The organism is Shewanella sp. WE21, from assembly GCF_002966515.1.
GTDB lineage: Bacteria > Pseudomonadota > Gammaproteobacteria > Enterobacterales > Shewanellaceae > Shewanella > Shewanella oncorhynchi.
This window is the reverse complement of record NZ_CP023019.1, coordinates 3,806,315-3,863,985: the sequence shown is the minus strand read 5'-3', so window position 1 is coordinate 3,863,985 and position 57,671 is coordinate 3,806,315. Positions and strand designations below refer to the sequence as shown.

Here is a 57,671-nt window from a genome sequence, read left to right as displayed (position 1 = left end):
CTTTATCGAAGCCAATAAACAACGTGAAATGAAGAAGATAAGCAAGGATGAACTGGGTTTCGCCGTTTATAGCATCAACCTAACCAAATAAGCGTTCAATCCCGAAATATCATGCTCAAAAAGGCTCCTCGTGAGCCTTTTTTATTCCCTGCAGATCAAATTAACGCTAATCTGCGATCTATAAACGGCGTGTCGCCATTTAGTTCATCATGCTCCACACTAAAGGTTAAACCTGCTTTGTGTCGCCAAATATCTGCCTTATTATTTAGCGGCGTCCTCGCAACAACAGAGAAATCTTATGAAATATCAATCAATCTTATGTGCCACGGCATTAGTGCTGGGGACTGTGCAGCCAGCAACGGCCGATGTTCATCTCAAACTACCTAAAAATGCTGAAGTGTTAACGGTCAATGGCAAGCCAGCCGTAAAGAGTGGCGATCTCGTTTTAGCCGATGGGACCAATCAGATTGCCTTCCGTTATGCCGCGCAATATCGACAACAAGCTGACTCAGTGCATTATCTCTCCGACGTGCTCATCGTCCGTTTTGATGCATCAGCACAAACACTCACGCTGACACTTCCCGCCATCAACTCAGCCAGAGATGCAAAGAAATTTGATGAGTCACCTAAGCTGACACTATTAAATGCTCAAGATGAAGCAGTGGGTTTTACCAGTGATAAATTGATTAAGAATGGCATTCAACTGGGACGGGATTTCGAACACGAGATACTGCAGTACAACCTTAGTAATCATCCGGCTTCATTAAATCTCACTATGAATACCGCAACAACGCAAGCAAGCGACGCCATTACACCAGTATTGGCAAGCCAGCCACAAATACGCCAAACAGCAGTAGTCACATCCACGAGCTTGATCGCGTCAGCAGTTATGTCGTCAGCAGCCGCAGCGGTCAATGACAAGGCTCAGCAAATCACTCCAGCGACGACACCTAGCCAAGCTGAAATCAGTCAAATGCTGGATTACTGGTACAAACAAGCTAACGACAATACCAAAGCCAGCTTCAAAGCTAAAATCAACAAAGAGTGACCCATAGAGCACGCAAGCGTTGAAGAGAGTATTTGTCCTCCAACCATCAACATTGCTTCAGCTATCTATTTCAAACCGCCAGCTTAGTGTCACTATGAGCTGGCGGCTCTATTACAGTTCATAAAATGAGAACTTAGTAAAACTTAATCTCATTAAGAAAGCGTTCAATAAACCCATTCCCACTTCACAGCTTAATGTAATTTAAGCCTATCAACGTCCTAACCAATAAAGCCCTTTCAAAAATACTAAAACGTGCAAATTCCAGACGCAAAAAAGCCAGCTTATTCAGCTGGCTTCGTTGCATCTCAATGAGATAATTAGGCGCTTGGCGATGACCTACTCTCACATGGGGAGACCCCACACTACCATCGGCGCGTTTGCGTTTCACTTCTGAGTTCGGGATGGGATCAGGTGGTTCCACAAGGCTATTGTCACCAAGCAAATTCTGTTTATTACCGTGTCCATCTCTGGCTCACGTTAATAATAATTCGGAAAGCTGATTTTCTTTGTTTGAGTTCAAACTTTATCAAGTATCTGTATTCTGTCTAAGGCTTCTTTGTAAAACCCATCTGGGTTGTATGGTTAAGCCTCTCGAGTCATTAGTACATGTTAGCTCAACGCCTCACAACGCTTACACACCATGCCTATCAACGTCCTAGTCTCGAACGGCTCTTTAGAGGAATTAAATTCCTAGGGATGACTCATCTTAGGGCTCGCTTCCCGCTTAGATGCTTTCAGCGGTTATCGATTCCGAACGTAGCTACCGGGCAATGCCATTGGCATGACAACCCGAACACCAGCGGTTCGTCCACTCCGGTCCTCTCGTACTAGGAGCAGCTCCCTTCAATCATCCAACGCCCACGGCAGATAGGGACCGAACTGTCTCACGACGTTCTGAACCCAGCTCGCGTACCACTTTAAATGGCGAACAGCCATACCCTTGGGACCGACTTCAGCCCCAGGATGTGATGAGCCGACATCGAGGTGCCAAACACCGCCGTCGATATGAACTCTTGGGCGGTATCAGCCTGTTATCCCCGGAGTACCTTTTATCCGTTGAGCGATGGCCCTTCCATTCAGAACCACCGGATCACTATGACCTACTTTCGTACCTGCTCGACGTGTATGTCTCGCAGTTAAGCTGGCTTATGCCATTGCACTAACCGTACGATGTCCGACCGTACTTAGCCAACCTTCGTGCTCCTCCGTTACTCTTTGGGAGGAGACCGCCCCAGTCAAACTACCCACCAGGCACTGTCCCTAATCCCGATAAGGGACCTAGGTTAGAACATCAAAACTACAAGGGTGGTATTTCAAGGACGACTCCATCATGACTAGCGTCACAACTTCAAAGTCTCCCACCTATCCTACACATGTAGGTTCAATGTTCAGTGCCAAGCTATAGTAAAGGTTCACGGGGTCTTTCCGTCTAGCCGCGGGTATACGGCATCTTCACCGCAATTTCAACTTCACTGAGTCTCGGCTGGAGACAGCGTGGCCATCATTACGCCATTCGTGCAGGTCGGAACTTACCCGACAAGGAATTTCGCTACCTTAGGACCGTTATAGTTACGGCCGCCGTTTACCGGGGCTTCGATCATGAGCTTCTCTTGCGATAACCCAATCAATTAACCTTCCGGCACCGGGCAGGCGTCACACCGTATACTTCCTCTTGCGAGTTTGCACAGTGCTGTGTTTTTGATAAACAGTTGCAGCCACCTGGTATCTGCGACTCCCGTCAGCTTAGAGAGCAAGTCTCATCACCAACAGGAGCGTACCTTCTCCCGAAGTTACGGTACCATTTTGCCTAGTTCCTTCAGCCGAGTTCTCTCAAGCGCCTTGGTATTCTCTACCCGACCACCTGTGTCGGTTTGGGGTACGATTCCCACTAACCTGAAGCTTAGAAGATTTTCCTGGAAGCATGGCATCAACTACTTCAGTCCCTTAGGACCTCGTCATCAGCTCTCAGTGTGTACATTAAAGTACGTGTCCCCGGATTTGCCTAAGAACACCACCTACCACCTTAAACGCGGACTACCAACGCCGCGCTAGCCTAGCCTTCTCCGTCTCTCCATCGCAGTTAGCGGAAGTACAGAAATATTAATCTGTTTCCCATCGATTACGCCTTTCGGCCTCACCTTAGGGGTCGACTCACCCTGCCCCGATTAACGTTGGACAGGAACCCTTGGTCTTTCGGCGAGGGGGTTTTTCACCCCCTTTATCGTTACTCATGTCAGCATTCGCACTTCTGATACCTCCAGCGTGGGTTACCCCTTCACCTTCAACGGCTTACAGAACGCTCCTCTACCGCGCACAGTAAACTGTGCACCCGTAGCTTCGGTGACTAGCTTAGCCCCGTTACATCTTCCGCGCAGGCCGACTCGACTAGTGAGCTATTACGCTTTCTTTAAATGATGGCTGCTTCTAAGCCAACATCCTAGCTGTCTAAGCCTTCCCACATCGTTTCCCACTTAGCTAGTACTTTGGGACCTTAGCTGACGGTCTGGGTTGTTTCCCTTTTGACGACGGACGTTAGCACCCGCCGTCTGTCTCCCGAGTAGTACTCATTGGTATTCGGAGTTTGCAAAGGGTTGGTAAGTCGGGATGACCCCCTAGCCTTAACAGTGCTCTACCCCCAATGGTATTCGCTCGAGGCGCTACCTAAATAGCTTTCGAGGAGAACCAGATATCTCCCGGTTTGATTGGCCTTTCACCCCCAGCCACAAGTCATCCGCTAATTTTTCAACATTAGTCGGTTCGGTCCTCCAGTTGATGTTACTCAACCTTCAACCTGCCCATGGCTAGATCACCGGGTTTCGGGTCTACACCTTGCAACTAAACGCGCAGTTAACACTCGGTTTCCCTACGGCTCCGCTATTCGCTTAACCTCGCTACAAAATGTAAGTCGCTGACCCATTATACAAAAGGTACGCAGTCACGGTCTCAAGAACCGCTCCCACTGCTTGTACGTATACGGTTTCAGGTTCTATTTCACTCCCCTCACAGGGGTTCTTTTCGCCTTTCCCTCACGGTACTGGTTCACTATCGGTCAGTCAGGAGTATTTAGCCTTGGAGGATGGTCCCCCCATATTCAAACAGGATGTCACGTGTCCCGCCTTACTCGTTTTCATCAATGGTTAGTTTTCATGTACGGGGCTATCACCCTGTGCCGCTGCGCTTTCCAACGCATTCCACTAACACCCCACTGACTTAAGGGCTAATCCCCGTTCGCTCGCCGCTACTAGGGGAATCTCGGTTGATTTCTTTTCCTAAGGGTACTTAGATGTTTCAGTTCCCCTCGTTCGCCTCGCAACACTATGTATTCATGTTGCGATAACAGCTTATGCTGCTGGGTTCCCCCATTCGGACATCGTTAGCTCAAATGCTTGTTACTAGCTCGCCAACGCTTTTCGCAAGTTACTACGTCCTTCATCGCCTCTGACTGCCAAGGCATCCACCGTATACGCTTAGTCGCTTAACCATACAACCCAAATGAGTTTCACTCACCTGAGTCGCATTGCGACCAGCTTGGTTTTACTTGTCTCACTTCTGACCAAAGAAGTGGACGCGCCTTAGACGTAAACTATTCAGCAAAGAATAATTTACTATTGAATATTCAAGACACTTAATAAAGTGTTTGAGAACTCATGTTCAATGCTTTCGCATTAAACGTTTTGTAATTAATCACATGACAGACTCATGTAATTAAATACTATCAGCTTTCCAAATTGTTAAAGAGCGGGCTTAAAAAAGCCAAAGATAATTTTTAAGTTTATCTTTGGCATCTCTATCCATAGTGCATATGCCTTATTACTTTGCAATAAAGTTAGAATAAGGTGTAAATGGTGGAGCTATGCGGGATCGAACCGCAGACCTCCTGCGTGCAAGGCAGGCGCTCTCCCAGCTGAGCTATAGCCCCATTTACATGCAGTGCGAGTAAGTAAGATGTTCCAAACCTCTAAAAGGATTGGTTTGCCAAATCGAGTTATCCGCGGCAAATTAACGCGACGTTTAGTTCACTAAACGAGTGTTAATTTAACAAAGGAGAACGAAGATTTGGTGGGTCAGAGTGGACTTGAACCACCGACCTCACCCTTATCAGGGGTGCGCTCTAACCAGCTGAGCTACAGACCCATCTTTGATAAACCTATTTGACTAGGTCCATTTTTTACTCTTTCTTCTATCAAGCAAATCTGTGTGAACACTCAACAAACATTAAGTTAGTCGTATAGGTAAGGAGGTGATCCAGCCCCAGGTTCCCCTAGGGCTACCTTGTTACGACTTCACCCCAGTCATGAACCACAAAGTGGTGAGCGCCCCCCCGAAGGTTAAGCTACCCACTTCTTTTGCAGCCCACTCCCATGGTGTGACGGGCGGTGTGTACAAGGCCCGGGAACGTATTCACCGTGGCATTCTGATCCACGATTACTAGCGATTCCGACTTCATGGAGTCGAGTTGCAGACTCCAATCCGGACTACGACGAGCTTTGTGAGATTAGCTCCACCTCGCGGCTTTGCAACCCTCTGTACTCGCCATTGTAGCACGTGTGTAGCCCTACTCGTAAGGGCCATGATGACTTGACGTCGTCCCCACCTTCCTCCGGTTTATCACCGGCAGTCTCCCTAGAGTTCCCACCATTACGTGCTGGCAAATAAGGATAGGGGTTGCGCTCGTTGCGGGACTTAACCCAACATTTCACAACACGAGCTGACGACAGCCATGCAGCACCTGTCTCACGGTTCCCGAAGGCACTAAGCTATCTCTAGCGAATTCCGTGGATGTCAAGAGTAGGTAAGGTTCTTCGCGTTGCATCGAATTAAACCACATGCTCCACCGCTTGTGCGGGCCCCCGTCAATTCATTTGAGTTTTAACCTTGCGGCCGTACTCCCCAGGCGGTCTACTTAATGCGTTAGCTTGAGAGCCCAGTGTTCAAGACACCAAACTCCGAGTAGACATCGTTTACGGCGTGGACTACCAGGGTATCTAATCCTGTTTGCTCCCCACGCTTTCGTGCATGAGCGTCAGTCTTTGTCCAGGGGGCCGCCTTCGCCACCGGTATTCCTCCAGATCTCTACGCATTTCACCGCTACACCTGGAATTCTACCCCCCTCTACAAGACTCTAGTTCGCCAGTTCGAAATGCTATTCCTAGGTTGAGCCCAGGGCTTTCACATCTCGCTTAACAAACCGCCTGCGCACGCTTTACGCCCAGTAATTCCGATTAACGCTCGGACCCTCCGTATTACCGCGGCTGCTGGCACGGAGTTAGCCGGTCCTTCTTCTGTAGGTAACGTCACAGATATAGCGTATTAAACTACACCCTTTCCTCCCTACTGAAAGTGCTTTACAACCCGAAGGCCTTCTTCACACACGCGGCATGGCTGCATCAGGGTTTCCCCCATTGTGCAATATTCCCCACTGCTGCCTCCCGTAGGAGTCTGGGCCGTGTCTCAGTCCCAGTGTGGCTGATCATCCTCTCAGAACAGCTAGGGATCGTCGCCTTGGTGAGCCATTACCTCACCAACTAGCTAATCCCACCTAGGTTCATCCAATCGCGGAAGGCCCGAAGGTCCCCTCCTTTCCCCCGTAGGGTGTATGCGGTATTAGCAGTCGTTTCCAACTGTTATCCCCCTCGACTGGGCAGATCCCTAGGCATTACTCACCCGTCCGCCGCTCGCCGGCAAAGATAGCAAGCTATCTTCCCGCTGCCGCTCGACTTGCATGTGTTAGGCCTGCCGCCAGCGTTCAATCTGAGCCATGATCAAACTCTTCAATTAAAGTTTTGTTGCTTCTGTCTTGCGACTTCAGCGGCTCAATGAATTCTACTGTTTTGATTCGCTTTGCTCACTAATAAGCATCGCGTTTCAATTCATACATTACTGTATGTACATATTACTATGAACACTCAATCATGCTTCCCATTAAGGAGAATGACTTGAAAACATTGATTTAAATTTTTGACTGCCAACCCGAAGGTTAAGCAGTTTCGATTAACTCAACACCTGTGAGTGTCCACACAGATTTGCTTGATAAATTGTTAAAGAGCATGGTTATCAGCTTATTCAGCGTTTAACCCTTGACCCCGCTGGGTCAGTGGATGCGCATTATAGGGATGTCAGATTTTACCGCAACCCCTTTGGCGCGAATAATTACGAAAAACGATTCAAGCGCACACTTTTTAAACTAAAAGTGTGTTTTAACGCCAATATTATCGAATCTATGCTGAATTAAGGGCAAAGATGAGATTAATCCAGCGCTAGAAATGACAAGAGCCAACCTATTGGTTAGCTCTTTATGCCATGTTAGATCGCTTTTAACGCAAGCTTCCATTCAACAAGAGCAACAACCCACGCTACTGGCTACTGTGATAGTAGCTACTTGAGATGAACTTATAAGCAAATGTTTATCTGCTTATAAGTAATAGCGTAGCGACTAGCCTAGGCTTTTTAAGTAAGACGGCACATCGGCAATACTGTCGAGTACCACAGTGGCATCACTGTCATCAGCAATAACCTTACCACTGCGCACTAATATACGAGTAGTCACGCCCGCCGCTTTCGCAGCCTGCATATCTTCGGCTTTGTCGCCAACCATGACTGAGTGTGCTAAGTCGATTTTTAAGAATTGCGCCGCATCATTAAGCATACCCGGCTTAGGTTTGCGGCAATCACAATCGACCTTATATTCCCCTATGCCTTTCTCGGCATGATGCGGGCAATAGTAAATACCATCGAGCTCCACCCCTTTATCGGCAAAGTTCCAATCCATCCACTCCGTTAAGCTGTGGAATTGGTCTTCAGTGTACATCCCACGGGCAATACCAGATTGATTAGTAACAACAACTAACTTGTAGCCCATTTCCTTTAAAGAGAGGCAAGATTCAAACACACCGTCAATATATTCGAAGTCATCCACTAGGTGGACATAACCATGGTCTTTGTTAATCACACCATCACGGTCTAAAAATACTGCTCGACTCACTGTAATACTCCCAAATCGCCTAAGGCGTTATCGCGCTATTATTCCATTCATTATCAGAAATTGCACCGCTGAAGTTATGCTTTTGGTGCTAAATTGCGCGTTAGTGATATTTCGTGACTGTACAGGCAAATCTCTATGCACAGCTTGTGTCTATGCGAGATAGCAATTGTCCCACCAAATTAGAGTCCAAAAAATCCAGCAGTGAAATGTGTAATTGCACTGTTTTAATCAAAATACTCAATCGAAGAAGCTGAACAGCGTTTTTACAAATAATTGCCACCGTTGCCATCGAAGCCACTCGCAAGTAATGCGCTTCAAATCGTAAGAGAAAACCACAAAAAAACCCGTCTTTTGGGCATTGTTAGTCTCTTAGATGCTGCACTCAATCAAGCATTTCCCTTTATTTGTGGTGTTTTTAACGGTAATCTTGGGCAAATAACGAGAAAATACCCGAAATAGACGGAAATAATGAGTCGAACTACGCCTATCGTCCACAAAACCCGCACCCAGTTAGTTGTGGAAGTGCTCAGAGAGAGAATTCTTTCAGGTGACATAGCCGCAGGAGAACCCCTCAGACAAAGTGCCTTGGCTGAAGCGTTAAATGTCAGCCGTATTCCGGTAAGAGAAGCATTATTGCAACTCGAAGCTGAAGGACTCGTTAAGTTTGAGCCCCATAAAGGTGCGACTGCGACCGTTTTATCCGTCGAACAAGTCACCGAACTCTTTGAATTACGTGCAATGATCGAAACCGATCTGCTTGCGAAAGCGATCCCACGACTTCAAGAGGCTGATTTAGAAAAAGCAGAACGTGTACTCGAACAATTGGAGTCGGCCTTCAAACATGAAGATGCCGTCGCCAGTTGGAGCGAGTTGAATACGCAATTTCACACTTGCTTATATCAGGCGGCTAATCGCCCACACACCCTTGAGGTTGTTCACGGCCTCAATACTAATTGTGATAGATACATTCGTTTGCAGTTATTGCTCGCGGGGGGAATTCCTGCCGCAGAGCATGAGCACAGGGCTTTGCTCAACCACTGCAAACTGAGAGAAACAGAAAAAGCGACGGCGCTACTGCGTCATCATATTCTGCATGCCGCAATGACAATTCGAGATCTCGTCGCCAAACAGGTGGTCTAGATCACGGACGGCCATTAGAGTTGCCGATAAGCTTTGTTGTCGATTCAAGGCAGCGCTCAGGTTCTGCCTTTTTTATTTGAGAGAAACCACCATGCAGTACGCCACTATCACTGGTTGGGGCAAATGTGTTCCACCAGCCACGCTGACCAACGATGATCTTGCGACCTTTATCGAGACATCCGACGAATGGATTAAATCTCGCACAGGGATCAGCCAGCGCCATATCAGTCATGTAAATACCTCTGAACTTGCTTCAGTTGCAGCACAACGTGCGCTCGCAGCTGCAGGTATTGATGGCAGTGAAATCGACATGATCATTCTGGCCAGTGCCAGCCCAGACACTTTGATCCCAAATATTGCATCCACTGTACAAGCTAATATTGGCGCCAGTTGTGCCGCATTCGATATCAATGCTGCCTGCAGTGGCTTCTTATATGGATTAGGTTTAGCCAGCTCACAAATCAAGAGTGGCCAGAGTAAGAAAGTATTAGTCATTGGTGCTGAACGTTTATCTTTCTATTTAGATTGGTCACGCCGCGAAACCGCAGTGCTATTTGGTGATGGTGCAGGTGCCGTTGTGGTTGAAGCGACAGATGTTGCCGGTGGCGTGCTCGGTTATGAACTGAATAACGATCCTGAAGGTCGTGATATTCTGAAAGCGGGCTTTGGCACGGCGATGGATAGATTCTCAGCCGACTCATTGGACTTTTTCATTGAATTCGATGGCCAAGAAATCTTCAAGCGTGCGATTAACGGAATGAATAAATTGAGCACTAAAGTGCTTGAAAAATGTGGTGTTGATAAGGATGAAGTGGATCTCGTGATCCCGCATCAAGCCAACGAACGTATTATTGATACCTTAGTTAGCCGAATGAAAATCCCGAAAGAAAAAGCCTTCGTGAACATCGCTAATTATGGCAATACCTCGGCGGCGACGATTCCAATTGCCATTTGTGATGCGTTAGAACAAGGCATTATCAAGCCGAATCAAACCATACTCTCTTGTGCCTTTGGCGCAGGCTTAACCTCTGCCGCACTCTTGCTGCAATGGGGAAATCGCGTCACACCTATCAATATCAGTGATGCCGAGTTACCACCTTGCGATAAAACAGGCATAGAGTTAGTCAAACGCGCTGTAGATTATTTTTGTAAGCCGTAAACGGTTTTTGCAAAACGATTACATAGTGTTTCACTAAAACAAAAAGCCATCTTAAGCGATGGCTTTTTTAGTTTATGACTACAGAACTTATTCATTCAGCTTGCTAATGATCATCTCATCCCAATAGATAGCTTGATTAAAATGTTCGGCGAGTTTTTGATTTAACTCGTTAAAGCCTTTAATCACGCCTTCGCTGCCACTAATACAAGACCAGACAAATCGATGGCAATTATTGTCGAATAAATCATATTCCCGATACTGATAAATCGCCCGTTCAGCGCGGGGCAACACAGAGTCGGCAATAAGAGGCTGATGTTGGTGATTACAGGCAAGATAGATTTGGCTACCGGTCCGTCCCGCTAAAAAACGCTTTACCGATACAGCCCGTACCAGCCCTGAGCCATGTAACTCTACGAGGCAATCATCACCAAGCCAAATGCCAGTATGCTCAATCACGCCAAAAACATAACAACAGACGATACTCCCAGGAATTGGCGATACTTGTTTTAATCCCTTTTGCCATTGACTCGGCGGTGCCACCATAGCGCGATTGGCAACGGGATACTTAGGGGCATTACCGAGTAATCTGTCACGCTCAAGCTGTTGACGCTGCTGGCGCTCATCGGCCAGCAAAACCGCACCGATTACGGCACCACCCACCCAAAGTAAAGGTAACGGCATCATATTCTCCTACACACTCAACTTAGTAGAGTGAAGTACAAGTTGGTTGGATTGCCAAGTTAACGGCAGGTTGAATTTGAACAGAGGATTAAATGTCAACTGAGTTTAGCCTGTCAGTGATTAACCTAAGATGAAATCAAAGTGAAATCAAAGTGAAACCAATCCATCTCAAATGAATTCACTCACCACAAAGAGTGATTTCTGTTAGCACTGACTAAGTCGATTTTTGCAGTAAATCAGCCACAGTAAGCTTTGCCGCACCGCCCATGGCGGCCATTTGCGCGAGTAATAATTCCCCACAAGCTAAGGCATCGGTCAGTGCGCTATGGGCTGTATAAATGGGTAAACTGTAACGTTCGCGGCAAGCTCCGAGACGCAAGCTCCCCTCTTTAATCACTGAATGTTCCCGTAGTAAACGGTGTTTTTCAATCATTAAAGTATCGATTGCAGGTAAAACAAGGGCTTGATGATAAATCGTCAATAAATCCTGCTGTAAAAAACGACAATCTAAAGGGGCATGATGTGCCACCAGCACGCGTCCATAGGTTTGATTGATAAACCAGCCCATGGCTTCCTCAATGGTGACGGCTTGTACCAAATGATTATCAAGAATGCCGTGGATCGTCGCACTTTGGCCTACACTACCGCGAATTTGCACTAACTTTTGCTCGGCGCGTGCCAACGGGATCTCACCGCGCTCAATCGGCACCAATCCAATACTGAGAATTTGGTCTTGCTGTGGATTGAGCCCTGTCATCTCCAAATCCATCGCCGTTAACGGCGCTTCGGATAACGGCATTGCAAGCAAAGGCAACAGCGACTGATAATAGCCTTTAAATAAATGATGTTGGCAACGCAGCGCCCGCCAATTGAGCTGAGTTTTCAGCAACAATGTATTCATATCAAAAACTTCGCATAAATTTCATCTTCATACCCGCCTGCGCCTCATGTACGACTTTAAAAGCGTCACGTAACTGATGACGAACCAGCGAAGATAAATGCCCGGGCAGCAAATAATTACTCACCTCTACCCCTAGATTATGTTGATAACCTTGGTTCGATAACCGCATATGGGCGATAAACTCGTGGGCATCAGCCAAATTGAGCGCATCTTGTCGATTGAGAATATTCGCATCCATCAAGGCACGAATACGTTTTGCGGTATTCACTTCTTTAATGCCCGCAGACAAGGCATAAACACGGGCAATATCGTTGATCAAAGCATTGCCCTTATGCTTCAAATCTATGCCTTTAACTTCGCTACCATCCCGCTCGAGTACAAATTTGCGGAAAAATCCAAGCGGCGGTGACTCCACCAGCGAATTGCCTGTCATACCCGCGAGAAAAATATCGTTATCGCGGGTTTGAGCCAAGACTTTATCCTGTAAGGCATCAAAAAGAGTTTGTGGACCGTAAACCGATCGCATATCGAAGAAGATGCTGGCGTGCATTAACGCCTTAGGCTCAGGCGTTATGACCCATTTTTCAAATACCTGTTGCCACTGTTTGAGTGACATCCGCCATTGGGGATTTTGCGCCATAATATTGCCGGGACAAAATTCATAACCGCATTGGTCAAGCCCTGCGCACACGGCATGGGTTAAGGCATCAAAATAACCTTTAGCAAAATCATCCATCTCTTCTGCGACTAACAAGCCATTATCTTGATCTGAACACGCAGCCTGATCTTGTCGTCCCTGGGAGCCAAATGCCAACCAGCAAAAGGCCATTGGCGGTTCACCAAGCAATTGTTGATTGAGCAAGATTAATCGCCGCGTCAGCGCATCGGTGACAGAGGTTAACACTCGGCCAATTTCTTCAGCTCTGGCATCGGCACTAATAAGATTTTGCAGCAATAGGGGAATTTGCTTACTGACACCAATTAAACTGGCAAGATCCTGCTGCCGTTCAATCTCACCAATCAACAGTAGCGGTTGTGAGCCCTGCCCGCGCAAGATGTCGGTACTGGTCACCATACCGATAGCTTTATCTTGATCGATAATAGGTAAGTGATGAATGTTATGCTCACTCATCAGCAGCATGGCTTCAAAAATCAATGCATTGGAGGAAATAGAGATAGGTGAAACCGTCATGGCTTGATGCACAGCAACGCTGCCATCAAGCCCTGCTGCTAACACGCGATTACGCAAATCCTTATCGGTTAAGATGCCAACCAATTTATGATTATCCGTCACCAATAAGGACGATACTCGGCGATTTCGCATCAAGAGTGCCGCCTGAGTCACGCTAGCTTGGGCATCTATAACGATGGGAGTGGAAGACATCAAGGTACTTATCCGACTTGTGGTCGTCAGATCCTTTGCCTTAAAGCGGGCCTCATGGCGTAAACGCTTTGCGAAGGCGCGGGTAAAAAACTTATCGAAGTGACGACTCTCACTCCTAAGGCTATCAAACAAGGCTTGGGGCAGATGATAAACTAGACCGTCTTCAAGAATAGCGACTTTATTAACGACTTTTTCCCCTGATAACAAAGTAGAAAAGCCAAAAAACTCACCCTCGCCCACTCTATCCACCAACACGCCGTCAGGATCGCGCACCTCAAAGGCGCCGCTACGCACCATATACAACTTAGGCGAATTCGCGTCGAAATTAACATAACCAGAGGCTTTGCTGTAATACCCAACAGTAACAGCCTTAGCGCAGCGCACGACGACATCCTCAGGCAGAGCATCAAAGGGCACAAGTCCCTGTAGAAATTGCACTACGGGTTGTAACTCACTGGCATTCATAGGCAACACCTTCTTTAGGCGAATTTTTACTGAGATGTCATCACTATAGCCTGCATTGTCGCTACGCTACATTCGACTAAAGTCAGCCGCAAGCATAATAAAGTGACTCCCCACAGAGTGATAAAGGCAGGCCAAAAGAGGCAATAAAAAAAGAGCGCCGAAGCGCTCTCTTGTGTTGATACTCATCATTACGCAGTAAGGTTAGTGGCCGCTTGCTTCACCCGAACCTTTAGGGAAACGAATAGATTCAACCATCTCCTGAACATGCAGTGGTGTTGCCGCAGTGACTCGACTCACTATCGCTGCCACACCGAAGTTCACTAACATGCCTACCATACCAATACCTTCTGGTGAAATACCCAGGAACCAGTTAGCAGCTACGTTAGCCGTTGGATCAACAAACTTGAAGTAGATGATATAACCAGCAGTAAACAGTAGACCCGTTAACATACCGGCAATCGCACCTTCTTTATTCATTGTCTTAGAGAAAATACCCATAACAATGGCAGGGAACAGTGAGGAAGCCGCTAATCCGAAGGCGAATGCCACCACTGCCGCCACGAAACCAGGAGGGTTCACCCCAAAGTAACCCGCAATCACAATGCCGATACCTGCCGCCAAGCGAGCGTATAGCAGCTCTTTTTTATCGGAAAGGTTAGGCATTAAATTCTTTTTCAATAGGTCGTGTGAAACCGACGTTGAAATCACCAATAGCAAGCCTGCAGATGTTGATAACGCTGCTGCTAAACCACCCGCCGCCACGAGGGCGATAACCCAAGCTGGTAAATTAGCGATTTCTGGCGTAGCAAGTACGATAATATCGTTATCAATCTTCATTTCATTTTTGCTAGCGGGATCTTCAATCTTACCTGACGAATAGTAAATTTTACCGTCGCCATTTTTGTCATCCCACTTAATCAAACCGGTTTTTTCCCAGTTCTTAATCCAATCTGGTGCAGACTCATAAGCCACACCTTTAGAATCGGGACCGTTAATAGTTTCAATCATGTTCACGCGGGAGAACGCTGCTAACGCAGGCACTGTGGTGTACATAATCGCAATAAAAACAAGCGACCATCCGGCAGTGATACGTGCATCTTTCACCTTAGGTACAGTGAAGAAACGCACGATAACATGGGGTAAACCCGCAGTACCCACCATCAAGGCACCCGTAATACAGAACACATCTATCATGCTCTTAGAACCGTCGGTGTAAGGTGCAAAGCCGAGCTCAACCGAAACGTTATTGAGTTTTTCTAACAAATACACCCCGCTATTATTACCAGCGGCATCCAGTAACTCAGCACCAAAACCAATTTGCGGAACTAAGTGGCCTGTCATCATCACTGAAAGGAAAATAGCCGGAACCATAAAGGCGAAAATCAGTACGCAGTATTGGGCAACCTGAGTGTAGGTAATCCCTTTCATACCACCGAGTACCGCGTAGAAGAACACGACCGCCATACCGATATATACGCCCGTATCCACCTCCACTTCAAGGAAGCGCGAGAACACAACACCCACACCGCGCATTTGCCCTGCAATATACGTAAAGCAAATAAAGATGGCACAGATAACCGCGACTGTACGTGCCGCCTGTGAGTAATAACGCTCACCGACGAAATCTGGCACAGTAAACTTACCAAATTTACGTAAATACGGTGCCATACAAAGGGCAAGCAATACGTAGCCGCCCGTCCAGCCCATCAAATACACGCTACCATCGTAACCGACGAAAGACACAATACCCGCTAACGAAATAAATGACGCCGCTGACATCCAATCTGCCGCCGTTGCCATACCGTTCACCACAGGGTGAACACCGCCACCAGCAACATAGAACTCTTTGGTTGAACCCGCACGGGTCCAGATTGCAATCCCAATGTAGAGCGCAAAGGAGAGCCCTACGATAATATATGTGAGTGTTTGAACATCCATCTCAAAGCTCCTTAGTCTTCTTGTACGTTATATTTTTTATCTAAGGCGTTGGCTTTTGCCGCGTAGACAAAGATAAGCGCAACGAATACATACATAGATCCCTGTTGTGCAAACCAGAAACCTAATTTGAATCCCATGAAATGGACTTCATTGAGTACATCAACCAATAAAATGCCGCATCCAAAAGAAACTGCCGCCCAAATGGCTAATAAGCTCAGTACGAGACGAATATTCTCGCGCCAATAACCCTTTGCCTTGTCGTTGTTTTCAAAACCCATAGTGACTCCCCTGTGCTGTTTTAATTTTAAGTCATGTTTAATCTAGCAACAGCTGGAGTGAGCACAATCACGACTTTCGTCTAACCCGTGATTCAAAACACTGTCCGAAAATAGCGAACAGAAACAAATTCAAAGAGTTAACAATGATATTACATTTTGATGCGGTTTTAACTTTTTAAACAGATTAGACCAATGTCGAACATGAATGAGTGGGATGTGAATGGAGAAAGAGGATTTTCATCCAATAAATAGAAATAACTTATTGTCTGAACTAGGGAAATTAGAAATTTAAATGACCTTTAATACGGCTCTAGACTGGCTAAAAATCAGATAACTTGAGGTTTTTAGCCTAGATTATTGAGAATTTTAATCATGAGTTCCTCAATTAATTAGAGACGTTAAATCTCTCATCAAACCTAGGTCAGGCCAATTGCTTACCGTTTTATTTCATCATGTTATTTCGTCAAAATGTTAGGGTTTGACTCACAGTCACCTTGCAGGTTTACAACAAAAAATAACCCAGCCTATGCTGGGTTACTCAATCGACCTTGAGGAAACGTGACTAAGCGTTACTCGCAACAAGCAACTTTCATCGCATGATACATCGCGCGCCGTCCGTCTATAAAATGCCGTTACTTCGCAGCTAAAAACTTCACTAACGCCGCCAATTCTTCTGCGGTATGTGCGGTTGAGGTCAGCATATAACGGCCATTAACCAGTAATGACGGTACCCCCTTGATCCCAGCAAGCTCAGCTTGAGAGTCATAATTCATTAGGGTGAATTTAGCATCGACGGAATTCATCGCGGCATCGACATCATCCGCCTTAGCGCCTTGGGCAAGGAAAAAGGCTTTTACTTGCTCAAGGGTGGTAAATTGCTCACCTTTCTCATGAATTTGCTTAAAAATGGCACCATGGGTTTGCTTAGTCATCTTTAATTTTTGCGCCATATAATAGGCAAACTGGCTCAATTCCCAAGCGGGACGACCTGCACCAACGGGTGTACGCTCAAAGGCCACATCTTTGCCAAGCAGCTTTACTGTCGACTCAATGAGCGGTTCTTGCTTATAACAATGTGTACAGTTATAAGAAAAAAACTCCCGCAGCACTGGCTTTTGCGTTTCGGTAATGCCCGCCACAGTGACATAATCCTTGCCTTCTTCGAAACTTGCAGCCTGCAGGGCAAAGCTAGCACTCAGCATTAATCCGCACGCAAATACTGCTATAGGTCGAACTCGATTAAACACGCTCATTATATTGTCTCTTTTTATTCGTCGTTTGTTTAAATAAGGATTACACATTTGCTCAAGCAAACTTGGGACCCAAAGATAACCTAAAAGTTCGGCTTTTACCTTTTACAGTAATGAACCTTTCTCAACATGCCGCTAGCATATCCAGCGGCGAAACATACTGATATTGAAAGCCTAAATCTGTGACAATCGCGTCAGCTTGGATGACTTTACTCGGCATAGATTGTTGATTAAATTCTGGCGCGACTAATCCTAGAGATTCAGCAGCAGCTTGATAAAACTCAGCTTTAGTCGGATGTGAAGGTGCGCAAAGATTATAAATCGGCGCCACAGATAATCCAGAATGAGTTGCCGCGAGAATGGCGCTAACGGCGCGCACACAGTCACTAAGATGGACTAAATTTACCGCGACATTCGCCCCACTCACATCGGTTTTTCCAGCAAAAAAACGCCCAGGATGACGTTTAGGACCGACGAGTCCAGCAAAACGAACGATACAGGTATGGGGCAATGCTTGAAATAAAGCTTCAGCATCTAACAGCACTTGGCTATCGCTTGATTCTGCCATCGCATCGGCTTCTGTCATCAATTTATCTTGGGTCGGATATACGCCCGTAGTGCTGATAAACACAATCCGCTGATATTGCCAGCCTTGAGTTAATGCGATGAGTTGTTGTAATTCTTCAAGATAAGCGGCATTACCACGCTTTAGCCGTGGAGGAATATTGACCACCAGATAATCAGTCTGAAATAAACCGCTTAACGCCTGAGCATCGGGGGCAGATGATGCTTCGTGGCCCAATTGCAGCGGATAGGCTTCAATCCCGACTTCAGTTAATACCGATAATTCTTCGGCACTGCGCTTACAGCCAGTGACTCGATAGCCCTCATGGACAAGTTGCTTTGCCAAAGCAAAACCAAACCATCCACAACCGACCAAAGCAACACTGGATTTTACTGCGCTGTTTTCTGCTTTTACATTCGCCATATTAGCCCTAAGGGAATCACATCAGCGGATAGAATACGGAACTTAGCGCATAAGATTCAAGTTTGTAGCGAACTAAAATAAAAACTAATCCCTTTATCGACTTGTAAGGTACGAATCGCCCCCTCGGACAACTCTTCCGCCTTGATGGCTTTTTGTACTGTCACGCCTTCATTACTTAAAAAACGCAGCGATGGTTCACTGCCATCCTCTTTGCAGGCCCACACTTGGGGCTGACTCACTTCTTTGGTGGTCATGATCACTTTCGCAATACTGTCATCGGAGAGCTTTACTATAGTTCCTGGTGGGTAGATGCCAAGAATTTTAACCAACACAGAAATCAGTGATTCTGAATGTTTACTCGCACGGTTTTTAAACAAATAACCTAATGCTACTTGAGGAGATGTCACTTGCTGACCACTTAGCTGTTGATCGTAGTCATTTGCCAAACTCACGATCTGCGTAATGATAGGGATTTTATGACCCGTCAATCCGTCAGGAAATCCTGAACCATCAACAAACTCATGGTGGTGTAAAATGACATTCAGCACTTCTTTAGGGAATAATCCCGACCGATTCAGCATGTCAAAGCCAAAATTAGGGTGCATTTGCAAATAGCTTGCTTCGTGTGTAGTCAAAGCGCCTCGCTTACGGCGAATAACATCAGGTACCTTAAGTTTACCAATGTCATGTAACAAACTACCAAGAGCAATATCACGCAGCTCTCTTGGAGTTAAATCCAGCGCATGACCTATCATCATTGCCAGCACAGCCACAGAGACGCCATGTTGGGTCACACTGACATCATTATCATCCATTCCAACTAATGTTAGGAACGGTGTTTCAACTTCCTGTAGATGGCTGAGTAAGTCTTCAACCAGTGCCGCCGATAAACGATAGGCGCCTTCAGGATCGCTGACTATTTTACCAAACACACTACGGCAGTTATTCACATTCATTAAAAAACGCTTCTGACTCAAACGCATCGCCTTACGGGTATCGGCCTTAAGATCACGCTCGGGTTCAACTGCTATCTCATCTTCGATGTCATCTTCTTCAACAATATCCAGTTCGGCATTCAATTCAGATAACAAAAAAACATAGGGGACGCCTAAGCCACGGATCATTTCGATTTGAGCGGCACTGCTAATATCAACACGGTTAAATAAAAAAGGATGGTTCGTCCATGACAAAGGCAACTTGACTCTCATGCCAAGTTGAATTTCTGACAGTAACAACTTTTTTTGAGGTACTTTTGCCACGCAATATGACTCCTTTCAAATGTAATGTGGATATAAACAGATGGCCTTATCTGCGTATCCAACAGGGCACATTTAAGCTAAGTACATATAACTATAGATGATTCAAAGCATTCAATGGAGAAATAAGGTAAAAATCCTTATCAAACTGAGGGATAGAACACATCGTCATGCGCCCCACCGATCAGATCTAAATAAAGTTATTATATAACAATACGATAAAAACTAAGGCTGAAGTTCTTTAGCTTCTTCTTTTGGCCAATCACGGAGGTAATAACTGAGTCGCTTCGATTTAATAAGATAAATACTCGACCAAAATAACATTAAAGCATCTAAAGCAAGACTCCAATGAAACAGAAATTGGCCATGGATCAACCGCTGACCCAACAAGACGCCATCAATCATCAACAGCAACCACAACCCCCATTTTAAATGCACAAAAATCGGTCTTAACCATTGAGGCGAACGGCGACGTTCAGCAATCACCACAAGATAAATCAAAACCGCGCCAAGTCCCGCCCCGAGTGCTAGCAAAAAATCTGACTTTTCAGGGTAAAAAATCCGCACTAACTCAGAACGATCACCCATCTGAGTCAGCGAGGCGATAAAAATACACCAACCACGCGCGAGATAAGCCAAAAGCGCATATAAAAAGATGGGCGGTTTAATGTGGCCTTTATCATCGAGCCAAGTGATGTGACTAAAATTCAAATAGGTTTCCAATCAGCAAAATCTAAAACAGTATATCAAGGAGATGGTGCCAATCGCAGTTAATTCAATAGCCAAAGCAGATAATCTTTCCGCACCGTGATTATTTTCAGACAAAAAAAATAGCGCCTTGGGCCAGGCACTATTTAATATCGGCTATTCGGCGGTATTCACTCCTCGATACAAGGCAACGCTCTCTCAACTGACGCCAATCAAGCGTTGGCCGCGAGAAGGGCTAACAACCCATCTTCATCCATCACTTTAACACCAAGCTCCTGCGCTTTAGCCAGTTTTGAACCTGCCGCCTCACCAGCCACTAAACAATCGGTATTTTTGGAAACACTGCCTGCCACTTTCGCCCCCAGCGCCTGCAACTGCGCTTTAGCATCATTGCGATTGAGCTGATTTAAGGTGCCAGTCAATACCCAAGTTTGGCCTTTAAGCGGCTGTGCATCTGCACTAGGTGCTTGAATGGCGGGCCAATGCACACCTGCAGCAACTAAAGCATCAATAACTTCAAGGTTATGGGGCTGGGCAAAAAAATGGGCCACATGCTGGGCAACGACAGCACCAACATCTTCCACTTCGGTTAACTGCTCCACAGTTGCCACCCGCAGCGCATCTAGACTGGCAAAGTGCGCCGCCAGGTTTGCTGCCGTCGCCTCGCCCACTTCGCGAATACCTAAGCCATATAAGAAACGCGCAAGAGTGGTGGTTTTGGCCGCTTCAATCGCGGCAGCTAAATTGGTTGCCGACTTCATCCCCATGCGGTCAAGCATAGTCATCATGGAAGCGGTGAGCTTAAACAGATCCGCAGGACTTTGAACTAACTCTTTATCAATCAATTGCTCAACGACTTTGTCGCCCATACCATCGATATCTAAAGCCTTGCGGGAGGCAAAATGCTTAATCGCTTCTTTACGCTGCGCTTCGCAGAATAAACCACCGCTACAGCGCGCCACCGCCTCACCTTCGAGACGCTCGACTAAACTGCCGCATACAGGGCAATTGTGTGGGAATACAATATCAGTCGCTGTTTCAGGGCGTCTTTCGGGCACTATGGCAACAATTTGTGGGATCACATCGCCAGCGCGGCGGATGATCACTGTGTCACCGACCTTAATGCCTAAACGGGCAATTTCATCGGCATTGTGCAGCGTCGCATTCGATACCGTCACGCCACCAACAAACACAGGCTTTAAGCGCGCGACTGGCGTCACAGCACCTGTGCGGCCCACTTGGAAATCAACCCCTTCGAGCAGAGTCATTTCTTCCTGTGCAGGGAATTTATAGGCAATCGCCCAGCGGGGAGATTTAGCCACAAAACCTAAACGTTGCTGCTGGGCAATATCGTTAACTTTCATCACTACCCCATCAATTTCAAAGGCTAAATCGCCGCGACGAGTAAGAATGTCTTTGTAGTAGTCATAGACTTGGCTTAGTTCAGCGCAGACTTTGATTTCACTACTTACGGGTAAACCCCACGACTTAAGCTGTTGCAACTGTTCAAAATGGGTTTTAGCTAACGGATGGGAATCGGGCTCAACAACCCCTAGCGCATAGGCATAAAAAGCCAATGAACGGGCAGCGGTAATTTTACTGTCGAGTTGACGTAGGCTACCGGCTGCTGCGTTACGCGGATTAACAAAAAGTTTTTCATCCTTGGCGCGTGCTCTATCGTTCAAAGCCTCAAAAGCAGCTTTTGGCATAAAAGCCTCGCCGCGCACTTCAACGAGCTCGGGAAAATCATGACCACGTAATTTAAGCGGGATCGATTTAATGGTTTTAACATTTTCAGTGATGTCTTCACCCACTGAACCATCGCCGCGCGTCGCCGCACGCTCAAGCACACCATGGCGATACAAGATACTCACGGCAAGGCCATCAAGTTTAGGCTCACAACAAAAACTCACCTCACCCACTTTATCAGTGACACGCTTATGGAAAGCACTGAAATCCGCCTCATCGAAGGCATTATCTAGGCTCAACATAGGCTTAAGGTGCGTGATTTGCTCAAACTTAGCCAGTGCCAATCCGCCCACCCTTTGAGTCGGTGAATCAGCGACAATCAAATGGGGATACAAGGCTTCTAACTTGAGTAAACGCTGCATCAACCTGTCGTACTCAGAATCGGTAATGCTCGGAGCATCGTCCACATAGTAACGAATGTTGTGCTCGTTCAGCGATTGGCTGAGCGCCTGCATCACCTGCGATGCGTTTTCTGGGGTGACGTCTTTAGACAGAAGTGTATCGAGTTGAATGTCTTGCATATTCTTTATCCAGAATTCTTTAGATCACAAAAAATAGATCACAAAAAATGAGGCCGCAATCGCGGCCTCATCAATGTATTAACCGCCAAGTTGCGGCGTCGGCTTAAGCGTTAGCGCGAATGCGGTGTAAATAATCTTGCTTAGTGAACTCACCCCAAGGTTGGCGTTGTCCGTCAAGCACGACCGCATCGATATCATCCGCGAGTTGACGCGCTGAGTTAAGCATAATCGAGAAGTTCATTAGGGCGTCACCGTAACAAGGCAAAGTCATGAAAAACACCACGCCTTGGGTACTGAACTGCTCCATATTATCAGGATCAAACACGCCAGGCTTTAGCATATTCGCTATCGAGAACAATACTTTACCATTGCCAGCATTATCCACATGGCGATGGAAAATATTCATATCGCCATATTTAAAATTCAAGGTTAAGAAACAAGGCAGCAATTCGGCGCCGTTAAGCTGTAGACCCTCTTTAGCGACCACGTGTAATACCAGTACGTCGCGTGGTTCACCTAACTCATCTTCAGCGGCTTGTTCAACAACCTCTTCTTGATAGCTATCTTCTTTATATTCATTTTCGTCAAACAAGGCCGTTTGCTGCGGAGCTGCACTACGTAACGCATGTTCCTGTTCAGCTGCTTTTTGCGCGACGATAGCCGCATGGGATTGGCCCATTGGCGGAGTTTGCATGCTCGCTTGAGTGTTCAAAACGGGCTCTTGACGCGAGACTTTCGGGCCACGGTGTTGCTCTTTTACCACCGGTGGCTGCAAGCTAAAATCAGGCTGAGCTGTCACAGGCTCGTGTTTAGGGCCAACTTTCAACTCTGGTTTAAATTCTGCTGATTTAAACTCTTGTGGTTTAAATTCAGGCTTTGGCTCTAGCTTTACTTCCTGCTTCAAATAAGGATTGGCCGCAGGAGTTTCGTTGTTAGATGCAAGTTCACCGGCTTTGCGCACGCGTACGGCGCCAATACCATCGGCATCGAACCCTTCTGAATCGATCCGCTTCGGACTCGGCTCACCTTTCTCAGCCTGTTTCTTATAAAAGTTGCTCATTGGGCTATCTTTCAATGATTTAGGCTGTTGTCTTCTGATAGACCAAAATCCATGCACCAGCACAGCAACTATGGCTATGGCGCCTAAAACGAACAATACTAGTTGCAAATCTTCCATTGGTTACCCTGTCTTTCTTCTAGTTATCCAGCGTCAGCCATCGCCACCGCTTGCTCTATGTCTACCGCAACTATACGAGACACACCGGGCTCGTGCATAGTCACGCCAATAAGTTGATCCGCCATTTCCATGGTTATTTTGTTATGGCTGATATAAATAAACTGTACGCTCTGTGACATTTCTTTTAGCAATCGACAGAAGCGTTCTACGTTGGCATCGTCTAATGGCGCATCCACTTCATCTAACATACAGAAGGGAGCAGGATTCAGCCTAAAAATGGCGAATACCAATGATAAAGCGGTTAATGCTTTTTCACCACCCGAAAGAAGATGGATTGTGCTGTTCTTCTTCCCCGGTGGTTGGGCCATGATAGTCACGCCCGTTTCTAGCAAATCGTCGTCAGTTAACGCTAAATAAGCTCGGCCGCCACCGAACACTTTCGGAAATAAGCGTCCGAGATCTTCGTTGACTGAGTCAAATGTCGTCTTAAAGCGGCTTCGGGTTTCCTTATCTATTTTACGGATCGCTTCCTCTAAGGTTGCAAGCCCTTTATTTAAATCGTCATCTTGATGATCAAGATAAGATTTTCGCTCACTTTGCTGTTCAAATTCTTCGATCGCCGCAAGGTTAATGGCACCTAAACGAACAATTTTCTGCCGTATTTGATCTAAATCACTTTGCCACTTGTCTGGCATCCCCTCTGCGGGCAAGTTTCCAAGGATTTCAGACAGAATGATTTGCTGTTCCTGTAAGGCTTCCAGCTGACTATTCGCTTGGCCTTTTATTCCTTCACGACGTAACTTTAACGTGCTCAGGCTTTGAGTCAAGTCCTCAAGCTTACCAAGCTCTTGTTTTTGCTTTATTCCTATACGGTTTAATGTGTCTGTGAGCACACTTTGCTGCTGACGAACCTCTTTTAAGCCCTGTTGTTGCTCATGTTGTTGCTTTAGTAACTGCGTTAACTGTTCAGTCAACTGCACACTATTTTGCACCCCACTCAATTGGGCAACTTTGGCAAGTTCTGTTAACACAGACTCGCGGGAGTGGATGAGTTCATTGACACGCACTTGCTGTAATTCAATTTGCTCCGTGCTCACGGCCATGCGCATAGTCACGGCTTGCAAACCCGTCGCAGTGGCTGATAATTGACGTTCTACCTCAGTAATACGCCCTTTTAATGCTTGATGGCGCACACTATCGGCCTGTGTGTCTTGGATGAGTTGCCGCTGAATATCTTCACTAGCCTGCAGCGTCTCATCGAGCTCCATTTCTTGTTCTGCTAATAATTCGCATTGCTCGCTTAAGCGTTCAATATCAATCAAACTCGTACTTAAAGCCGCGTCGAGTTTACTTTGCTGTTCGACGCGCGCCTTCACTTGCTCGATTAAACCACTAAGCTGCATCGACTTAGTCGCTTTGTCTAACTGCAATTGATGTAATTTTTGCGCGCCATCGGTCAGTTGCAGTCTTTGTTGCTGCAAAATAGCCGCAAGATCTGTCATCTTGTCTTGCCGAATCTGCAGGGATTGTTGCAAATCGAGGATATTTTGCGCTAACTGAGCTTGCTCTTTACTGAGTTGCACCAGTGACTGGGCGCCCTCTGTTTTAGTGATTAAAAAACCTTGTCCCAGTAGATAACCGTCGGCAGTGACAATCCGTTGATCTGATGTTAGCTGTGGCAGCAGTTCTTTCGCTGCATGGATATCCTTTGCCCACTTAAGCCCCGCTAACCAAGGGACGAGATTCACCTTAGCCTGTAAAAATTCACTTTGGCTTGATTGTGACGCTAACGCTTGAAACCCCATTTCAGTTTCAGTGACGCCAACGGGCAAGGTCAACAAGCCATTTAGGGCGAGTTCCGCCGCTGTTTCCCAACCATTTTCAACGGTTAAACTCTGCCATAACTGCGGTTTATCACTCTGCTGTTCTTGCTTAGTCAACCACTGTTCAACCAGCTCATGGCGCGCTTTAGTCGCGGTTAATTGCTGCTGAATGTGCTCAGCGCTATGACGGGCTTCATCTAAGGCTTGCGTACTTGCACTTACACTTTGTTCTTGCTGATGATTAATTTCATTTTGCAGTGTGAGCGCATCATCCAAAGACTCAATATCTTGCTGCAATGGTGTAATACTCGATGCGAGATCACCGTCCATTAACGCCGAAAGTTGCGCCTGCTGCTCACGACTTTGCTGCTGTTTGTGTTGCAGTAATTGCTGCTGATGCACTAACTGGCTGCGACGCAGTTCAAGCTGTAACTTATGCTGAGAAACATCCGCTGCCTGTTGGCGCGCCACTTCGGCCTGCTGCTGACTGCGTTCAATGCTCATTTCCCATTGGGATTGCAGCTCATCCATGATCTCTTGTTGCTCATCATGCTGTGGCCCAAGTTTGGCAAGCTCAAGCTCTAACGCGCTAAGACTCGCTTTATAACCGTTAAGCTTATCGGTGTTTTGTTGGATCTGCTCTTTGACTTGCGCCAACTGGGTTTCGAGCTGGGCGTCGCGCTGCTTTTGATTCTGTAGCTGTTGCTCTAACTTAGCGACTTCAGTACCAGTCAGATAATAGGCTTCAACCGCTCGCTGCTCTTGCTCCGCCAGTTGTGCGAGTTGTACTTGCAATTCAGTGGTTTGTAATTCATCGGTTTGCGCGAGTGACTGCGCCGCCGCTTGCTGCACTTCAATAGCACTTATCTGCTCAGATAGGCTCGCCATCTGAGCTTGCAACTCTTGATAGCGCATCACAAGGAGTTCAGCATGGGTCTTACGCTCGGCCTGTTTAAGCTCACGATATTGTTTAGCGGCTTTAGCCTGCTGCGCGAGTTTATCTAACTGCTTACCGAGTTCACTGCGAATATCGCCCAAACGCTCGAGGTTTTCGCGGGTATGGCGAATACGGTTTTCAGTTTCGCGCCGACGCTCTTTATAGCGGGAAATCCCAGCGGCTTCCTCAATAAAGGTGCGCAAGTCTTGGGGTTTAGATTCAATCAGGCGGGAAATAGTGCCTTGCTCGATAATGGCATAACTTCGCGGGCCAAGACCTGTGCCCATAAACAAGTCGGTAATGTCTTTACGACGACACTTTTGACCATTGAGAAAATACCAAGACTCACCGTCGCGGCTCACCTGACGCTTAACGACGATTTCTTCATAACTGGCATACTGACCCGCGAGGCGACCTTCTTTGTTTTCAAAAATAAGTTCAACACCCGCCACAGACACAGGTTTTCGCGCGCTTGAACCGTTAAATATCACATCGGCCATAGAATCACCGCGTAGGTGCTTCGCCGAGCTTTCACCGAGCACCCAACGCACGGCATCGATCACGTTCGATTTACCACAGCCATTTGGGCCAATAATGGCGGTTAATGCCTGTAAAAAAGGAATTTTCGTAGGATCGACAAACGACTTAAAGCCGGCAAGTTTTATCTGTTTTAATCTCATGGTGCCAGTTAGCGCGTCTCTGAAGTCTGGCCCGAAAATGAGCCAAGCGGTGCAAATGCATTTATCGGCCAACTTTAACAAAGCAGGCAGCATTTTGTAACGCTTTTTATTGAATTCATGCGGCTTTTAGCTTGTCATCTGTCCATGAGTTGATCACAATCGCATATAGCTGTCGCTTAACTTTTTGGAAAAACGATATGACACAGAAAAAAACCTTGCCCTTCCCAGCCAAAAGTGGCGTTAATTATTTTCTCGATGGCTTTGGTTTAATCACACGTAAAGGCCTGCGCACTTTCGTATTTATTCCGTTAATGATTAACCTTCTGCTGTTTGCTGGCGTCATTTATGTAGCCATAGGCCAGTTAGATACGCTATTCACTTGGATGAATGCCCAGCTCCCTGACTACTTAAGCTGGTTAAACTTTTTGCTTTGGCCACTCGCCGTCACCACTATGCTGGTGATGCTTGCTTTTGTATTTAGCTCCGTCATGAACTGGCTCGCTGCCCCCTTTAATGGTCTGTTGGCTGAAAAAGTCGAGCAGCTATTAACTGGTAAGCAGCTGAATACCGGTTCTGGTATTGATTTAATCAAAGACTTACCGCGTATCCTTGGGCGTGAGTGGATCAAACTCAAATACTATCTGCCCCGCGCACTGGTATTTTTGTTATTGTTTTTAGTGCCTATGGTAGGCCAGACGCTGGCGCCGATTTTATGGTTTCTGTTCAGCGCTTGGATGATGGCGATTCAGTACTGCGATTATCCCTTCGATAACCACAAGGTCAGTTTTAAAGATATGCGCTTTGCCTTGAATCAAACCCGTGGCACCAGTTTTAGCTTTGGCGCAACTGTGACGCTATTTTCGATGATCCCCATAGTCAACTTTATCGTCATGCCAGTGGCGATTTGTGGCGCGACGGCCATGTGGGTCGATAAGTATCGTGAAGCGTATCGCAACCATGCCATCGCACCCGAGTAGTAACACCAGCAGTGCTGAGTCATGGCTCAGCACTGCTCCCCAATTTTTTTAGACCCAATAATCCAATCATGTTTCGCCTCGTTAAAATCAACGCAAACCTTGTAACAATTACTCGCTATTGTTAACCTCACATTTTCTGGCAAAATGCGCGCCACGAATGTGTTATTTGAGTCTTTTTTGTTGAAATCAATCTTAGCCATCATCTTATCTAGTCTTACTTTTCTACCTGTAACTTGTCTTGCTGGCTATGCCAGCCAATTTCAGTTAGCCATTCCAACACTTAACAGTGCTGCCAATATCGACGGTGAGTTGGACGATGCCATTTGGCAACAAGCCGCAGTCACAGAGCTCAAATACGAAACCCAACCAGGGGAAAACATTGCCGCATTAGTGAAAACCGAGGCGCGAGTCTATGCGACTAAAACCAGTCTTTTTGTGGCATTTACTGCCAAAGACATTAATCCCAAACTCATTCGGGCCACACTCAAGGACAGAGACAAGCTGTGGAGTGATGATTTAGTCGGAATTAAACTCGATACTTTTAATAATGCCCGTTTAGCGTACCAATTTTTTATTAATCCCCTTGGCGTGCAATTAGACTCAATTGAAAACGAACTAACGGGTGAAGAAAGCGAAGCATGGGATGGTATTTGGAAATCCGCAGGCAAGATCACCGCCGATGGCTATCAGGTCGAAGTCGAATTACCACTGAGACTGTTTAACTTTGACGACAAGAAAAGCCTGCAAGAATGGGGCTTTGAGCTAATTCGTTATTATCCACGCAATGAAAAACATCGCCTATCGACCCATAAGATTGACCGTAATACGAGTTGTCAACTTTGTCAGTTAGGTGTGGCTTCTGGCTTGGCGGGGGCAGAACAAGGACAGGATGTACAAATCACCCCGACTTTTATCGCCAACCGTAACGAACATAAACAGGCGGATGGCTGGGAAGCTGATAACAATCTCGAGCCAGGTGTAGACTTGCGCTGGGGCATTAATTCCAGCACCTTACTCAATGCCACCATTAATCCCGATTTTTCCCAAGTGGAATCCGATGCAGGCCAGCTCGATGTGAACAGCACTTTCTCCTTGTTCTATGATGAGAAACGGCCGTTCTTTTTGGATAATAAAGACTATTTCGACACACAGGTAAATCTACTGCACACCCGCAATATTGTTGCACCTGACTATGGTATCAAACTGACAAGTAAGAGCGATGATCACACCTTAGCTCTGCTAGCGAGTAACGATAGCCAAACCACGTTTTTGGTACCGGGAAATTTAAGCTCAGAGGTTGCCTCGCTTGATCAAGAAAGTTTGAACCTTGCGGGACGTTATCGTTTCGACATGAGCAAAACTTTCTCCATCGGTGGATTACTTACCGCGAAAACGAGCAGTGACAACACTCACAATGGTACAGTAAATAACCCACACGATGGGATTAACAGCCAACCCGATTACCACAACTATGTCATTAGTGTGGATGCGAAATATCAACCAACACCACAGGACAGTTTCACTGCGCAAGTGGCCCAATCAGATACTCAGTACCCCACGGGAGTCTATCGTCAATTTTGTACTGATACTGAAAATGACCCTAGTAATGGGTTGCCCTGTGGCCAATCTCAGCTTGATTGCGAACTCGGTCACTGCCAACTCAACGAACAAGTATTACGTAGCCAATCTGATAACCGCTTTGGCGGCAATTTATATCAGTTAACCTTTAAGCACGAAGAACGAAATTGGTTTGCTTACAGTGAATACAACGCAGTTGATCCCGATTTTCGTGCCGATTTAGGCTTTGTCGAAAAAATCGATTACCGCACCTTTGAGGCTGGTGCGGGTTTGATTTGGTATCCTACGGGCACCTTTAACAAGGTGGAATTAGCGGGAGATTGGGATATCACTCATAACCAAGCAGGCGAACGACTTGAAGAAGAGTATGAAGCCTACATCGAAATCCTCGGCGCATTACAAAGCGAAATCACCTTTGGTGTAGAAACCCGTGAACGGGTGGGCCCTCGCCGCGATGCTTCACAACTCACTATCGCCGGAAATAGTCAACTATATGATGAAACCCAAGTGTGGTTTTATGGCGCAGTAACCCCGTTATCGCCCCTGAGTATGGAGCTTGAAATGTACTACGGCGATGAAATTGATTTTATCAATGATAGGCTGGGCACTAAAACGCAAATGAACCCGAGTCTCAATTGGAAAATTGCTAATGGACTTTCTATCGATATCTCCCATGTTTATCAGCAAATGGATGTGGAACAAGGTGCGCTTTTTACCGCTAATCTGAGCGATGTACGCCTCAACTGGCAATTCAGTCTACACAGTTTTATTCGCCTTTCTAGCATTTACACCCGGATAAATCGCAATGTGGCGCAGTATTTATATTCGGCGCCGCAGAGTGAGGAAGCGCATTTAGGCAATGAGCTCCTCTACGGTTATAAACTCAATCCGCAGAGTGTGTTCTACCTCGGATACTCTGATAGTTTACAGGCTAATGATGAGTTAAGCCGCCTGACGCGGGACGAGAAAACCTACTTTATGAAGTTAAGTTACGCATGGCTGCTATAAACAATCATTGCCTTAAACAGAAAGCAACTTAGGCAAACAACTGACATAAAAAAGCCCACATCTTCCTCGATGTGGGCTTTTTATTATGACGGTGAGAATCTTAGACCTTCTGCAGAATAACACTGCCAATAGAATATCCTGCGCCAAACGAACTCAATAAACCTAAATCGCCAGTCTTAAAGTCACCGGAAAACTTGTGAAATGCAATAACAGAACCCGCGGAAGCCGTATTGGCGTATTCATCTAACACCACGGGCGCTTGTTCCGCTGACACATCATCCCCAAGCAACTTTCTCACCACGAACTGATTCATGTTGATGTTGGCTTGATGTAACCATAAACGTTTGAAGGACTGTGGCGTTAACGCTTGTTCGGCCAGATGTTCATCCAAATGTTGATAAATCATCGGCAACAGCTCTTTAAATACCTTGCGCCCTTGTTGGTGGAATAACTTATCGGCTTGATGGGCCGCACTCGGATCGCAGCGGTTCAAGAAACCGAAATTACTGCGAATATTGTTCGAGTAATCGGTAAAACAGCGGCTTGAGATGATCTTAAACACATGGTCAGACTGGGCTAAGCTTTGTTCTTCCAGTACCAGAGCCGTCGCTACATCACCGAAGATAAAATGGCTGTCACGGTCGCGATAATTCACCTGTGCCGAGCAAATTTCAGGGTTGATCACTAGCACTCTTGAGGCAGAACCCGTAGCAATGGCATTAGCCGCGGCGACAATTGCAAACGTCGCCGATGAACACGCTACCTGCATGTCGTAACCATAACCCCGCGTACCCAGTGCACGTTGAATTTCAATCGCCATAGCAGGATACGCACGCTGAGTATAAGCGCAGGCAACAATCACTAAGTCAATTTGCTCAGCCTTGAGATTGGCATTCTTTAGTGCCATCAAGGCAGCTTCAAGGCCAATCTCGGCCTGCATCGATAATTCGTCACTACTGCGCTCAGGAATTAGCGGCATCATGACTTCGGGATCCAGAATGCCCTCTTTCACCATCACATATCTGTGCTTGATGCCTGAGGCTTTTTCAATAAACTCGCTTGATGAATAGGACAAAGCCGCAACATGGCCTTGCTCAATTAAGCCTGCATTTTCAAGATTGAAAATATCCACATAAGCATTGAAGCTCTCAACTAAGGCTTCATTGGAAATACTGTGGGGCGGCGTAAATAGGCCACTCCCCGAAATGACGACCTGTTTCATAAATGCTCCAAACGGGTACTGGTTGTAAGGTGAGCAGAGGATGCATCATCACTCGTAAGCACAGGTGCTAACTCATTTTGCCCCTGCGCTTGTTGCTCTAATCGTTGCTTTTTATGCATTTGCACTAAGTCTATCACGACTGTTAAGATATTTTATCTTGGATCCCCTGCCGATTGGCATCCCAAAATATTTGCATAAAACCAAGTAAGCCTGTGGTAAAGCCTGCGGCATAGCCACCATAACGGCCAAACGCGGCCCATAAACTGATGTTGGCACCATCGAGCTGGATCACCCGAATGCCCAACATCTTCTTACCTAAGGTTTGACCATCAAATCGTGCAGTAAAGACGGTAAAGTAAAACGCTGCCCAACCAAAACCCAGCCCCATATCACTCAGAAAGCCTTTCACCCAAGCGACAACACTATGGCTTGTAGCTTCATCAACGGTTCTGAGGCGAGAATATTGCGAAGGGCTCACATTCACTGCATCAGCCACCGCACTTTGCGGCTGTACATCCGGCGAAATAGCTTGAATAGGCTGAAGTGGCTCAGGCGGAGAATCTGTTGTCGCCAACGCAACAGGAAGCGTAATAACAGGCCATAGACTGCCATTAAGCACTTCCGCCTGTAACTTTTCACTGTCTATGGCAGGCAAACTACTGTTGGCTATGGTTGCTAGCACTATTTCACGTTGATCATTTTCTGTCATGCCCTTTGATCCTGAAGCGCTTTTTATCGCTTCATGTAGGGATTGAACTTGAGTTTTACCACAAGCATAATTATTGCACTGGCTCAACGACATCAATGCTGGTAGTGACGTAATGATTTGTTCACCTAATGCCAATTGTTGCTCTACTCCCTCACTGCTTTTAACGTCTGTTCCATTAAAATCAAACAGATTATTAGCGGTTGTCAGCAACATAAAAACCAACATCAAGGCATAAAGTCCCCACTTGAGTAAACGACCAAACTTACGATTGTGCTTTTCAATCCAGATAATACTGACCACCAGCAAGACAAACATCCAATCCATCTGCTCAGCTAACACAGTGATCAGCAAACCATCAATCAGTATGGCTAACATCCGCTTCAACGGTGTCGCCAATGGGGTATATAACACGGCTGCTGCAATGGTAAATGCCTTTGGTGTTACCATCGTTTTTGGATCTTTACCCAGATCCATTTGTTGCTGCTTCATCTTTGCGCTTGTCCGATACGAGTGATAGGCTAGTTTTACGATTGAGACATCAAGAAGTTATCCCTGTTAATGCCACAATCTTTTTTATGTTAGAAAGAGGTTAACACAGTTAAACTGGCTGCCAATCAGGGTTTGCGAATAACAGCACTCCCTTTAATAACCAAATCGAATAAAGAAGAACAAACAATCACTTCTAAAAGCGCCACAGCAGATTATGATTCAGTAGTGCCAACATAGGAGCAAGCAATCCATGAGCAAAATTTTCGAAGATAATTCATATACTATTGGTAATACACCACTAGTACGTTTAAACCGTGTTAGCCAAGGTAAAGTGCTGGCCAAAGTCGAAGCCCGTAACCCAAGTTTCAGTGTTAAATGCCGTATCGGTGCCAATATGATTTGGGATGCCGAGAAGAAAGGTCTATTAACAAAAAATCACGAGCTGATTGAGCCAACATCAGGCAACACAGGTATTGCATTAGCGTATGTTGCCGCGGCCCGTGGCTATAAACTGACCCTTACCATGCCAAATACCATGAGTTTAGAGCGTCGTAAGCTACTCAAAGCCCTAGGCGCAACTCTCGTGCTGACTGAAGGCGCGAAAGGCATGAAAGGTGCGATTGATAAAGCGGAAGAAATTCGCCAATCGGCTCCTGAAAAATACATTTTATTGCAGCAGTTTAATAACCCTGCTAACCCAGAAATCCATGAAAAAACCACAGGTCCAGAAATCTGGAATGATACCGACGGTGAAGTGGATGTGTTTGTTGCTGGTGTAGGTACTGGCGGTACAATTACTGGCGTAAGCCGTTACTTGAAAAAAGTGGCCGGTAAAACCATCACCTCAGTTGCGGTTGAGCCAGCAGATTCTCCTGTTATAGCTCAAACCTTAGCGGGTTTACCAGTGCAACCAGGGCCGCATAAAATTCAAGGTATTGGTGCAGGCTTTATCCCAGGTAACTTAGATTTAGAATTGATTGACCGTGTTGAGGCTGTAACTAACGATGAAGCCATCGACATGGCCCGCCGCTTAATGCAAGAAGAAGGCATTTTAGTGGGTATTTCATCGGGTGCCGCCGTTGTCGCCGCCAGCCGCATCGCTGAGTTGCCAGAGTTTGCAGGCAAAACCATTGTGGTGATTTTGCCATCGGCTGCCGAGCGTTATCTATCTTCAGTCTTGTTCCAAGGCCAATTCGGCGACGAAGAAAACGTTCAATAAACGACGTTTTATCGTCCTTAAAATACCCAGCTTTGGCTGGGTATTTTTATTTATGGCATTCCATTATTTAGATCTCGATTACAGAGCATAAACAAGTTACTGCTCAAGTTTGGATACAGCTCATAGTTCTTCGTATCTCAACTGGCTTTCACGGCTAACTTGGTTATAAAGAACGGACCCGCTCGCCAATTCATTCCTTTTTATGTCTTTTTACCGAACATCAAGTAATATCAGCGCCTTCAATGCAAAGTTTGAAGCTCAAAAAATTGCCTTTGGCCCCATCAGCTTTCAAGTCGCCCACTGCCTACTCAAATTCGATGTGCTAGCGCAAATAGATAACGCGGCTGAACGTGGGATCACTGCGGCCGAGCTAAGCCAATCGACACCACTGAGCGAGTACGCCCTTGGAGTCTTGCTGGATATGGGGCTCAGCATGGGGCTCGTTTGGCAGCATGAGTCTGGCTATGTCCTCGACAAAACGGGGCACTTTTTACTCCATGACGACATGGCCGCCATCAACCTTAACTTTGTGCAGGACGTTTGTTATCAAGGCCTTTTTAGCCTTGATACCGCACTACTCGAAGGCAAGGCCGCAGGACTCAAGGTTTTCGGTGACTGGGATACTATCTACCCTGCCTTGAAGGATTTACCACCCAAAGCGAAACAGAGCTGGTTTGCCTTCGATCATTACTATTCGGATCATGCCTTTCCACAGCTTCTGCCGTTAGTGTTCGCCCATAAGCCAATCCATTTAGTGGATATAGGCGGCAATACGGGAAAATGGGCACTGAGCTGCTGTGATTATGACGCAAGCGTTGAAGTCACGATTATGGATTTTCCGGGGCAACTAGAGGTAGCCACACAAAATGCACTCGCACGAGGTTTTGCAGCACGCGTGCATACCTTTGCCACCGATCTGCTGGACGACTCACTACCCTTTGTCGAAGGCGCCGATACTTACTGGATGAGTCAATTTCTGGATTGCTTCTCAAAAAGCCAAATCCTGAGCATTTTACAACGCACGGCAAAGGCAATGACATCAAGCAGCCAACTCTTTATCGTCGAAACCTTTTGGGATAGACAGCCATCGGCCGCCTCCGCCTATTGCGTAAATGCCACTAGCCTCTATTTCAGCGCCATGGCCAATGGCAACAGCCGCATGTATCACTCTAAGGATTTATTGGCCCTGCTTCACCAAGCGGGACTGTATGTGGATGAAGATACAGACAATCTTGGCCTAGGGCACACGCTACTGCGTTGTAAACTCAAACCTTAAGTTTAATAGCAACATCAAAGTAAACAAAACTTATGCAATGAATAAAATTAATCAAATTTATTTATCATTGATACCCGCAGTACACTAAATACATCAAAACAGCGCCCTAAAAAAGCGATGTTAAGCATTGTCAGTATTGAGAGGTATTCAAAATGACTTCAAAACGCAAACGCTGGACATCCCACGCAGCTAAACTTCCCAGCCCTATGGCTGGGTTGGCACTGGCAATTGCCAGCTTAGGTTGGACATGGGAGAACATGACACCTTCACTTAATGGCGCAGGACAACTCACAGGTGCCATCATAGCCTCTGTGTTGCTGCTACTGCTCATGGGTAAATTCATGCTTCATCCTAATATTTTAAAGGACGAGCTAAGCCACCCTGTGATTGGTAGTGTGATCCCCACCTTCGCCATGGGCTTGATGGTGGTGTCTAAATCACTCGGCGATTATTTCCCCCATGCAGGCTTAACTCTGTGGCTAGTCGCCATTGGTATCCATGTGATCTTCCTAAGCGCGTTTATCTACTTTCGCGCCATCGATTTTAAACTCGAGCACATGGTTCCAAGCTGGTTTGTACCACCGATTGGCATTATCGTCGCGGCGGTGTCTTTCCCTGTGTCTGATTACCAATGGTTAGCAAACGCCATTTTGGTTTTTGGAATGTTAGCCTACTTAATCATGCTGCCTTTGATGCTCTATCGCCTCATTTTCTGTCAGGCGATACCTGATGCCGCTAAACCAACCATTGCCATTCTTGCAGCTCCCGCCAGTTTATCACTCGCGGGCTATCTGACTGTTTGTGAGCAGGCATCAATTCCCTTAGTCGCCTTACTACTGAGTATCGCCATTCTGATGACCAGCATCATCTACTTGGCCTTCTTTCACCTACTAAAACTGCCCTTTAGCCCAGGCTACGCAGCCTTTACCTTCCCAATGGTGATCGGTGCAACCGCCCTCTTTAAAACCGCAGCTTGGTTAACGCAGTTCAATAACATGGGTGAGTTAGCGATATGGATAAAATACTTAGCAGAATTCGAACTGGTAATCGCCACCTTAGTGGTTGCCTATGTCGCCCTGCGTTATTTAGGACACTACTTTCCAGTGCAATTTAAAGTGGCAGAGCTAATAAACAGAATAGAACCAAGTAAAAATTAATTCTCTATTTTATGCACTCTGCACACATTAATTAGAAAAACCTACTGAAACTCAAAAGAAGATGAATATCGATTCATCTTCTTTTGAGTCATTAGAATATTAAAACAACCCCCTAAAAAAATCTGTTCAATTTCAAACCAAACCTATCCTAGGCCTTCTAAAAAAGTGCACATTTAAAAGAATAAACTATCTAACTTAAACAACATGGAACCCTTTATATCAAGCTCAGCTTCACGAGCAAACCTGAAGATATACGGAATGACAAACTAAATAAGCAACATTTCCTATTTTCTCTATAAAAATAATAAAAAAGTATGATTTAACCAAAAGAAAATTAAAACAAAACACAAACAATAAGATAAAACAAGGAAACTAAACAACAACATATTTAACAAAAAAACAACAAATAACACTAATCAGCCATCATTAACGGCATTAATGATGCACAAACCCTTTGTAAAAAAACATTTAGCATCAAAATTTACAAATTTGAAACAATTTAAGCAACATTTATAATGTTGCACTTGTTATTTTCTTGTGTTTATATCTTGAACCTAATTAAAGGTGACACTTATTGGTTACAAAAGTGACTTTTAATAAAATAAGAATTAAACAAAAAAACAAATGTTAAGGGAGAATAGAATGCGCGCAAAATCTACATTAGCCAAAGCAGTTCGCTTTGCGTTAATCAGCGGAGCTGCTACAGCAGCATTATCAACTTCAGCAGTATTTGCAGCTGAAGACGGTGCAAAAGTTGAACGTATTGAAGTAACGGGTTCTCGTATTCAAAGAACTGATATGGAATCAGCATTGCCTGTTACGGTTCTATCGGCTGAAGATATAGCTAAAACAGGCTTAAGCGACGTTTCTGCAGTATTAGCTCAAATGCCATTTAATACTGCGGGAAGTTTTATTAGTGACGCTGGAAGTTCAGCAAGTAACCATGCAAGTTCAGGCATGCGCGGATTAGGCTCTAACCGTACGCTAACATTAATTAACGGACGTCGGATCGCTCCTTCAGCAACATTTGGTGGTGATTCAACCAACCTCAACTTAATCCCTATGGATGCAATTGAGCGTATCGAAATTTTACGTGATGGTGCATCAGCTATTTATGGTTCTGACGCTATCGGTGGTGTAATTAACATCATTCTTAAAAAGACATTCGATGGCTTAGCATTCGATGCAAAATTCGGTAGCCCAACACAAGGTGGCCGTGATGAAAAATCTGCTTCTATTACATTTGGTAAAACTGATGATAAAGGTAGCAGTTTAGTTGTTATCGAACATAAAGCATTTGACCCTCTGCAAGGTGGACAACGCCCTCACATAACAGCTAACTGGGACCAAAAATATGGTCGAAGTGGTTTGTATGCTCCAGAAGGAACATATCGTCCTGTAGCATCTCGCCCAGGAAAAGGCGCTGATGGAACATTTGATGACCCTGTTTACACAGGATTACAAGTTCCAGGTAAAGACTGTCCTGCTGATAGAGTTATTACCACTAAAGATGGCTCGGCCTGTGGATTCAGTCATTTTGATGGCACAGATTACTTACCTGAACAAACTAAAGACTCTATTTTTTCAAATATGACTCATCGCATTTCTGATGAACTAGAGTGGTTTGGTCAAGCAATTGTAATGCGTGATAAATCAACCACATCTTCAACAGCATTATGGACTCCTAATCTATATATGGCTGCTGATAACAAGTTAAATCCAACATATGGCACAGCTCAAGCGTCAGAGGTTCAAGCCTATCACCGCTTAAAAGGTGTAGCTGATCGCAAAACAGAATTCGACTCAAATGTAGTCGATATCGTTACTGGCTTGAATCTTGAATTAGATGCTGGTTCATTAAGCTGGTATGTTCAATATTCTGATCAAGTCGTTAATATCGAAACGGACTCTTATGTCTTTGAAGATAAGTTACAAGAAGCTGTAGATAAAGAACTGTATAACCCTTTTGTGGAAGGTGGCAATGCAACACAGGCAACCTTAGATACATTTTTGCATACAGCAACACGTAAAGCGACATCGAACACAACTGGTACAGGTTTATCTTGGGCAGCTTTAGCACCAATAGCATTACCTGGTGGCGATTTAGGCTATGCCGTCGGTGTTGAATATCAAAAAATGGAGTACAAAGATACTCGTGATGCGCAACAAGCGGCAGGCAATGTACTAGGTACTTATGGTGGTGATTCAGCTGGTGACCGAAGCTATAAAGCTGCATTTGTTGAATTAGAGCTTCCAGTTCTAGAAAATTTAAACGTTAAACTTGCTAGTCGTTATGACCAATACAGTCTTCCTGATGTTGGCCAATTATCAAGTTCAATTAACGTGCGCTATGAAGTGCTTGATAACTTAGTATTAAGAGCATCTTATGGACAAGGCTTTAGAGCACCGTCTTTAGACGACTTACTAGGCGAGCCAGCAACAAGTTACGATTCAATAACTGATACAGCTCTGTGTCAAAGCTTACCTGCTGATCAACAAGCAGGTAACAAAGCATGTGAAGATAACCAGTATTTACGTAAAAGTTCAGGTAATAAAGATTTAGAACCAGAAAAATCAGCTCAATACTCATTTGGTGCAGTGTGGAACATCACCGAAAATATTGATTTTGTCGTTGATTACTACAATATTGAAATTACTGACCAAGTAAGTTATATCGATGCTCAGACTATTGTCGACTTAGAAGCGACAGCTGGTTTAGGCGCCTACGATCCAAACTACATTTATGTAAAACGTAAAGCTGATGGCACAATCGATGAAATTGGTGCTGGCAACATCAACATGGATGGCGTACAAACCTCAGGTCTTGATGTCTCTTTTACGTCTAAATACGATCTAGGCACTATGGGTGAGCTGAAGTTCGCAGTTGAGGGTACATATGCACTTGAATATTCAGAGCAAGCAAGTCCAATTGCTCAACGCTATGATGTTTTAGGAACTAAAGGTTATCCACCACTGCGTTTCAATACTACATTTAGCTACGCTATTGACGATTTCTCCGCGTCTTTAATCGCTAAATATATTGATTCTTATGATGGTGAAACACCACAACAGCAGGAAGCCGGCACTAATAAGCAAGACTTCTCTTCGTTTACAACTTGGGATATGACACTTAACTACGACTTCAACAATTATGGAAAAGTCACTGTAGGTGCACGTAACTTATTTGATGCTATGCCAACAGTTAACTATAGCTTAGGTTACCCTGGATACGACACTGATACGCACAACATCTTAGGTCGTGTAGTATTTGCAGGATACAAAGTTAAGTTCTAATATCGCATTTCTCAATTAGAACTAGAACCTAATCAAAAAACGGCATCTTCGGATGCCGTTTTTACATTCGACTCAGAATCCCAATAGTAATACTTAGATTAACACTAATGATTTATTTCTATTGACAAATTTAGATTGCAACCAATACTTATACTTAGATGTTGAAGATTGGGGTCATGTTAAGTATGGAGCACTTCTATCACCTTATAGAGACAAATGAATATATTGATATTGGTGACGTTGAAATCACTGATGAGTTCATTAATTCCTTTCATGCTGAAAAGTCGGTGTCATACGAAGAGACTCTGGAATTTTTTACAGTTGATAAGCCAATGTCATTTAAAGGCGTTCTTATGCTATTTACCAGTGAAGGTAAGCCGGTGTTTGAACCGAATGCTTACATCCTTGGTCGCCGCATCTTAGAGGGGGTAAAGGACATAAAACCCACCTGCTTTCATCTGTTGAGATATTACCGTTACTTGGATGCCAATCACCTAAAATGGGATGACCACGAAGAACGACTCCAGCGCTATCCAATCTTCCTTTATCGGGCCTACTTAGAAGGTGAGATAGAGAAAGGTAAAGTGAGTCGTGCCACAGCCGTTGCTGCCCTTTCGATTGCTAGGCGCTTCTACCTGTTTTGCTACCGTCATGGGTACATCTCTCAATTGCCTTTTGAAATCACAGGCACTACCAAATATGGACAGACGTTAACGGATTGCTCAATCCGAAGCGCAATCAGAGAAACCAATCTACAGCCATTGAATGACCTTGACCTACAGCATGTAAGGGACAATTGGCGTTGCAACGGGCTATCCCAAGAGTTTCGCCTAATGATTAGCGTGGCACTTTGTGTGGGGCTTCGCGCTATTGAGGTCACAGACATTAAACCCAGACACTTTGCCATCCCCAAAGGTTTTAAGGGAAAGACGCTAACAGGAATTTGGATTGGCCCTGATCACGATTGTAAAACCAAATATGACATCAATCGTCAGGTCTCAATGCCAGTTTGGCTGATGGAATCGGTTCATGGATACCATGGCAGTGAACGATACAAAAAGCGACAGCAACTGTACTTCATGAAGACGGGAGACACGAACCCTCCCGCTTTCATCAATAAAGATGGAGATCCATTCACCACCAGTAGTCTGAATTCATTGTGGAGTAGGTTGCGAGCTGCGATACAAGAAAACAGCAACCCCCACTTTAAGCACAAAGAGCATGATTGTAGGGCAACGTTTGGGGCTTACAAACTTGAGTCTCTGGCGCAAATCTACGAGCTGTCGATGATGCAGGCGTTGAAAATGCTCAAGGATGAAATGGGGCATAAAGATTTAGAAACCACCATGCTGTACCTCAAACACTACGAGGGTAACCCCGAAAAGAATCATCTCCCAGAGATAACCACGAACTTGCTAGAGGATGAGGTGCTATCATGACCGAAGCGATTGATACAGAACACACAGAGAACGCTCGCACCTATCGTTCAACACCAACCACCGAAATGATCACCGATAACACGCTGACAGCAATTACTAAGTGGAAATATGTCTGGAATAGTGGTAACGGGACTAATATAACGTGTGACTTTGCGCGGCTTAAAGCATGTGCCACTGATGAGCACATTCGTTTACTGATTTCCAAGTTCCAGCAGTCCGGGTGGCGCGAACCGTCAAAAATGATGAATTTTTCACTTATACGTCAAGTACTTAGTTATGCTTTTAATAGCCAAAGCGGAAAACAAAAGGCGAAGGTTGAGTTTTCACCTGCGACATGCACTCAGTACATTCATGCTGCCTACCTTTCTATGGTAAGTACAGGTGTCGGTCTTAACGGCAAGCCTATCCAAGCAAAGACGCTTGGTTGGCGTGGTTCGAACTTGAATTCGATTTGCAAGAAGTTTGGGTTTGGAACAATCCCTAAAGCAGCTCGCAACCTTGCTACCAGCTCAGCCTCATTAGATTCAAATAACTATACACTAAAGCAGTTGCGCTCAATCGCCTTTGCCTTATTGGCTGACCGCAAGGTGCTGTTAGCACGCTATCAGGATGAGTCACTCAACGAAGCTCAAAGAAAAATAGCGTTTGATAGATTGGTCCGCAATGCGGTGTTTCTGACCATTTACTATCTAGGGACCGGCCAAACAGAAACTCTGAGTATGTTTCTGGATGATGAATGGGTGTGCAAAAAGTCAGGCGCTGGTCGCATTAGCATAGAGGGCTTCAAAACTCGCGGAAACAAAGTTGAGCAGCGCTCTTTCACCCCGAGGGCAACCTGTAAGTGTTTTTTTGAATCACACCTTGCGCTATCAAAGGCACATTCCGTTTCTCTGGGGTTGAATAAGCATTACCTGTTTCGAAAAGCGAATGGCATGACACCGAGTGCCATAAACCTTAATACTTATTCTCAAGATTATTTAGTTAAACACTCCGAGCGTATTCAGTTGTTAATTAAGGAGAACCCTGATTTCCGCCTGAATTGTAATCTGCTGAAATCTTCCATTAAGCAGTATGCGGAGCAGAAGCTAGGGCGAAGCAAGGCGGCAGAAAACACCCGTAATGCACCGGAGACTTATGACAACTCCAAATATGGCAAGGTCTCCAGGGACGAAGCCAGAAGTCAATTGGCGCTAGGGTTAACGGCTCTGCACTATTTGGGCGAGAACCCTGACGGCGGAGCCGTTGTCGCGGTAGCACAGGCCAAAGAAGCGATTGGAGTTGTCATTTCGCACGAAGAATTCTGTGCCTTGAAGGAAGCAGATGCTGAGCGCCGTATCGTTAAGAATCAAAACGGTGGTTTTTGTAAAGGGGCCGACACACCTCAGAAAAAAGAATTCCAAAAAACCGTAGACAGGAGCGACATCCTCTCCGATGAAGAAAAATCCCAATTAGGCTGCGGATTTGTCGTGAAATGCTTTGGCTGCGCCAACTTTGGTGTTGTGGATGACCCTCATGATATATGGCGGTTATTGTCTTTTGAACAGCGATTAAATGAAGCCATGGCGGTGCATCAAAACGTAGAACACTTCATCGTCAACTTTGGCGAAGTAAAGGCCAATCTAAATAAGCTCAAAGCGCGTTTTAAGAAAACTAATCTCAAAGCGGCAATGAAATTACTAGGGCGCGAATGTCACCCACTGTGGGACGAAAATTCAGTCATGGATATATTCAGGGGGTTAGGCCATGTATAGCGTCAGTTTTGAAGTTGGCAAGTTTGAGCAATATGCGCACCCATCAACAGCCGACTCGCTCCCCATGCCCAGTGATGCGACAGTGGTGAGCGTGGATAAGGATGGCAACCCCGTCTCCTATTTCAAAGATGATGTTTGGGACTTTAATACATTTTTTAATCTCACCAATGAACCAAAATCGCGATACCAGATAAAATTCCATCCGAAAGAGCACAACCCCAGGCTGCTTATCGAACTCAAACAACGCATCTATTTTTTGATTTGGGGTGCACAGGGCAACCTACTACACATGGAAGGAGATACGTTTCGAAAGTTCAGCCAGTGTCATAACATAGCAAAGCATTCAAACTCTGTCCTACGAGTATTCAAAGGCACATCCATCGAATCCTTTTCCCTGCTTAGCAATGAACTGGTCTTTAGTCAATTGCTGCATGAAGTAAAACGACATAGTGAACAAACAGTAGCCCACCACTTAAAAGCACTGAGCGTCCTTGCGCAACTAAATCCACATTTTCCAGAACAGCGTCGCTTTTCACTTGGTCTTCCTGAAGGAAAAACAATCGAAAAAATTGCCAAGCAGTATTCATCGGCAGGCAAAGGGCATTACCCTACGGTTATCCCTGTTATTTATGAACAACTAATGGGGCGCTTGATAACAAATGTCACCGCAGCTCATGACAAGCTGAAAGACCTCGGTGATGTAAAAGCTTATGCCAATAAATATGGAGTAACAGAGCGCCAAGCCTATGATGCATTCAGGGCGATAGAAGGTGCTTGCTTTCTGACGCTTTCTGCATTTACGGGGATGCGAATTAGGGAGCTAACCCAAATTGACTCCACCTCTTACAAGGAGATTGACCTTGATGGTATTAAACTATGCACCCTGCGCTCTTGGACTAGGGTCTGTTGATCTTTCGAGAGTGATTTTTAGACAGCATGGCAAGACGTTATAATTTGCTTCGCCAAAAGTAACCATAACCTCAAGCCATGCCAAGACTTATGCTAACCGATGCACGCTGGGAAAAGCTATTTCATTTAATGAAAAGCACAGGCCGTGTTTATGACAAACCTGAACATAGACAAACATTCGAAGGTATTCTTTACCGCCTTAGAACAGGTATCCCTTGGCGAGATTTACCTAAAGAGTTCGGTCATTGGAGCACGGTCTTTAGACGGTTTCATTTATGGTCTAAGAAAGGCGTTCTAGCACATTTATTCAAGGCCTTAGCCAACCTTGCTGATATAGAATGGGTCTTTATTGATGGCTCGATAGTGCGGGCTCACCAGCACAGTGCAGGTGCAGCGACGCTAAGTAATGAGAGTATTGGTAAAAGTCGAGGCGGTAATTCAACCAAAATTCACTTAGCCGTCGACAGCGGAGGATTACCGATTTATTTCGAATTATCAGAAGGCCAAAAACACGATATTACACACGCCCCCAGCTTAATTGAGCACCTGAAGCAGGTTGATACCGTCATTGCAGATAAAGGTTATGACAGCGATGCTTTTCGTGAACTTATCGCAAATAAAGGCGGGAAATCTGTTATTCCAAGGCGCCGCTATAAGAATACACCTCAAGAAAGAGTCGATTGGTGCTTATATCGGTATCGACATTTAGTGGAGAATGCTTTTGGAAGAATTAAGCACTATCGAGCAATATCAACAAGATATGACAAGCTAGCAAGAAATTACGCCAGTATGGTGTCACTGGCGTTTATGTTAATGTGGCTGCCGATGTATTGCTGAACAACATTTGTACAGCAAAGATCAACAGACCCTAGTAAGTTAGAAAAATTACCCAGAGAAGATGCATGGGCCTGTGCCCCAATCTGTAAAAAGGCGCTAGAGGTCTTAACCGCGCTCAACGACAGCTATCGCTCCAACAAAGGCGACATTCACTGCTCACCGCGATTTAGTTTTGCTGGTCACCACGGTGCAGGTGATAACATCGCCCGTCAGTTAAAAGATATTGTACTGAATACAGATAACCTTGCATTCCTCTTCGCGGATTACTCAAAGTACCTAGATATTACTTATGACTCCGATGAAATGGATGAGGTGTATGGCTTGCTTAACCCAGTCGTACTCGCTCAATATAACCCTATTAAAGAACAGGACGATGGCTCATTTTACTGGCATTTTTCGACGCACTCGTTGAGACGTACCTTTGCGCATTTTGTCGTGGGAAATGGTCTGGTAACACTGGCCGCTTTGAAACACCAGTTTAAACACGTCAGCTTAGCAATGACGGCTATCTATGCCAGTCATGCGGAGGTCTTAACGCTGCTCGGCATAAAGAATCCCGCCAGCATTAAAAAAACGGTTGAAGACGCAGAGATGAAAAGCCACAAGGCTTACTTGCGGGACATGATAGACCACCCAGAAGAGCAGTCCGGTGGGTTTATGAAGGCGTTTGAGGGTGACCCTCATGTATTTAGCGATGAGCAATTTGAAGAGCTTGCTCAGAAAACTAAAGGGGCAAACAAATCGACCGGTTTCGGGACATGCTTTGCTGGTTTCAAGTGCAAAATGGAACACTTGTTTGAGCCATCGAGCTGTATTGGTCGTGACTGTGAAAACTTAAACATCAATAAGGAAGAGGCGTTGCGCTGGCAAGCGCGTCACGGGCGAATCGCGGCAAGATTACAACAGATGAAGGAAATGGGGTTCTACAACCAGAACACGCTTGCTCGTGAGTTGACGGATATTCGTGCCGCAGAAAAAGTGATGCGTGACCATCACATTGAATTTAAACTCTTTGAATTAATGGAGTTATAAATGGTTGATGTAAAAACAAAGTTATTAAACGCTTTTGAAGCCTTAAAAAAAGAAGGCAAGAAAATTAGCCCTTATGCTGTCGAAAAACGAGCGGGCGTGGCGAACGGCTCATGCAAAAATCACCCAGCAATATTGGAGATGATTCTGGATGAAAAGGCTCGTTACCACCCTAACCCCACTGTGGCTAAGAAGGGGGAATCTAAGCAGAAAAAGCAGGTTGATAAGGAGCGGTATGATGACTTGGAAGAATCTAACAAACGCTTGAGAGCTGAGAGTGGCCAGTTTAGAAATGAAAGTCATGGCAACTTTCGTAGCCCAGTTAACATGGGAGTTGCACCGCTACAAAACATCAACAAGACAGCACTCTACTAATGTGAAGAACATTAAGATGTAAAGCCGAAAAGCAGAACTGACAGGTTGCCCAACTCAGTTCTGCCCCTTTTCTTGTTGGATCATATGCTCGCAACATTTCTTTTTGACTCCCTTTGACCTAGTTAAGCTAATGCGTTTACTATGAAATACATAAAGTTAGACTGAAATAGTTGAGCTTGATACACGTTGTATTTCTTACTGGAATTCGAATGAAGCAATTATTTAAGTATTTACCTGAACCAAGAAACCTTTTTGAAGAAGGGTTCATCCGATTGTCGCAAATGGTTGCGCTGAATGACCCTTTTGAAGCTTCATTTTGTATGGCTAGCTTGGAGCAATTGTCATCACACTTCGATGAATCAAATGCTTACGACTTAGAGTTAGGAAAGTTAAGTTTTTCAGACTATGTTCAGAAGAATATGCATCATATTGGAGTGATTAGCTTCTCTGAAAACAAAGAAAACCTCTTGATGTGGGCACATTATGCAAATGAGCATAAAGGAGTAATTGCAGGTGTATCTCAATTCGATGAAAGATCTATCTTTTATAAGCTATTCAGAGCTGACGCCTTAATCAATACCTCAATGGCAGAAGAGTTTTCCCCCTTTGATGGCGTAGCAAAGCCCGTTTCTTACCGAAAAGGACTAAGATACCGTCATGACAAGTTCGATTATGACTACTCTAATATTAGTGTGGAAGGGGCTGATCGTATTCTGTACGAAGTGTTTATGCAAAAAAGTGATGAGTGGATCTATGAACAAGAGCACAGAGTGGTATTACGCCTTGAACAAGCAGACAGAGTTATTATCGACAAGCTTCAAGATGTCGAAAATGAACCAATTCGTAAGTTATTAGCCGCAAACCCCCATGTCAAAATTGACCAAGATACAGGAAGGTGCAGCATCGACTTATGGATGTTTGATGACGACAGCCTTCGTGTTGCCGTGGCAATGAGTCTAGTGAAGCTTAGTAAAAAACCATCAACTATTTTCCTAATGAGGCTATGTGCAAGTAGCATCAATAACTGTCTTATTTGCTTAAAATCATCACTGAAAAAACAGGACGTGCTCGGCGGTTATGCAAACTCCGTGGGTTACCTAGATGTATGGAAAGCTACCAAAAATAGTGACTACTATAGTCTGGAGTTTGAGGAAATATGACACGGTTCTAAGCGACTTTGCCATGCTTCATTTAATTGATTGTGTTAACGCCCGAAACTCATTTATGTATAAAAACTGTTAGTTTTCTGGAGAAAGAGTATGGACTTTGGTCAACTTGACTTATTGAGTAGTGGTGTTGGTGCTATTTGCGTACTCCTGATAATCTTCATAATTAGACTCGCAGGGTCTTCTTACTTGAAGAAGAAAGGAGAAAACTTAGCAACAAAAGAAGACATAAAAGAAATAACCTTTAAGATCGAGGCGGTTAAAGCTGAGTTCGACCTTAAAAATGAGTTTTACAAAACGTATGAAACAGGCAAAAGGTCTGAATTATTGTGTTATTACGATAAAGTCACAGAATTTAGGTATGAATATTTAGCTGTGAATATTGGTAACTTTCCGATGGATGATGGACAATCATTATTCGATTTTCAACAAAAATTTCATCTACAGGTTGTTGAGGTTCTCAAGCAATATCAACGCTTAGTTGTATACCTAGAACAGAATTCAAGCATCTTGTTAATCGCTGAAAAGCTAACCAATCTTGCATTGAGCACAGATAAAGTTATGCGCTCTAAGTTTCCGGCTCTAAAACGTAGTTCTATTGAAGAGTCTGTAGCTTATGCAGAGGCTAAGTGTACAGGTGACAAAGCTCCATTTCACATAGCAGCGGATAAAACTGATAGAGCAAATGAAGAGTTTTTAGCTGAACTACGTCCTTTATCAAAAGAGTTTATTGCTGAGTATTCTAAGTATTTGTCTGAACTAAATCGGGAAATCACATCAGACAAACCTAACACTTAGCGATAACTGAAGTAATTTGCGGATCTCTAATTTAGTAAGATCACTGACACGTTTCTGTCCAAACTCGTGTCAGGCCGATCAGTTCTGGCACGTTTATGCCCCAAAGTTGCTTAGAGTCGATGCTCTTCTCTAAACAAACGTGTTGAGATTGACCAACATTTTCTAATCTAAAAAGATGGTGCGAGTTTTAGATGCGACAATGAGTATGATAATTCGATTGGGCATTGTTTTCTTTAATGAAATCAATAAAAAGAGTTTGAGCAGATGAGATGTTATTATGTAACATGGATTAATACCGATTTCATGGAATCAAAATATGAAGAAATTAGCAATATTCTCAGCAGTAGCAATAAGTTCACTAATGACAGGTTGTGTGGCTGTTTGGGGAGGTTCTTACAACATTGACTTCGCTGATAAAGATGTAGTTCAAGTAAACTATGATTCTTCGGTGATCAATTACCCACACATGCTCGCACAAGTAGCTTCACACTGCGCTGCATATGGGAAAGGCTATGAAAATGATTCCACTATCACAAATGGTTGGGGCATTACTATGGCGATTTATCGTTGTAGAGGCGAAATAGAACCTGACGTCATTCCTAAAAAAATCACAGTTAAATAGGCCTCTCTCAAGGCTATCATTAGTTTTGAGCAGACTATTTTATGCCCGTTCCGTTTTAGCAGTATGATTGGATACACATATCCGAGCTGAAGCATTGACCAACAAATCTAATAATGCTTCAGAGTAATACCCAAAAAATTGGGATCACCATTATGGATATTTTGTATGAAGATAAATCACATATGCCCATATTGCATGAAAGACGCTTTTAACAATAGTATTTTAGAAACTCTCAGCTTCAGACTAACTCCCCACATGCTTCACGATAGTGGTGTACATGAAATCAAGTGCCCCAAAGGGCACGAATATTCTGTTGTGTTAAGAGCTGCCAAATATGAAATCCTATATGACGTAGGTATGAATTCCCTGGGTGATGGTTATACTCGAGAGTCTGTATCATCTTTCGCTAGTTCATTAGAGCGTTTTTATGAATTCTTTATTAAATTTCAAATAACTAGCAGTAAAATTTCTCCAGAATTGGCTGAACAGGCTTGGAAAACTGTTTCGAACCAATCGGAGCGGCAGCTTGGTGCATTTACGTACTTATACTTGTTATCCCTTGGAAAACTACCACCAGAGCTAAGCAGTAGCGACCGAGGATTCCGAAACAAAGTAATACATAAAGGCTACATTCCATCAGTAGATGAAGCTATGGGTTTTGGAAAGGTTGTTTACGAGCATATTATGGCTGTGGTGTCTGATCTTGAAGTGAAGTACGGACGCAATAAGCTTTTCGAGTTTTATACAAGCCATCTACCTCAGGGGCGCGCTAATTGGGTAGTTAGTGAATCAGCAAAATCTATGAGCTTATCACGCACATCTGGAGGGACCTCTGTGGTTGATTTTGAAACTATGCAAAGAGCCTTTGTACGAAGATGAGTTTACTAGCGCTTATACCCTGCAAACTGCATAGCGGATAAATACTAAGACGTTAAACCGATAGAGAGCTACGATGTTTTATAAAAAAGTTGGGCTATTTGAAATAAGAGCTTTTTATGACCAAGGACAAAATACACTCATAAATAAGGTTACTTATAAGAGAAAATTAGTTGAAACTGAAGTTCTTGATGATCATATATCAAAAAGTTATATCGGTTATAGACTGATTCTTGATGACCTCAAGAACATAGTTTTATGGGCAAAATTGGTACTTGATTATTTAGATAAAAAGGAAAGAACGGATACCGACAATGTTGTATTACATAGCCTTTTTATATCTATAGTGACTACCTACTGGAAATGTTTCGCAGATACAAAAGGTCGCAATGGTACTAAGCTCAATTGCTCGAATTTTCCTAAAAAATATGTAGGCATACATAATGAAATTAAGAGAATCAGGAACAACTTTGCCGCTCATAGTGGTGATGATCCATTTGAAAGTGGGTATTTGCTTAAAGTGACGGACTGTCATGATAAAAATAGATTCGGAGCTTTTACTTTACCCATACACCGTAAAGCTCAGCATGGTGATAAAAAACTTACAAATAATATAATTCTTTTAGTAGAAGCCATCATTGAAGAAATAAAAATGAAGCAAGAAAAACGATTGCAAAAAATAATGGACGAATTGTTTTAATAATTAGCTCAAACAAAAGGACTTTAGTTGAATACACACTGTTTCATGCGTTATTTTCGTTGTAAGTTAACTGGGGACACTGCATAGATTAGCGTTACTCCACAGAAATTTTAATCCGAAACCCACAAATTAGAGCTTAGATTCTAGCTAGCTTTTGTCCAGAAGTGAGCTACAACGAGTATGATACTTTAATACTCGGTTGTGGCTCGGTTCGGACTAAGTTGTGGCAATTAGTATGAATCTTTATTTTTGGTCATATTTAATCTAGAACGGTACGAGCTGGGGTTATTGGTTGTTCAGTATGGAACTTTATTTCTCTCCAACAGTTTAAGCGATAAAAATCGCGAAAACTGTACTTTAATAACTATTAAATTGAATCTATTTATGTATTCATTACAAATTGAAAATCAGCTATATTGTTGCGATACAAACTTATTAGGAAAATACAATGTCTGAATTTTTAGAGATCTTAACTCATGCTCGTCGTTTAAAAGCTTCTGTTAAAGAGTTATCTGTTGCTGAACTAAAAGATGTGTACGAAAAGTTAGGCAAGATCGTTGCTGAAAGAGAAGAAGAAGCGAATGCAGAAGCAGAAGCAAATGCTGAGCGTATCGCGAAAATTGCAGAACTTCAGAAGATGATTGAGTCAGCTGGTTTATCACTTGATGATCTTGGCGGTGTTACTGCTAAAGTAAAAAGCACAAGAGCACCACGTCCAGCTAAATATTCAATTGTAGTTGAGGGCGAAACTGTCACTTGGACAGGGCAAGGTAGAATGCCAACTGTTTTCAAACAACAAATTGAAAATGGCCGTTCAATCGAAGACTTTTTGATCTAAATTCCTCGTCTATAACAGAACAGACTGATGAAAGTCTGTTCTGTCCCAAAGCTTGATAGCATTTATTTAGTGAAACGAAAACGGTCTAATGAAGTAAACGCGTATGCGCGCTAATAAAATGTTATAAAGCGCTTTTTAACTAACTGAAGCCGTTATTTAGAATGATGTGACCTAAACTTATGAATATAATAGCGAATAAGCAATGGGTGGCATTGTTAGTTGTTTATTATTATCAGGAGTTAAAATGAGTTTAATTGTTAGATATATGGAACAAGAAAGAAGCCGTGCTGCGCTAATTTCTGTATTAAGTCATTTGCAAGAATGTGACATGATTGAAGATGACCGTGCTCAAGGTATTACTCGTCAAATCATCGGCGAAGGTACACTGGATAACTTAAGCGAAAGGCAAATTTATCGCTATGAGCAAGATGTACTTCCTCTAATTGATCGTAATTGTGAGGGCAGAATTGACATTGAAGACCTAGAAAACGGTTATTTGCGTGAAATGGAACTAGGTGGAGTCTATTGTCAGCACTGCATGTATGACATTGAGAACATGCCAAGATAACCTGAGCTAACGCGCATTCATACAATCTTTTTAAGAGTGATTCGCAACGCTTGGCATTTTTGCTATGCGTTGCGTTTTGTGTCTAAGGTGTTATGCGGCAACTTCCGTATTGCGCTGCTCACATACCCATAGAAATTTTAATTCGAAACTCACTAATTCGAGCTATAAATGTAACTTGGAAATGTCCCAAGAAGTGAGTTATCGCGGATGATGTAGAGTTCATTTTGGTTTGTCACACAATCTGTAGCAAAGCTAAAAATTTAGATTAACACTGTTTCTATTTTATCTAACTTTTTCTCTTGACCCACTTCTGTCAAGTACAAAAAACAAGCTAAAAGTTAGATGGTTTTGATAAAAGTTAGATAATTGACCCACAAGCCCCCGCCAGCATTGACTTTTCTAACTTTCAAATCTAACTTTTAGTTACATGTATTTTTTTATTTACTTCATTATTTACACATCATAGTAAACCGACATAAAAGTGCCCAGCTACCTGCTGGGCACTTTCACTTCAGACTAATAATTAAAGGCGTTCTAGGAATGTTTAGTCAGCTTAATCTCACTCTGATGCTGAGGTTTTTCAGTATGTGAATGTGGTGCAGAAAAGTGTTCATGATGAGCTTTGTGTGGTTCAGCCAAGGTTACTTTACCCTGCTCTATCCACCAATAACCTAAACCAACAATCACACCGCCACCGACAATATTGCCTAAGGTTACAGGTATTAAATTATTGAATATAAAGTTTGCCACGGTTAAATCGGCAAATTGTGCTTGAGTAACCCCTAAAGACACGAAGAACTCTGGGCTGGCGATTGATTGGATCATCATGCCCATAGGCACCATAAATAAATTAGCGATACTGTGTTCAAAGCCACTACTGACGAACATAGCCACAGGTAAAATTAACAGTAACGATTTCGTCAGCACATCACGGCTGGCAAAGGTCATCCACACACCTAAACACACTAACATGTTACATAAAATGCCTAAGCTAAAGGCTTGAATCCAAGTATGGTGCAGTTTGTGCTGTGCCACTTTAAGGGCATTTAATCCCCAGTTACCACCATCGAGATCATACATACCTGCGGCAGTGATCAAGCAAACCATCAACATAGCGCCGACAAAATTGCCGGCATATACGCGGCACCAACATTTGAGTAATTCAGCGCCAGTAACCTGTTTTTGTGCCCAGGCGACGGTACTGAGCACAGAACTGGTGAACAGTTCTCCACCGCAAACAACCACTAAGATTAAACCTAAACTAAAGGCTATTCCGCCAACGAAACGAACTAAACCCCAAGACGCATCGCCTGCGCCAGTGGTTACGGTTAAATAAAAAACAAAGGCTAAAGCGATAAATGCGCCAGCAAACACGGCTAAGCCAAAGGACTGCCAAGGTGCTTTAACCACTTTGCTTGTCCCGTAAATTTCAGCCTGATTGTAACAACTAAAATGAGCTGAAACCTGTGGCGCTTCATGTGCGCTGTTTGTCACAGTTGGAACTGATGACGATGGATTTGGGCTTTTCATTGCATAACTCCAACTTTAGATAAACAAACTTGAACGCGTAGCATAGGTATCTCCAGCAGCGCCATTGCGCAGATAACACGAATCAAAACCGAGATAATGATTTGCTTAGCTTAAATGATGATTCACTAAAGTCTCGCTTTGTATCATACAACGCGCTTATGCTGTGAAGCAGATATTGCTAAAGCGTGATGCTATTCACACCCAAAATGTGAAAACTTTGAAGCCAAAAACACAAAAGGTTAATTGGTCTTACCACGGCGACCCGATTTTCATCGCGAGAATGTGGCTTAATTAAGATGGTATACGATGCATATTCTGCACGTTTCCATCTCATATTTAGCGAACTAACGCTTAAATTAATGCGCTATAGATTCAAGTTAACCTCAGCAATGACACATTAAATGACCAATAGCTTGATGCGTGTATCTCGGTATTCATTAAATTGAACCCACTATAACCCATACTTTAGCATTTACAGTTTAGTCCAACAGCAAGTAACAAGTTGCCTGAATCATAGCAAACGACTGTATTTAGCCACTCTTTAACCCTTCCTGAATGATTTAAGCATTGCATGCTTTATTTGATGGCGTTATGACATGCCGTCTCCTAAATCGACACTAAGTTAGCAAAGAAAAATAAATTAATACAAATAGCTAACATCAAACTTATTTTTAATATCATAACCACTGCGCCTACTGTGACAGCTCCCATTATCGAGCCGTGACTCCCACCAATCAAAATCAGCCTATACGAGGATAGATTTATCCTCGCTAAAGGTGGACAGTAAATGGGAACAATATAGGCAGGCTGATTTAAGAGATAATGGGGTTCAGATGTCACACCAACTTAAAAAGCGTGCCGTATTCCCTATTGTGGTAAAAAAATGCTACCTAGCTAGCAAATTTGGGATTAACAGAGCATAAATCAAGCCGTTTAAGATGCGATAGCGACAGACCTATGTTAATATGCTTATGGACAATTGGTCTTACCAATTATAAAGATTTATCAGTAGCCGATAATCAAAGTAAGCGAATATTTGTCATCTTATCGGGTATCAATAGACAGACTTTTGGAGTGACGAGCGCTTCAAAATCCAGTTCCCATCATAGGGCGTCATCATGAAGGGAGCTTTATTTCAGGAATTAGCTATTGGCTTATACTCAGCATTGCTTAACGCTGATCGCCAATAACCTTTTATCTCAACCAGAAGGTATTAGTACGATGACCGACAAAACTGAACTGTTTGCCAACGCATGGGAAGGCTTTACTCCTGGCGATTGGAAATCTGAAGTCAATGTACGTGACTTTATTCAACAAAACTACGCGCCTTTTGAAGGCGACGAATCCTTCCTCGCAGGTGCCACCGAAGCGACCACAAAATTGTGGGATAAAGTCATGGAAGGCATCAAACAGGAAAACCGTACCCACGCGCCTGTTGATTTCGACACAATGATGGTTTCAACCATCACTTCCCACGACGCTGGCTACATCAACAAAGAATTAGAAACTATCGTTGGCTTACAAACAGACGCGCCGCTAAAACGCGCTATGTTGCCTAACGGTGGTATTCGTATGGTGGAAAGCTCATGCGCCGCCTACGATCGTGTACTGGATGAAGATGTTAAATACGTTTATTCAGAACTGCGCAAAACCCATAACCAAGGTGTGTTCGATGTTTACACCCCCGAAATTATGGCCTGTCGTAAATCAGGTATTTTAACGGGCTTACCCGATGCTTATGGCCGTGGCCGTATCATTGGTGACTATCGCCGTGTGGCACTTTACGGTATCGATTACCTGATGAAAGATAAGTTTGCCCAATTTAGCTCACTGCAAGCGCAGTTCGAAGCGGGTGAAGAGTTATCTAACGTTATCCAATTACGGGAAGAAATTGCCGAGCAACACCGTGCATTAGGCCAAATGAAGAAAATGGCTGCCAAGTATGGCTTCGATATTTCTCGTCCAGCGACCAATGCACAAGAAGCGATCCAATGGACTTACTTCGGCTATTTAGCTGCAGTGAAGAGCCAAAACGGCGCTGCCATGTCATTAGGTCGTACCTCTTCATTCCTCGACATCTATATTGAACGTGATCTGAAAAATGGCACCTTAACTGAGCAACAAGCTCAGGAAATGGTTGACCATTTCGTGATGAAATTGCGTATGGTGCGTTTCCTACGTACCCCTGAATACGACGAATTGTTCTCAGGCGACCCAATTTGGGCGACGGAGTCAATCGGCGGTATGGGCTTAGATGGCCGTACGTTAGTGACGAAATCAAGCTTCCGTTTCTTGAACACACTTTACACTATGGGTCCAAGTCCAGAGCCAAACATCACGGTATTATGGTCAGATAAACTGCCAATCGGTTTCAAAAAATATTGCGCCAAAGTGTCTATCGACACTAGCTCAATCCAATACGAAAACGATGACTTAATGCGTCCAGATTTCCAATCAGACGACTATGCAATCGCCTGTTGTGTGAGCCCTATGGTTGTGGGTAAACACATGCAGTTCTTCGGTGCTCGCGCTAACTTAGCGAAAACCATGCTGTATGCGATTAACGGCGGCGTAGACGAAAAACTGAAAATCCAAATTGCCCCTAAAGCAGACATGATCACAGACGAAGTGCTCAACTTTGATGATGTGATGAATCGCTTAGACGGTTTAATGGATTGGTTAGCGACTCAATATGTCACTGCACTGAACTCAATCCACTACATGCACGATAAGTACTCTTACGAAGCCGCGCTTATGGCGCTGCACGACAGAGACGTACGTCGCACTATGGCTTGTGGTATTGCGGGTTTATCTATCGCAGCCGACTCACTGTCTGCCATCAAATACGCCACAGTAAAACCAGTGCGTGATGAAAACGGCATAGCCGTTGATTTCGATATCAGCGGTGACTATCCAAAATTTGGTAACAACGACCCACGTGTAGATGATATCGCCTGTGACTTAGTTGAACGTTTTATGGCGAAAATTCGTGACCGTAAAATGTATCGCAATGCGATCCCAACGCAGTCAATTCTGACCATCACCTCAAACGTGGTTTATGGTAAGAAAACCGGTAACACACCCGATGGTCGTCGTTCAGGTGCGCCATTTGCACCGGGTGCAAACCCTATGCATGGCCGTGATGAAAAAGGCGCAATCGCTTCATTAACTTCAGTGGCAAAACTCCCATTTGCCCACGCTCAAGACGGTATCTCTTATACCTTCTCAATCGTGCCAAATGCGCTGGGTAAAGATGATGATGCTCGCCGTACCAACTTAGCGGCATTGATGGACGGATACTTCGACCACAATGACAAAAAAGAAGGTGGCCAACACTTAAACGTCAACGTGATGAACCGCGAGATGCTCGAAGATGCCGTTAAGCATCCAGACAAGTATCCACAGCTGACCATCCGTGTTTCTGGCTATGCAGTGCGCTTCAACTCACTGACTCCAGAACAACAACAAGATGTGATCACGCGTACGTTCACAAAAGGTCTGTAAGCTAAATTAGTCAAGGCTGTAGTACACTGTGCTACAGCCTCACTTATTTTAACAGGAGTCACAATGGCAGTTATCGGTCGGATCCACTCGGTGGAATCCTTTGGCACAGTAGATGGTCCCGGCATACGGTTTATCACCTTTATGCAGGGCTGTTTAATGCGCTGCCAATATTGCCACAACCGTGACACTTGGGATCTTGATGGTGGAAAAGAAGTTCTGGTCGATGAGTTAATGAGTCAAATCATCAGCTATCGGCCTTTTCTCGATGCCAGCAATGGTGGTGTTACGGCCAGTGGTGGTGAAGCCATTTTACAGGCCGAATTTGTCGCCGAATTATTCACGGCTTGTCAGCAAGAAGGTATTCATACCTGTTTAGATACCAATGGTTTTGTACGTAAGTACACGCCAGTGATTGATGAGTTGCTCGACCACACTGACTTGGTCCTGCTCGACATCAAGCACATGGACGATGAAAAACATATTGAGTTAACCAAAGTCAGCAACCATAGAACATTACAGTTTGCGCAGTATTTGGCAGAGCGTAATCAAGCGACGTGGATACGTTATGTCGTAGTGGGCGGATTTACCGACGATGAAGCATCGGCATTACAACTGGCCGAGTTTATCAAGCCCATGAAAAACATTGAAAAGGTAGAGTTACTACCCTATCACGAATTAGGTAAACATAAGTGGGAAGCCATGGGCGAAAGCTATCAACTCGATGGAATATCCCCC

At 44.5% G+C, this 57,671-nt stretch carries 40 protein-coding genes, 2 tRNA genes, 3 rRNA genes and 1 pseudogene (2 of these 46 running past the window's edge); 25 read left to right on the top strand and 21 right to left on the bottom strand.

Annotated elements, in window-relative coordinates:
- Positions 1-91: the final stretch of a bifunctional 2',3'-cyclic-nucleotide 2'-phosphodiesterase/3'-nucleotidase gene (locus CKQ84_RS17160; RefSeq protein WP_105252163.1), read on the top strand. It extends 1,955 nt beyond the left edge of the window; only the last 91 of its 2,046 coding nucleotides appear in the window; the start codon falls outside the window, past its left edge; its stop codon occupies positions 89-91.
- A 207-nt stretch (positions 92-298) separates the two neighbouring features.
- A complete protein-coding gene (locus CKQ84_RS17155; protein ID WP_105252162.1) occupies positions 299-1,048 on the top strand; it encodes a DUF2057 domain-containing protein in 750 nt (249 codons plus the stop codon).
- 323 nt (positions 1,049-1,371) lie between these two features.
- Here CKQ84_RS17155 and rrf read toward each other — a convergent pair.
- From rrf to gmhB, 6 genes are all read right to left on the bottom strand, one after another.
- Positions 1,372-1,487, bottom strand: a 5S ribosomal RNA gene (gene rrf / locus CKQ84_RS17150).
- A gap of 139 nt (positions 1,488-1,626) precedes the next feature.
- Positions 1,627-4,529: ribosomal RNA gene (locus CKQ84_RS17145) — 23S ribosomal RNA — on the bottom strand.
- Between the two features lie 362 nt (positions 4,530-4,891).
- Positions 4,892-4,967, bottom strand: a tRNA-Ala gene (locus CKQ84_RS17140).
- Positions 4,968-5,105: 138 nt separating this feature from the next.
- Positions 5,106-5,182, bottom strand: a tRNA-Ile gene (locus CKQ84_RS17135).
- Positions 5,183-5,281: 99 nt separating this feature from the next.
- Positions 5,282-6,826 (bottom strand): 16S ribosomal RNA (locus tag CKQ84_RS17130).
- Together the 16S, 23S and 5S rRNA genes with 2 tRNA genes alongside form the textbook arrangement of a ribosomal RNA operon.
- A gap of 655 nt (positions 6,827-7,481) precedes the next feature.
- Positions 7,482-8,030, bottom strand: a complete 549-nt coding sequence (gmhB, locus tag CKQ84_RS17125; RefSeq protein WP_105252161.1) for a D-glycero-beta-D-manno-heptose 1,7-bisphosphate 7-phosphatase — start codon at positions 8,028-8,030, stop codon at positions 7,482-7,484.
- Positions 8,031-8,498: 468 nt separating this feature from the next.
- Here gmhB and CKQ84_RS17120 point away from each other — a divergent pair, with 468 nt between their 5' ends.
- Together CKQ84_RS17120 and CKQ84_RS17115 are read left to right on the top strand one after the other, a co-directional pair.
- Entirely contained in the window at positions 8,499-9,170 is a 672-nt protein-coding gene (locus CKQ84_RS17120) for a GntR family transcriptional regulator (RefSeq protein WP_028760950.1), read from the top strand.
- A gap of 91 nt (positions 9,171-9,261) precedes the next feature.
- Positions 9,262-10,329 carry a ketoacyl-ACP synthase III gene (locus tag CKQ84_RS17115; RefSeq protein ID WP_028760951.1) on the top strand — a complete coding sequence of 356 codons (1,068 nt, stop codon included), beginning with the start codon at positions 9,262-9,264 and terminating at the stop codon, positions 10,327-10,329.
- 87 nt (positions 10,330-10,416) lie between these two features.
- Here CKQ84_RS17115 and CKQ84_RS17110 read toward each other — a convergent pair whose 3' ends face one another.
- The 12 genes from CKQ84_RS17110 to CKQ84_RS17055 form a co-directional block, all read right to left on the bottom strand.
- The gene (locus CKQ84_RS17110) at positions 10,417-11,010 is read right to left on the bottom strand and encodes a lecithin retinol acyltransferase family protein (RefSeq protein ID WP_105252160.1); all 594 of its coding nucleotides are present in this window, start codon (positions 11,008-11,010) and stop codon (positions 10,417-10,419) included.
- 214 nt (positions 11,011-11,224) lie between these two features.
- Positions 11,225-11,911, bottom strand: a complete 687-nt coding sequence (locus CKQ84_RS17105) for an exonuclease domain-containing protein (protein WP_105252159.1) — start codon at positions 11,909-11,911, stop codon at positions 11,225-11,227.
- A gap of 1 nt (position 11,912) precedes the next feature.
- A complete protein-coding gene (locus CKQ84_RS17100; RefSeq protein ID WP_105252158.1) occupies positions 11,913-13,760 on the bottom strand; it encodes a DUF294 nucleotidyltransferase-like domain-containing protein in 1,848 nt (615 codons plus the stop codon).
- A gap of 201 nt (positions 13,761-13,961) precedes the next feature.
- On the bottom strand, positions 13,962-15,698 hold the full coding sequence (locus tag CKQ84_RS17095) for a sodium:solute symporter family protein (RefSeq protein ID WP_105252157.1): 1,737 nt from the start codon (positions 15,696-15,698) through the stop codon (positions 13,962-13,964).
- An 11-nt stretch (positions 15,699-15,709) separates the two neighbouring features.
- Complete coding sequence (locus CKQ84_RS17090) at positions 15,710-15,976, bottom strand: DUF4212 domain-containing protein (protein WP_006082142.1); 267 nt, start codon at positions 15,974-15,976, stop codon at positions 15,710-15,712.
- A 632-nt stretch (positions 15,977-16,608) separates the two neighbouring features.
- Entirely contained in the window at positions 16,609-17,229 is a 621-nt protein-coding gene (locus CKQ84_RS17085; RefSeq protein ID WP_105252156.1) for a thiol:disulfide interchange protein DsbA/DsbL, read from the bottom strand.
- Positions 17,230-17,350: 121 nt separating this feature from the next.
- Entirely contained in the window at positions 17,351-18,214 is an 864-nt protein-coding gene (locus CKQ84_RS17080) for an NAD(P)-binding domain-containing protein (RefSeq protein ID WP_105252155.1), read from the bottom strand.
- A gap of 56 nt (positions 18,215-18,270) precedes the next feature.
- Positions 18,271-19,473 (bottom strand): HD-GYP domain-containing protein, encoded by a 1,203-nt coding sequence (locus CKQ84_RS17075; protein ID WP_105252154.1) that lies wholly within the window; start codon positions 19,471-19,473, stop codon positions 18,271-18,273.
- A 222-nt stretch (positions 19,474-19,695) separates the two neighbouring features.
- Positions 19,696-20,181 (bottom strand): DUF2919 domain-containing protein, encoded by a 486-nt coding sequence (locus tag CKQ84_RS17070; RefSeq protein ID WP_105252153.1) that lies wholly within the window; start codon positions 20,179-20,181, stop codon positions 19,696-19,698.
- Between the two features lie 209 nt (positions 20,182-20,390).
- Complete coding sequence (gene ligA, locus CKQ84_RS17065; protein ID WP_105252152.1) at positions 20,391-22,448, bottom strand: NAD-dependent DNA ligase LigA; 2,058 nt, start codon at positions 22,446-22,448, stop codon at positions 20,391-20,393.
- A 103-nt stretch (positions 22,449-22,551) separates the two neighbouring features.
- The gene (gene zipA, locus CKQ84_RS17060; protein WP_105252151.1) at positions 22,552-23,625 is read right to left on the bottom strand and encodes a cell division protein ZipA; all 1,074 of its coding nucleotides are present in this window, start codon (positions 23,623-23,625) and stop codon (positions 22,552-22,554) included.
- 23 nt (positions 23,626-23,648) lie between these two features.
- Positions 23,649-27,065 carry a chromosome segregation protein SMC gene (locus CKQ84_RS17055; RefSeq protein WP_105253099.1) on the bottom strand — a complete coding sequence of 1,139 codons (3,417 nt, stop codon included), beginning with the start codon at positions 27,063-27,065 and terminating at the stop codon, positions 23,649-23,651.
- A 197-nt stretch (positions 27,066-27,262) separates the two neighbouring features.
- Between CKQ84_RS17055 and cysZ the strand changes: the two genes are divergently transcribed.
- Both cysZ and CKQ84_RS17045 read left to right on the top strand, forming a co-directional pair.
- The gene (gene cysZ / locus CKQ84_RS17050; RefSeq protein ID WP_028760963.1) at positions 27,263-28,042 is read left to right on the top strand and encodes a sulfate transporter CysZ; all 780 of its coding nucleotides are present in this window, start codon (positions 27,263-27,265) and stop codon (positions 28,040-28,042) included.
- Between the two features lie 177 nt (positions 28,043-28,219).
- Positions 28,220-30,628 (top strand): carbohydrate binding family 9 domain-containing protein, encoded by a 2,409-nt coding sequence (locus CKQ84_RS17045; protein ID WP_254053114.1) that lies wholly within the window; start codon positions 28,220-28,222, stop codon positions 30,626-30,628.
- A gap of 100 nt (positions 30,629-30,728) precedes the next feature.
- On the opposite strand, the gene CKQ84_RS17040 is transcribed toward CKQ84_RS17045, so the two are convergent.
- Complete coding sequence (locus CKQ84_RS17040; protein WP_105252150.1) at positions 30,729-31,850, bottom strand: beta-ketoacyl-ACP synthase III; 1,122 nt, start codon at positions 31,848-31,850, stop codon at positions 30,729-30,731.
- Positions 31,847-33,048: pseudogene (locus CKQ84_RS17035) on the bottom strand (RDD family protein). The gene CKQ84_RS17040 and the pseudogene CKQ84_RS17035 overlap by 4 nt, the downstream one beginning before the upstream one ends.
- Before the next feature lie 250 nt (positions 33,049-33,298).
- On the opposite strand from CKQ84_RS17035, the gene cysK reads away from it, so the two are divergent.
- The 17 genes from cysK (at position 33,299) to CKQ84_RS16950 (ending at position 51,902) form a co-directional block, all read left to right on the top strand.
- Positions 33,299-34,267, top strand: coding sequence for a cysteine synthase A (cysK, locus tag CKQ84_RS17030; RefSeq protein ID WP_105252149.1), 969 nt, complete (start codon positions 33,299-33,301; stop codon positions 34,265-34,267).
- 202 nt (positions 34,268-34,469) lie between these two features.
- Positions 34,470-35,543, top strand: a complete 1,074-nt coding sequence (locus CKQ84_RS17025; protein WP_105252148.1) for a methyltransferase — start codon at positions 34,470-34,472, stop codon at positions 35,541-35,543.
- Between the two features lie 152 nt (positions 35,544-35,695).
- Positions 35,696-36,700 (top strand): TDT family transporter, encoded by a 1,005-nt coding sequence (locus CKQ84_RS17020; protein WP_105252147.1) that lies wholly within the window; start codon positions 35,696-35,698, stop codon positions 36,698-36,700.
- Between the two features lie 642 nt (positions 36,701-37,342).
- Complete coding sequence (locus CKQ84_RS17015) at positions 37,343-39,994, top strand: TonB-dependent siderophore receptor (RefSeq protein WP_105252146.1); 2,652 nt, start codon at positions 37,343-37,345, stop codon at positions 39,992-39,994.
- A gap of 176 nt (positions 39,995-40,170) precedes the next feature.
- Complete coding sequence (locus CKQ84_RS17010; protein ID WP_254053113.1) at positions 40,171-41,433, top strand: site-specific integrase; 1,263 nt, start codon at positions 40,171-40,173, stop codon at positions 41,431-41,433.
- Positions 41,430-43,184, top strand: a complete 1,755-nt coding sequence (locus CKQ84_RS17005; protein ID WP_105252145.1) for a hypothetical protein — start codon at positions 41,430-41,432, stop codon at positions 43,182-43,184. The genes CKQ84_RS17010 and CKQ84_RS17005 overlap by 4 nt, the downstream gene beginning before the upstream one ends.
- On the top strand, positions 43,177-44,094 hold the full coding sequence (locus CKQ84_RS17000) for a hypothetical protein (protein ID WP_254053112.1): 918 nt from the start codon (positions 43,177-43,179) through the stop codon (positions 44,092-44,094). The genes CKQ84_RS17005 and CKQ84_RS17000 overlap by 8 nt, the downstream gene beginning before the upstream one ends.
- A 77-nt stretch (positions 44,095-44,171) precedes the next feature.
- Entirely contained in the window at positions 44,172-44,930 is a 759-nt protein-coding gene (locus CKQ84_RS16995) for an IS5-like element ISSod6 family transposase (protein ID WP_011071076.1), read from the top strand.
- A gap of 303 nt (positions 44,931-45,233) precedes the next feature.
- Positions 45,234-45,962: a hypothetical protein gene (locus tag CKQ84_RS16990; RefSeq protein WP_254053111.1), complete on the top strand. Its 729-nt coding sequence runs from the start codon at positions 45,234-45,236 to the stop codon at positions 45,960-45,962.
- Positions 45,963-46,334 (top strand): hypothetical protein, encoded by a 372-nt coding sequence (locus CKQ84_RS16985; RefSeq protein ID WP_254053110.1) that lies wholly within the window; start codon positions 45,963-45,965, stop codon positions 46,332-46,334.
- Positions 46,335-46,543: 209 nt separating this feature from the next.
- Complete coding sequence (locus CKQ84_RS16980) at positions 46,544-47,494, top strand: DUF2971 domain-containing protein (protein ID WP_105252144.1); 951 nt, start codon at positions 46,544-46,546, stop codon at positions 47,492-47,494.
- 99 nt (positions 47,495-47,593) lie between these two features.
- Positions 47,594-48,298, top strand: a complete 705-nt coding sequence (locus tag CKQ84_RS16975) for a hypothetical protein (protein WP_105252143.1) — start codon at positions 47,594-47,596, stop codon at positions 48,296-48,298.
- 316 nt (positions 48,299-48,614) lie between these two features.
- Positions 48,615-48,920, top strand: coding sequence for a hypothetical protein (locus CKQ84_RS16970; RefSeq protein WP_105252142.1), 306 nt, complete (start codon positions 48,615-48,617; stop codon positions 48,918-48,920).
- A gap of 165 nt (positions 48,921-49,085) precedes the next feature.
- The gene (locus CKQ84_RS16965) at positions 49,086-49,799 is read left to right on the top strand and encodes a hypothetical protein (RefSeq protein ID WP_105252141.1); all 714 of its coding nucleotides are present in this window, start codon (positions 49,086-49,088) and stop codon (positions 49,797-49,799) included.
- A 73-nt stretch (positions 49,800-49,872) separates the two neighbouring features.
- Complete coding sequence (locus CKQ84_RS16960; RefSeq protein WP_105252140.1) at positions 49,873-50,496, top strand: hypothetical protein; 624 nt, start codon at positions 49,873-49,875, stop codon at positions 50,494-50,496.
- A 448-nt stretch (positions 50,497-50,944) separates the two neighbouring features.
- Positions 50,945-51,334, top strand: coding sequence for an H-NS family nucleoid-associated regulatory protein (locus tag CKQ84_RS16955; RefSeq protein WP_105252139.1), 390 nt, complete (start codon positions 50,945-50,947; stop codon positions 51,332-51,334).
- Positions 51,335-51,578: 244 nt separating this feature from the next.
- A complete protein-coding gene (locus CKQ84_RS16950; protein WP_105252138.1) occupies positions 51,579-51,902 on the top strand; it encodes a hypothetical protein in 324 nt (107 codons plus the stop codon).
- Between the two features lie 534 nt (positions 51,903-52,436).
- Here the strand turns inward: CKQ84_RS16950 and focA are convergent.
- Complete coding sequence (gene focA / locus CKQ84_RS16940) at positions 52,437-53,432, bottom strand: formate transporter FocA (protein ID WP_105252136.1); 996 nt, start codon at positions 53,430-53,432, stop codon at positions 52,437-52,439.
- 1,221 nt (positions 53,433-54,653) lie between these two features.
- Here focA and pflB point away from each other — a divergent pair.
- Complete coding sequence (gene pflB / locus CKQ84_RS16935; RefSeq protein WP_105253096.1) at positions 54,654-56,936, top strand: formate C-acetyltransferase; 2,283 nt, start codon at positions 54,654-54,656, stop codon at positions 56,934-56,936.
- 63 nt (positions 56,937-56,999) lie between these two features.
- Positions 57,000-57,671, top strand: the 5' portion of a protein-coding gene (gene pflA, locus CKQ84_RS16930) for a pyruvate formate lyase 1-activating protein (RefSeq protein ID WP_105252135.1). 69 nt of this gene lie beyond the right edge of the window; 672 of the gene's 741 nt are visible here — the first part of the coding sequence; the start codon lies at positions 57,000-57,002; its stop codon lies off the right edge, out of view.

Coding starts and splice junctions, on each gene's coding strand:
- CKQ84_RS17155 (WP_105252162.1), top strand. CDS start 299: ATGAAATATCAATCAATCTTATGTGCCACGGCATTAGTGCTGGGGACT.
- CKQ84_RS17120 (WP_028760950.1), top strand. CDS start 8,499: ATGAGTCGAACTACGCCTATCGTCCACAAAACCCGCACCCAGTTAGTT.
- CKQ84_RS17115 (WP_028760951.1), top strand. CDS start 9,262: ATGCAGTACGCCACTATCACTGGTTGGGGCAAATGTGTTCCACCAGCC.
- CKQ84_RS17110 (WP_105252160.1), bottom strand. CDS start 11,010: ATGCCGTTACCTTTACTTTGGGTGGGTGGTGCCGTAATCGGTGCGGTT.
- CKQ84_RS17105 (WP_105252159.1), bottom strand. CDS start 11,911: ATGAATACATTGTTGCTGAAAACTCAGCTCAATTGGCGGGCGCTGCGT.
- CKQ84_RS17100 (WP_105252158.1), bottom strand. CDS start 13,760: ATGAATGCCAGTGAGTTACAACCCGTAGTGCAATTTCTACAGGGACTT.
- CKQ84_RS17095 (WP_105252157.1), bottom strand. CDS start 15,698: ATGGATGTTCAAACACTCACATATATTATCGTAGGGCTCTCCTTTGCG.
- CKQ84_RS17090 (WP_006082142.1), bottom strand. CDS start 15,976: ATGGGTTTTGAAAACAACGACAAGGCAAAGGGTTATTGGCGCGAGAAT.
- CKQ84_RS17085 (WP_105252156.1), bottom strand. CDS start 17,229: ATGAGCGTGTTTAATCGAGTTCGACCTATAGCAGTATTTGCGTGCGGA.
- CKQ84_RS17080 (WP_105252155.1), bottom strand. CDS start 18,214: ATGGCGAATGTAAAAGCAGAAAACAGCGCAGTAAAATCCAGTGTTGCT.
- ligA (WP_105252152.1), bottom strand. CDS start 22,448: ATGCAAGACATTCAACTCGATACACTTCTGTCTAAAGACGTCACCCCA.
- zipA (WP_105252151.1), bottom strand. CDS start 23,625: ATGGAAGATTTGCAACTAGTATTGTTCGTTTTAGGCGCCATAGCCATA.
- CKQ84_RS17055 (WP_105253099.1), bottom strand. CDS start 27,065: ATGAGATTAAAACAGATAAAACTTGCCGGCTTTAAGTCGTTTGTCGAT.
- cysZ (WP_028760963.1), top strand. CDS start 27,263: ATGACACAGAAAAAAACCTTGCCCTTCCCAGCCAAAAGTGGCGTTAAT.
- CKQ84_RS17040 (WP_105252150.1), bottom strand. CDS start 31,850: ATGAAACAGGTCGTCATTTCGGGGAGTGGCCTATTTACGCCGCCCCAC.
- cysK (WP_105252149.1), top strand. CDS start 33,299: ATGAGCAAAATTTTCGAAGATAATTCATATACTATTGGTAATACACCA.
- CKQ84_RS17025 (WP_105252148.1), top strand. CDS start 34,470: ATGTCTTTTTACCGAACATCAAGTAATATCAGCGCCTTCAATGCAAAG.
- CKQ84_RS17020 (WP_105252147.1), top strand. CDS start 35,696: ATGACTTCAAAACGCAAACGCTGGACATCCCACGCAGCTAAACTTCCC.
- CKQ84_RS17015 (WP_105252146.1), top strand. CDS start 37,343: ATGCGCGCAAAATCTACATTAGCCAAAGCAGTTCGCTTTGCGTTAATC.
- CKQ84_RS17010 (WP_254053113.1), top strand. CDS start 40,171: ATGTTAAGTATGGAGCACTTCTATCACCTTATAGAGACAAATGAATAT.
- CKQ84_RS17005 (WP_105252145.1), top strand. CDS start 41,430: ATGACCGAAGCGATTGATACAGAACACACAGAGAACGCTCGCACCTAT.
- CKQ84_RS17000 (WP_254053112.1), top strand. CDS start 43,177: ATGTATAGCGTCAGTTTTGAAGTTGGCAAGTTTGAGCAATATGCGCAC.
- CKQ84_RS16995 (WP_011071076.1), top strand. CDS start 44,172: ATGCCAAGACTTATGCTAACCGATGCACGCTGGGAAAAGCTATTTCAT.
- CKQ84_RS16990 (WP_254053111.1), top strand. CDS start 45,234: ATGGATGAGGTGTATGGCTTGCTTAACCCAGTCGTACTCGCTCAATAT.
- CKQ84_RS16985 (WP_254053110.1), top strand. CDS start 45,963: ATGGTTGATGTAAAAACAAAGTTATTAAACGCTTTTGAAGCCTTAAAA.
- CKQ84_RS16980 (WP_105252144.1), top strand. CDS start 46,544: ATGAAGCAATTATTTAAGTATTTACCTGAACCAAGAAACCTTTTTGAA.
- CKQ84_RS16975 (WP_105252143.1), top strand. CDS start 47,594: ATGGACTTTGGTCAACTTGACTTATTGAGTAGTGGTGTTGGTGCTATT.
- CKQ84_RS16970 (WP_105252142.1), top strand. CDS start 48,615: ATGAAGAAATTAGCAATATTCTCAGCAGTAGCAATAAGTTCACTAATG.
- CKQ84_RS16965 (WP_105252141.1), top strand. CDS start 49,086: ATGAAGATAAATCACATATGCCCATATTGCATGAAAGACGCTTTTAAC.
- CKQ84_RS16960 (WP_105252140.1), top strand. CDS start 49,873: ATGTTTTATAAAAAAGTTGGGCTATTTGAAATAAGAGCTTTTTATGAC.
- CKQ84_RS16955 (WP_105252139.1), top strand. CDS start 50,945: ATGTCTGAATTTTTAGAGATCTTAACTCATGCTCGTCGTTTAAAAGCT.
- CKQ84_RS16950 (WP_105252138.1), top strand. CDS start 51,579: ATGAGTTTAATTGTTAGATATATGGAACAAGAAAGAAGCCGTGCTGCG.
- focA (WP_105252136.1), bottom strand. CDS start 53,432: ATGAAAAGCCCAAATCCATCGTCATCAGTTCCAACTGTGACAAACAGC.
- pflB (WP_105253096.1), top strand. CDS start 54,654: ATGACCGACAAAACTGAACTGTTTGCCAACGCATGGGAAGGCTTTACT.